The 57,671-nt window shown below is 46.7% G+C and carries 44 protein-coding genes and 1 pseudogene (1 of these 45 running past the window's edge); 21 read left to right on the top strand and 24 right to left on the bottom strand.

Features of this window, described 5'->3' with window-relative positions:
• The 4 genes in view from metH to RIH33_RS18030 are tightly spaced (at most 60 nt apart) and all read left to right on the top strand, a layout consistent with a single transcriptional unit that may run on beyond the window.
• Positions 1-1,735, top strand: partial view of a methionine synthase gene (metH, locus tag RIH33_RS18045; RefSeq protein WP_406652657.1) — the 3' portion only. The gene continues 977 nt to the left of window position 1, outside the view; only the last 1,735 of its 2,712 coding nucleotides appear in the window; the start codon falls outside the window, past its left edge; it ends in the stop codon at positions 1,733-1,735.
• 60 nt (positions 1,736-1,795) lie between these two features.
• On the top strand, positions 1,796-2,752 hold the full coding sequence (metF, locus tag RIH33_RS18040) for a methylenetetrahydrofolate reductase [NAD(P)H] (protein ID WP_406652655.1): 957 nt from the start codon (positions 1,796-1,798) through the stop codon (positions 2,750-2,752).
• 27 nt (positions 2,753-2,779) lie between these two features.
• A complete protein-coding gene (locus tag RIH33_RS18035) occupies positions 2,780-3,625 on the top strand; it encodes a hydroxymethylglutaryl-CoA lyase (protein ID WP_406652654.1) in 846 nt (281 codons plus the stop codon).
• Between the two features lie 34 nt (positions 3,626-3,659).
• Positions 3,660-5,456, top strand: a complete 1,797-nt coding sequence (locus tag RIH33_RS18030; RefSeq protein ID WP_406652652.1) for an SLC13 family permease — start codon at positions 3,660-3,662, stop codon at positions 5,454-5,456.
• Here the strand turns inward: RIH33_RS18030 and dprA are convergent.
• The 4 genes from dprA to RIH33_RS18010 all read right to left on the bottom strand — a co-directional run bounded on the left by dprA (position 5,453) and on the right by RIH33_RS18010 (position 9,220).
• The gene (gene dprA / locus RIH33_RS18025; protein ID WP_406652651.1) at positions 5,453-6,550 is read right to left on the bottom strand and encodes a DNA-processing protein DprA; all 1,098 of its coding nucleotides are present in this window, start codon (positions 6,548-6,550) and stop codon (positions 5,453-5,455) included. The genes RIH33_RS18030 and dprA overlap by 4 nt on opposite strands.
• Positions 6,551-6,553: 3 nt before the next feature.
• Positions 6,554-6,892: a MerR family transcriptional regulator gene (locus RIH33_RS18020; protein WP_406652649.1), complete on the bottom strand. Its 339-nt coding sequence runs from the start codon at positions 6,890-6,892 to the stop codon at positions 6,554-6,556.
• An 11-nt stretch (positions 6,893-6,903) separates the two neighbouring features.
• Positions 6,904-8,112 carry a CapA family protein gene (locus tag RIH33_RS18015; protein WP_406652647.1) on the bottom strand — a complete coding sequence of 403 codons (1,209 nt, stop codon included), beginning with the start codon at positions 8,110-8,112 and terminating at the stop codon, positions 6,904-6,906.
• Between the two features lie 124 nt (positions 8,113-8,236).
• Complete coding sequence (locus RIH33_RS18010) at positions 8,237-9,220, bottom strand: peptidoglycan DD-metalloendopeptidase family protein (RefSeq protein ID WP_406652645.1); 984 nt, start codon at positions 9,218-9,220, stop codon at positions 8,237-8,239.
• 128 nt (positions 9,221-9,348) lie between these two features.
• Here RIH33_RS18010 and alaS point away from each other — a divergent pair, with 128 nt between their 5' ends.
• Genes alaS through RIH33_RS17995 form a run of 3 tightly spaced genes read left to right on the top strand, consistent with a single transcriptional unit; the run spans position 9,349 to position 14,571 of the window.
• A complete protein-coding gene (gene alaS / locus RIH33_RS18005; RefSeq protein ID WP_406652644.1) occupies positions 9,349-11,979 on the top strand; it encodes an alanine--tRNA ligase in 2,631 nt (876 codons plus the stop codon).
• Positions 11,980-11,985: 6 nt separating this feature from the next.
• On the top strand, positions 11,986-13,452 hold the full coding sequence (gene gatB / locus RIH33_RS18000) for an Asp-tRNA(Asn)/Glu-tRNA(Gln) amidotransferase subunit GatB (RefSeq protein ID WP_406652643.1): 1,467 nt from the start codon (positions 11,986-11,988) through the stop codon (positions 13,450-13,452).
• Between the two features lie 6 nt (positions 13,453-13,458).
• The gene (locus tag RIH33_RS17995; RefSeq protein ID WP_406652642.1) at positions 13,459-14,571 is read left to right on the top strand and encodes a TlpA family protein disulfide reductase; all 1,113 of its coding nucleotides are present in this window, start codon (positions 13,459-13,461) and stop codon (positions 14,569-14,571) included.
• Positions 14,572-14,581: 10 nt separating this feature from the next.
• Here the strand turns inward: RIH33_RS17995 and RIH33_RS17990 are convergent, their stop codons facing one another.
• Genes RIH33_RS17990 through RIH33_RS17980 form a run of 3 tightly spaced genes read right to left on the bottom strand, consistent with a single transcriptional unit; the run spans position 14,582 to position 16,226 of the window.
• The gene (locus tag RIH33_RS17990) at positions 14,582-15,082 is read right to left on the bottom strand and encodes a hypothetical protein (RefSeq protein WP_406652641.1); all 501 of its coding nucleotides are present in this window, start codon (positions 15,080-15,082) and stop codon (positions 14,582-14,584) included.
• Positions 15,082-15,600 carry an acyl-CoA thioesterase gene (locus tag RIH33_RS17985; RefSeq protein ID WP_406652640.1) on the bottom strand — a complete coding sequence of 173 codons (519 nt, stop codon included), beginning with the start codon at positions 15,598-15,600 and terminating at the stop codon, positions 15,082-15,084. The genes RIH33_RS17990 and RIH33_RS17985 overlap by 1 nt, the downstream gene beginning before the upstream one ends.
• A 2-nt stretch (positions 15,601-15,602) precedes the next feature.
• A complete protein-coding gene (locus tag RIH33_RS17980) occupies positions 15,603-16,226 on the bottom strand; it encodes a protein-L-isoaspartate(D-aspartate) O-methyltransferase (protein ID WP_406652638.1) in 624 nt (207 codons plus the stop codon).
• A gap of 86 nt (positions 16,227-16,312) precedes the next feature.
• Here RIH33_RS17980 and RIH33_RS17975 point away from each other — a divergent pair, with 86 nt between their 5' ends.
• Together RIH33_RS17975 and RIH33_RS17970 are read left to right on the top strand one after the other, a co-directional pair.
• On the top strand, positions 16,313-16,909 hold the full coding sequence (locus RIH33_RS17975; RefSeq protein ID WP_406652910.1) for a riboflavin synthase: 597 nt from the start codon (positions 16,313-16,315) through the stop codon (positions 16,907-16,909).
• An 11-nt stretch (positions 16,910-16,920) separates the two neighbouring features.
• On the top strand, positions 16,921-17,607 hold the full coding sequence (locus RIH33_RS17970; RefSeq protein WP_406658465.1) for a LytR/AlgR family response regulator transcription factor: 687 nt from the start codon (positions 16,921-16,923) through the stop codon (positions 17,605-17,607).
• On the opposite strand, the gene RIH33_RS17965 is transcribed toward RIH33_RS17970, so the two are convergent.
• From RIH33_RS17965 to RIH33_RS17955, 3 genes are read right to left on the bottom strand one after another with little or no spacing between them, the layout of a single operon-like run.
• Positions 17,594-18,154, bottom strand: coding sequence for a phosphatase PAP2 family protein (locus tag RIH33_RS17965; RefSeq protein ID WP_406652635.1), 561 nt, complete (start codon positions 18,152-18,154; stop codon positions 17,594-17,596). The two genes, RIH33_RS17970 and RIH33_RS17965, sit on opposite strands and share 14 nt — an antisense overlap.
• A complete protein-coding gene (gene hemF / locus RIH33_RS17960) occupies positions 18,147-19,070 on the bottom strand; it encodes an oxygen-dependent coproporphyrinogen oxidase (RefSeq protein WP_406652633.1) in 924 nt (307 codons plus the stop codon). The genes RIH33_RS17965 and hemF overlap by 8 nt, the downstream gene beginning before the upstream one ends.
• A gap of 2 nt (positions 19,071-19,072) precedes the next feature.
• Positions 19,073-21,532, bottom strand: a complete 2,460-nt coding sequence (locus RIH33_RS17955; RefSeq protein ID WP_406652632.1) for a BamA/TamA family outer membrane protein — start codon at positions 21,530-21,532, stop codon at positions 19,073-19,075.
• A 14-nt stretch (positions 21,533-21,546) separates the two neighbouring features.
• Here RIH33_RS17955 and RIH33_RS17950 point away from each other — a divergent pair, with 14 nt between their 5' ends.
• Complete coding sequence (locus RIH33_RS17950; protein ID WP_406652630.1) at positions 21,547-22,293, top strand: TrmH family RNA methyltransferase; 747 nt, start codon at positions 21,547-21,549, stop codon at positions 22,291-22,293.
• Here RIH33_RS17950 and pgi read toward each other — a convergent pair.
• The 3 genes from pgi to RIH33_RS17935 form a co-directional block, all read right to left on the bottom strand.
• Positions 22,280-23,935 (bottom strand): glucose-6-phosphate isomerase, encoded by a 1,656-nt coding sequence (gene pgi, locus RIH33_RS17945; protein WP_406652629.1) that lies wholly within the window; start codon positions 23,933-23,935, stop codon positions 22,280-22,282. The two genes, RIH33_RS17950 and pgi, sit on opposite strands and share 14 nt — an antisense overlap.
• Before the next feature lie 116 nt (positions 23,936-24,051).
• Complete coding sequence (locus tag RIH33_RS17940; protein WP_406652628.1) at positions 24,052-25,062, bottom strand: calcium/sodium antiporter; 1,011 nt, start codon at positions 25,060-25,062, stop codon at positions 24,052-24,054.
• A 108-nt stretch (positions 25,063-25,170) separates the two neighbouring features.
• On the bottom strand, positions 25,171-26,895 hold the full coding sequence (locus tag RIH33_RS17935) for a phospho-sugar mutase (protein WP_406652627.1): 1,725 nt from the start codon (positions 26,893-26,895) through the stop codon (positions 25,171-25,173).
• 143 nt (positions 26,896-27,038) lie between these two features.
• On the opposite strand from RIH33_RS17935, the gene RIH33_RS17930 reads away from it, so the two are divergent.
• The gene (locus RIH33_RS17930; RefSeq protein WP_406652625.1) at positions 27,039-27,467 is read left to right on the top strand and encodes a hypothetical protein; all 429 of its coding nucleotides are present in this window, start codon (positions 27,039-27,041) and stop codon (positions 27,465-27,467) included.
• Here RIH33_RS17930 and trpS read toward each other — a convergent pair.
• Complete coding sequence (gene trpS / locus RIH33_RS17925) at positions 27,456-28,424, bottom strand: tryptophan--tRNA ligase (protein WP_406652623.1); 969 nt, start codon at positions 28,422-28,424, stop codon at positions 27,456-27,458. The two genes, RIH33_RS17930 and trpS, sit on opposite strands and share 12 nt — an antisense overlap.
• A gap of 80 nt (positions 28,425-28,504) precedes the next feature.
• Between trpS and RIH33_RS17920 the strand changes: the two genes are divergently transcribed.
• Entirely contained in the window at positions 28,505-29,602 is a 1,098-nt protein-coding gene (locus tag RIH33_RS17920) for a DUF1573 domain-containing protein (protein WP_406652622.1), read from the top strand.
• Positions 29,603-29,651: 49 nt separating this feature from the next.
• Here RIH33_RS17920 and RIH33_RS17915 read toward each other — a convergent pair whose 3' ends face one another.
• The gene (locus RIH33_RS17915) at positions 29,652-31,538 is read right to left on the bottom strand and encodes a M1 family metallopeptidase (protein ID WP_406652621.1); all 1,887 of its coding nucleotides are present in this window, start codon (positions 31,536-31,538) and stop codon (positions 29,652-29,654) included.
• Positions 31,539-31,612: 74 nt separating this feature from the next.
• Between RIH33_RS17915 and RIH33_RS17910 the strand changes: the two genes are divergently transcribed.
• Positions 31,613-31,753, top strand: coding sequence for a hypothetical protein (locus tag RIH33_RS17910; protein ID WP_406658464.1), 141 nt, complete (start codon positions 31,613-31,615; stop codon positions 31,751-31,753).
• Here the strand turns inward: RIH33_RS17910 and gyrB are convergent.
• Entirely contained in the window at positions 31,750-33,708 is a 1,959-nt protein-coding gene (gene gyrB / locus RIH33_RS17905) for a DNA topoisomerase (ATP-hydrolyzing) subunit B (protein ID WP_406652619.1), read from the bottom strand. The genes RIH33_RS17910 and gyrB overlap by 4 nt on opposite strands.
• Before the next feature lie 100 nt (positions 33,709-33,808).
• On the opposite strand from gyrB, the gene RIH33_RS17900 reads away from it, so the two are divergent.
• A complete protein-coding gene (locus tag RIH33_RS17900) occupies positions 33,809-35,191 on the top strand; it encodes a leucine-rich repeat domain-containing protein (protein ID WP_406652617.1) in 1,383 nt (460 codons plus the stop codon).
• On the opposite strand, the gene RIH33_RS17895 is transcribed toward RIH33_RS17900, so the two are convergent.
• Genes RIH33_RS17895 through RIH33_RS17885 form a run of 3 tightly spaced genes read right to left on the bottom strand, consistent with a single transcriptional unit; the run spans position 35,192 to position 38,356 of the window.
• Positions 35,192-35,563: a CoA-binding protein gene (locus tag RIH33_RS17895; RefSeq protein ID WP_406652615.1), complete on the bottom strand. Its 372-nt coding sequence runs from the start codon at positions 35,561-35,563 to the stop codon at positions 35,192-35,194. It abuts the gene before it with no gap.
• A 1-nt stretch (position 35,564) separates the two neighbouring features.
• Positions 35,565-37,397, bottom strand: a complete 1,833-nt coding sequence (locus RIH33_RS17890) for a toxin-antitoxin system YwqK family antitoxin (RefSeq protein ID WP_406652613.1) — start codon at positions 37,395-37,397, stop codon at positions 35,565-35,567.
• Between the two features lie 17 nt (positions 37,398-37,414).
• A complete protein-coding gene (locus RIH33_RS17885) occupies positions 37,415-38,356 on the bottom strand; it encodes a tryptophan 2,3-dioxygenase family protein (protein WP_406652612.1) in 942 nt (313 codons plus the stop codon).
• Between the two features lie 61 nt (positions 38,357-38,417).
• Here RIH33_RS17885 and RIH33_RS17880 point away from each other — a divergent pair, with 61 nt between their 5' ends.
• The 3 genes from RIH33_RS17880 (at position 38,418) to RIH33_RS17870 (ending at position 44,208) form a co-directional block, all read left to right on the top strand.
• Positions 38,418-39,641: an acyl-CoA dehydrogenase family protein gene (locus RIH33_RS17880; RefSeq protein ID WP_406652610.1), complete on the top strand. Its 1,224-nt coding sequence runs from the start codon at positions 38,418-38,420 to the stop codon at positions 39,639-39,641.
• Positions 39,642-39,872: 231 nt separating this feature from the next.
• Positions 39,873-42,911: an amidohydrolase family protein gene (locus RIH33_RS17875; RefSeq protein ID WP_406652609.1), complete on the top strand. Its 3,039-nt coding sequence runs from the start codon at positions 39,873-39,875 to the stop codon at positions 42,909-42,911.
• Positions 42,904-44,208 carry an amidohydrolase family protein gene (locus RIH33_RS17870; RefSeq protein ID WP_406652607.1) on the top strand — a complete coding sequence of 435 codons (1,305 nt, stop codon included), beginning with the start codon at positions 42,904-42,906 and terminating at the stop codon, positions 44,206-44,208. Before RIH33_RS17875 ends, RIH33_RS17870 begins: the two co-directional genes overlap by 8 nt.
• 109 nt (positions 44,209-44,317) lie before the next feature.
• On the opposite strand, the gene RIH33_RS17865 is transcribed toward RIH33_RS17870, so the two are convergent.
• From RIH33_RS17865 to RIH33_RS17850, 4 genes are all read right to left on the bottom strand, one after another.
• Positions 44,318-47,653, bottom strand: coding sequence for a carbohydrate-binding protein (locus RIH33_RS17865; protein WP_406652606.1), 3,336 nt, complete (start codon positions 47,651-47,653; stop codon positions 44,318-44,320).
• Positions 47,654-48,172: 519 nt separating this feature from the next.
• Complete coding sequence (locus RIH33_RS17860; protein WP_406652604.1) at positions 48,173-48,697, bottom strand: YceI family protein; 525 nt, start codon at positions 48,695-48,697, stop codon at positions 48,173-48,175.
• Between the two features lie 101 nt (positions 48,698-48,798).
• On the bottom strand, positions 48,799-49,032 hold the full coding sequence (locus tag RIH33_RS17855) for a VF530 family DNA-binding protein (protein WP_406652603.1): 234 nt from the start codon (positions 49,030-49,032) through the stop codon (positions 48,799-48,801).
• A gap of 45 nt (positions 49,033-49,077) precedes the next feature.
• Positions 49,078-49,647 (bottom strand): uracil-DNA glycosylase family protein, encoded by a 570-nt coding sequence (locus tag RIH33_RS17850; protein ID WP_406652601.1) that lies wholly within the window; start codon positions 49,645-49,647, stop codon positions 49,078-49,080.
• Between the two features lie 147 nt (positions 49,648-49,794).
• On the opposite strand from RIH33_RS17850, the gene RIH33_RS17845 reads away from it, so the two are divergent.
• Genes RIH33_RS17845 through RIH33_RS17835 form a run of 3 tightly spaced genes read left to right on the top strand, consistent with a single transcriptional unit; the run spans position 49,795 to position 52,332 of the window.
• A complete protein-coding gene (locus RIH33_RS17845) occupies positions 49,795-50,487 on the top strand; it encodes a LiaF transmembrane domain-containing protein (RefSeq protein WP_406652599.1) in 693 nt (230 codons plus the stop codon).
• A gap of 49 nt (positions 50,488-50,536) precedes the next feature.
• Positions 50,537-51,580 (top strand): sensor histidine kinase, encoded by a 1,044-nt coding sequence (locus tag RIH33_RS17840; protein WP_406652598.1) that lies wholly within the window; start codon positions 50,537-50,539, stop codon positions 51,578-51,580.
• Positions 51,577-52,332, top strand: coding sequence for a LytR/AlgR family response regulator transcription factor (locus tag RIH33_RS17835; protein ID WP_406652596.1), 756 nt, complete (start codon positions 51,577-51,579; stop codon positions 52,330-52,332). The genes RIH33_RS17840 and RIH33_RS17835 overlap by 4 nt, the downstream gene beginning before the upstream one ends.
• Here the strand turns inward: RIH33_RS17835 and RIH33_RS17830 are convergent.
• Positions 52,329-53,081, bottom strand: a complete 753-nt coding sequence (locus RIH33_RS17830; RefSeq protein ID WP_406652594.1) for a hypothetical protein — start codon at positions 53,079-53,081, stop codon at positions 52,329-52,331. The two genes, RIH33_RS17835 and RIH33_RS17830, sit on opposite strands and share 4 nt — an antisense overlap.
• 553 nt (positions 53,082-53,634) lie before the next feature.
• Between RIH33_RS17830 and RIH33_RS17825 the strand changes: the two are divergent.
• A pseudogene (locus RIH33_RS17825) lies at positions 53,635-57,671 on the top strand (hypothetical protein); the annotation flags it as partial.

Below are 57,671 nucleotides of genomic sequence, written 5' to 3'. Positions count from 1 at the left end.
CAATGCCTGGCGCGAACAATCAGTACAGGAGCGACTGAAGCATGCGCTGGTCAAAGGGATTGTGGACTATATAGAAGAAGATACAGAGGAGGCCAGGCAGCAATATGAAAAGCCACTACACGTCATTGAAGGTCCTTTGATGGATGGAATGAACGTGGTGGGAGATCTCTTTGGATCGGGTAAGATGTTTTTGCCTCAGGTGGTGAAAAGTGCCCGGGTAATGAAAAAATCCGTGGCCTATCTGATTCCCTATCTGGAAAAAGAAAAGGAGCGCTCTGGTGATACCAAGACCAGTAAAGGGAAAATTTTGCTGGCTACTGTCAAGGGCGACGTGCATGACATTGGGAAAAACATCGTGGGAGTTGTACTGGGGTGTAACAACTACGACATAGTGGATCTGGGGGTGATGGTGCCCGCTGAGCGTATTCTGGATGAAGCTGAAAAACAAAATGCAGACATCATTGGTCTGAGTGGTCTGATTACCCCTTCGCTGGACGAGATGGTGCATGTTTCTGCCGAGATGGAGCGCAGAGGGATCAGAAAACCTCTGCTGATAGGTGGGGCCACTACCAGCAGAATTCACACGGCAGTGAAGATAGCACCCAAATATTCCGGGCCGGTGATCCACGTGCTGGATGCTTCCAAGAGTGTGGGTGTAGCTTCCGACCTTTTGGGTGATAAACGGGATGCGCTGGTGCAGAAAACCATTGAAGAGTACCAGGAGCTGCGGGTGAGCCATGAGAGTCGTCAGTCTGAAAAAGCACGCGTTTCCTATGAGGCGGCTAAAGCCAACAAGGTAAAGATAGATTGGAAGTCATATGAGGTGCCCGTCCCTGTTAAAACGGGGCTTCACGTCTTTGAGAACATTAGTTTGTCAGACATCCGCGGCTATATAGATTGGACTCCCTTCTTTTCCACCTGGATGCTGAAAGGAAAGTATCCTCAGATTTTTGACAATCAGACCATCGGCAAGGAGGCTAAAAAGCTTTTTGATGAAGCCAATGCCATGATTGACCGGGTAATCACCAATGGAACCCTTCGGGCAAGTGCTGTGGTGGGCTTGTTTGCGGCCAATGCGGTGGGAGATGATGTAGAGGTTTATGACGAGTCCGGCCAACTGAAGGAGACCTTCCACTTTTTGCGACAGCAGGGTCAGAAAGGCTCCAACCTGCCCAATATCAGCCTGGCAGATTTCATAGCCCCAAAGGAAACTGGCCTCCAGGATTACCTGGGCGGTTTTTCAGTATCTGTGTTTGGAGCCAAAGAGATCGCCGAAGAGTATGAGGCAGATCATGATGATTATTCGTCAATCATGATCAAGGCAGTGGCAGATAGGTTCGCCGAAGCCCTGGCTGAAATGATGCATGAAAAAGTACGGAAAGAGCTTTGGGGGTATGCCAAAGATGAACTTTTGCAAAATGAAGAGTTGATCAAAGAAACTTACCAGGGCATCAGACCGGCACCAGGCTATCCTGCCTGCCCGGATCATACAGAAAAGCCCCCGCTATTTAAGCTGCTGAATGCTGAGAAGAGCATAGGGGTAGAGCTCACGGAGAGCATGGCCATGTATCCGGCAGCTTCTGTCAGCGGGTTTTATTTTTCCCATCCTGAGTCAAAATATTTTGGACTGGGGAAGGTGTATAAAGACCAGATGGAGGATTATGCCCGACGGAAAAAGATGGAACTGATAGAGGTAGAGCGTTGGCTTGCACCTAATTTGGGCTATAATTATTAAAAGAGGTTAAGTAATCATAAATATCGTTTGCCGGTTTTAGCGGCTTTTTTAGAAGAACAAATGAAAGTAACCGAACATATCAAAGCTTCCACGGGAAGTACCTTGTTTTCACTTGAGATTATCCCCCCAAAGAAGGGAGACAGCATAGATTCTCTATTTGCACACATAGATCCATTGATGGAATTTAAGCCACCTTTCATAGACGTGACTTATCATCGGGAGGAGTTTGTGTACAAAAACCGGGAGAATGGCCTTTTGGAGAAGAAAACCATCAGAAAGCGGCCTGGTACGGTGGGAATATGTGCTGCCATAAAAAACAGATACAATGTAGATCCGGTGCCGCACATTATCTGTGGGGGTTTCACAAAGGAGGAAACAGAAAATGCCCTCATTGACCTTAATTTCCTTGGGATTGACAATGTGCTCGTACTCAGGGGGGACTCCATTGCGGAGGAAAAGACCTTTCGTCCAGAGCCGGATGGCAATGCATATGCCATTGACCTGGTGGATCAGGTGATGGGAATGAATGAGGCGAAGTACCTCGATGAAGAACTCCAAAATGCAGTGCCTACCAGTTTTTGCATTGGTGTGGCGGGCTACCCGGAAAAGCACTTTGAGGCTCCCAATCTGAAGTCTGACCTCAAATACCTGAAGCAGAAGGTGGATAGAGGTGCTGAGTACATCGTGACTCAGATGTTTTTTGAAAATAGCAAGTATTTTGAGTTTGCAGATAAATGCCGGGAAGCCGGGATCAATGTGCCGATCATTCCGGGGTTGAAGCCCATCACCACCAAAAGTCATATGACTGCTTTACCGAGCATATTTCACATTGATATACCAGACGACCTTTACAACGAGATCGAGAAATGTAAGGACAACAAAGCGGTGAAAGAAGTGGGGATAGAATGGGGGATTCAGCAATCCCGGGAACTGATGGAGAAAGGGGTGCCTGTACTCCATTATTATTCCATGGGTAAGTCGGACTCGGTCTATAGGATTGCCAAAGCGCTATTCTAAGGTATCTTTACCAACAAAAAATACCCCATGAAAATTATTGAATGTCCCAGAGATGCCATGCAAGGTCTTGCTGACTTTGTGCCTACAGCGCTGAAAATCAAGTACATCAACCAACTCCTTCAGGTGGGGTTTGATACCATTGACTTTGGGAGTTTTGTATCGCCGAAAGCCATTCCGCAAATGCGGGATACCGCTGAGGTGCTCGGGGGACTTCAGCTGAGTCAGACGTCTTCCAAACTGCTGGCCATAGTGGCCAATGTAAGGGGAGCGGAGCAGGCTGCGGATTTTGAAGAGATTCAATACCTGGGGTATCCGCTTTCGCTCTCTGAGACTTTTCAGCAGCGAAACACCAACAGGTCCATCGACGATGCTTTTGATAACCTGGCGGAGATACAGGAGATCTGCCAGGTGGACGGAAAGACACTGGTAGTGTACTTGTCGATGGGTTTTGGAAATCCCTATGGAGATCCTTATGAGATGGATTTTGTCGGGCAGTTTGTGGATCAACTGGATGAGATGGAGGTGGGTATTATCTCCCTGGCAGACACTGTTGGGGTTTCCACACCTGAGGGGATTTCCACTTTATACCAAACGTTGATTCCGAAATTCCCGCATATCGAGTTTGGAGCGCATTTACATTCCAACCCGGCAACGGCGAGAGAGAAGATTGTGGCCGCTTATGAGTCTGGTTGCAGGCGAATAGATGGTGCCTTAAGGGGGTTCGGTGGTTGCCCTATGGCCAAAGATGATCTGGTGGGAAACATGGCAACAGAAAACATTCTGGATGTGCTCGGTGAGTTGAATCAGGAGGTAACCGTTGAAAATGAAGCACTGGTTCAGGCTCTATTAATCTCCAATGAGGTATTTCATTAGTTAATGCACAATTTTAAGATCAGATTTTAGCAACATGGGCATAGACGCAATTATTGTACTGATAGTAATCGTGGTGGCGATCGTGCTTTTCGCTACGGAGTGGCTCTCGATAGACCTTGTGGCCATTCTGATCATGATGGCCCTCACCATGTCGGGAGTGATCAGTGCGGAGGAGGGCCTTGCAGGTTTTAGCAACCCCGCCACCATTACTGTGGCCTTCATGTTTGTACTGAGCTATGCCTTGCTAAAAACCGGCTCTCTTCAGCGGATTGGACCTTACCTGGGGCCTATTTTTAAGCGAAACTTCAACCTGGGGATCCTCATCATGATGGTGTTCATCGGGATCGTATCTGCATTTGTTAATAATACGCCTATTGTTGCCATGTTCATCCCTGTGATGGTGAGTATTGGTAAAATATCAGGAATCAGTCCTTCCAAGTTGTTGATCCCGCTTTCGTACGCCTCTATCTTCGGTGGGATGTGTACCCTCATCGGTACCTCCACCAATGTACTCGTGAGTGGTATTGCCGAAAAGAGTGGCCTGGAGCCTTTTCCAATGTTTTTGAGCGCGCCTATTGGCATTACTTTTTTGCTGGTGGGCTCTGTTTACATTTACTTTTTTGGAAAGCGCCTGCTTCCCGACAGGATTTCTGAATCCGATCCGTCTGAGCGGTTTGCGGTAAGGGATTACATGACTGAGATTGAGATTTTACAGGATTCTGAATTTGTGGGACAGCGAATCATGGACTCAATACTGGCCAAGGACCTGGAAATAGACGTGATCGAAGTGCGAAGAAACGGTAACCTTTTCACCTTGCCAGCTGGTGATTTTGAGATCAAATCGGGTGATATCTTAAAGATTCGCTGCGATGTGGAAAAAATAAAGGCGCTTAAGGATCGGCTGAAGGTGAGTTTCAACACTTCAGCGCTTCGGATCAATGAAAATGAGATTCAGAAAGGGGACACGTCCATATTGGAACTAATCATTACTTCAGGATCTGAGTTTGTAGGCAAAAACCTGCGGCAGATGGATTTTCGCCGTAGATACCGGGCGATTCCCCTGGCGATTCTTCACAGCGAGAAGGTGGTACACGAAAACCTCCACAGTGTGATCCTGAATGCCGGTGACATCATCCTCACTGAGATCAAAATGCACCGTGTACAAAGCCTCAAACGTGAAGAAATGAGTCAAACAAGCCCTTTTATAGTGCTTTCCGAGGAGGGTATTATTGATTTTAACCGCAAGAAGTTTATTACCGTACTTTCGGTGATTGCAGGGGTTGTGGCCATCGCTTCGTTTAATATTTTGCCCATTGCCATTTCCACCATTCTAGGTGCCATGGTGCTGGTCTTGAGCAAGACCATTAACATGCGTGAGTTGTATGCTTCGATTGAGTGGAAAATTATTTTCCTTTTGGCAGGTGCACTGAGTTTGGGCGTGGCCATGCATAACAGTGGTTTGGCAGATATGATTGCCAGTGTTTTTGTGGATCAGTTGGGCGGATGGGGACCAATAGCCATCGTTTCATGCATGTATTTTATTACCTCCATGCTCACGGAAATCATGAGTAACAATGCTGCTGCTGCTTTGATTGCTCCAATAGCTATCACCACAGCGGATAAGTTGGAACTGAGTCCATACCCGTTCCTGATTGCGGTGATGATCGCTGCATCGGCCAGTTTTATGACCCCCATCGGGTACCACACCAATACCATGGTTTACACGGCAGGTCAGTACAAATTCAGGGATTTTTTCCGAATCGGACTATGGCTCAATATCCTGTTTTGGATTCTTGCCACTTTCCTTATCCCGCTGTTTTACGGATTTTAAGAGAGCTTGTACTTTTTGCCTGGGAGAGACTTAATGAGACCCTGAAACTCCAGGTTCAGCAGGTTACCAGCCAGTTGGTTGATGGGAGTTTGTGTGCGCCAGGCTATTTCATCCACAGCCAGACCGGCAGGGTGATCACTCAGTGTCTTTAATAATTTCTGATCACTTTCCGGTAGTTTGGAAAAGTCATGCTTTGCTGGCTTTTGATCGTTAGCCTTTTCCGCATCCCAGTTGAGGTGATATTTCAGGTCATCCACTCCGGTGTAGATGAGTGCTTTCTGATTGCGGATAAGGTAATTACAGCCCTCAGAAAACTTGTTTTCCAGATCACCGGGCACCGCAAAAACGGTTCGGTCATAGGAGTCGGCAATGTTTGCGGTAATGAGTGCTCCACCTTTCCTGGCGGCTTCAATCACAACTACGGCATCACTCATGCCGGCAATGATTCTGTTTCTAGCCGGAAAGAAATGAGCTTCAGCTTGCACGCCCGGAGGGTTTTCTGAGATAAGTCCACCAGTTTCAATCATTTCCTCAGCGGGCTTTTTGTGAGAAGCAGGATAGATCCTGTCAAGGCCCCCCGCCAGAACTCCGATGGTTGGGATATTGGCCTTGAGCGCCGCTCGGTGGGCAGTAATGTCAATGCCGTAAGCCAGACCACTCACAATGACCAATCCTAGGTCTTTGGCATCTTCAATGATGCGCTCCGTGATCGTGCGGCCGTAATCCGTTGCATTGCGGGTACCCACGATTGCCAACACCTTACTCCAGGAGTTAATGGTACCTTTCGAGTAGATAATGTTTGGAGAATCAATGACCTGTTTGAGTTTCTCAGGGTAGGAGGAATCAGTAAAGTGATGAATGTCAATCCCTTTTTTTGTGGCTAAATTGATCACCCGCTCAGCTTCATGCAATGGTTGAGCGCTTTTGAGTAGATCGATGGTTTTGGGGCCTATCCCCGGGATTTTCTTTAAGTGACTGATTTTGGCAGTGAATACCGCCGAAGCAGAACCACAGTAAGCGATCAGGTTTTTAGCATTGACATCACCAATGCCAGGAATGAATTCCAGTGCTACCTGATACAGCTTTTCGTTCATACATTAGTCCAGCTGTTGCTTAAGGGTAACTAAAAATGACCGAACCTTTTTGAGCGATTCGATCAGTTCTACCTTGTTGGTAGCGGCATCTACATCGTTTTTGATAAAATCACGAGCGCCTTGCAGGGTAAAGCCCTTCTCCTTTACGAGATAATAAATGAGCTTCACATTTTTGATGTCTTCTTTAGTGAATTGGCGATTGCCTTTTCGGTTTTTCTTGGGTTTGATAATATCAAATTCACCTTCCCAAAAGCGGATGAGTGAAGTAGCCACTCCCAGTTCATCGGCTACTTCACCAATCGTGAAGTACTTTTTTTCTATTTCTTTTTCCTTATATGGCACGGTGAAAATTTTCAGTTTTGAATATAGATAATTCTGCCTTCATCGTCAATCAATATTTCATTTTCGGGAAAATCTTCCCGAGATAATTTTTGAATATTCTTCATGACCTGCTTTCGCTCGTCTTTTAGGGGGCCCCGGGTATAGGATTGGTAGAAAGAATGGATTCGCCCACCCATAAACTCCCCGTTGGGCTTGGTCTGCACCTCCAGCAGAGGGGCTTCTCCGTTGGCACCCTTCAGGTTAAAACGACCATAAGTCAAAAAATTACCTAACGAGTAGGCAATTAATCTTTTTTTGTAAACTTCCATGGCTCGGACCACATGTGGTCCGTGGCCCAATATCAAATCCGCACCCGCATCGATCATCGCGTGACTAAAATCATAAATGTTTCCTCTATCCTCCCCATAGTAGAATTCTCTTTCCCTGGTCACGTGCATGTTTTTCGCGCCTTCTGCACCACCATGAACAGAGACAATGACCAGGTCGCTAAGCGTATCCAGCATACTCACGATAGACCTGGCATGTTCGAGATTATAGAAAGTAAGAGTTCCTTTATTCGGTGCAAAGGCAACAAACCCTACTTTCAGGTCTCCTATTTTGGCCACTGTATATGGGTACTCGGTGGAGCCGGCTGAGGTCAGACCCAGAGTATCCAGGGTTTGTTTAGTGCTTTTCCTTCCAACAGGCCCAAAGTCGTTGGCATGATTGTTAGCCACACTGAGTAAGTCAAACCCACAATCGACCAGGTTGCTTGCCAACCGGGTGGGCATCTTAAAAAGGTAGCACGCGTCTGGATTGTTGCATTCCTTTGGCTCACCTTCGCCATCCAGTAGGGTCCCTTCCAGGTTGCCAAAAGTAATATCGGCGGAAGTCAGAAGCTCCCGGGTGTCATCCCAAAGGTATTCGCCATTGTTTAGGGGTAAGTAGCTCTTGTTGGGGAATTGGGTGCCCATCATGATGTCGCCTACAGCCATAATGGTGACGGTATCTGGCAACAGGCGCTCAATGGAGATTTCTACTTCCCGAAAGAGTGTGTCCAGCGTATCTCCTGCCTGAGTGATCAGAAAGGTTTCTTTTTCCAAAGGCAGGGAATCCAATGCGTACCTCACAGTATCCTGGTCGGGTGGAGGTGGGGCAGTGGTTTGCTGACTGACTTTACAGTTGGTAAGTAAAAACAGTAAGATGGAGAACGTAAGGATTGATCCGCTGAGCTGCCTCATTCGATTGGGATTAGCCTACAAAAGTAAGAGGATAATCTTGCCTTATGAAAGTAGTTTTCCACAAGTTTTAGACATAAAAAAAGCGATGATGACTCATCGCTTTCATGATTGAATGCTTTTATGTCTAGTAAGAACCCATGGCCTGGTTTTCTATAGAGGCCAATCGGAGTACTTCTTCATATTCTTCAGAATCCAGGTCTTTGTAGAAGTAATGCACCGGGTTCACGGGTTTACCGTCAATCTTCACTTCGTAATGCAAATGTGGTGCTGTAGACTTACCTGTGTTTCCCGAATAGGCGATGAGTTCACCGCGCTTCACCTTCTGACCTGTTTTAACTACAAACTCATTGAGGTGAGCGTATTTAGTGGTGTATCCAAATCCATGATCGATTTCAATCTGCTTACCGTATCCGCTAAAGCTGGTCTTGGTGAATTTGACCACTCCGTCTCCTGTGGCATACACAGGATTCCCTTTAGGTAGTGAGAAGTCTACACCGTGGTGCGGACGACGTGTTTTTAAGATCGGATCCATTCGGTAGCCAAACCCACTTGACAGGCGCTTGAGGTCTTCATTAGACACTGGCTGTATGGCAGGCATAGACGCCAGCATCAGCTCTTTGTCCAGTGCCAGATTCATCACCTCATCATAAGATTTGGTCTGGATGTACATCTGTTTTTTCAGCTGATCAATGCGCTGGTAGTTTTCAAGTACGAGCTCCTCCCGCTCAAGCCCCTGCTCCAGAATGTTTCTGTAGCGATTGGCTCCACCAAATCCGGCTTTTCTGATTTCGTCTGCAATGGGCTCCGCACCCATGATGACCCGGTAGATGTTGTCATCTCTTTCCTGCAGGGAAGCCAGCATCTGATTGGCATCAGTTACTTCCTTGCTCAGGAGCTCATAGTACATTCTGAGCTCTTCGTTTTCTTTTCTCAATAGCGCTTCTTCCGGGGACTCAAAATACTTGGTGTAGATAACTACTATACCCCCTGCCAAAAGCATCGCTAGCATTAAAAAACCAAGCGAATTCCACAGGATATCCCATGATGAAACTCTTATCCGCTCGTATCTACATGACTCTGTGTCATAATAATACTTAATCCTGGCCATAGATCAATGTTAGGTTATTTTCATTTAGTTTTGCTCGGCTGGTAGAGCAAATCTAATCGGCAAATTACGGTTTTTATACCAATAAAACCAAACGCAAAACTGTAAGCATTTAATATTCAAGTAGTTACATGGATTCAAAAGATATCCGCGCTCAATTTCTCGAGTTTTTTAAGTCAAAGTCCCACAAAATAGTTCCCTCTGCTCCTATAGTTGTTCAAAACGACCCAACGTTGATGTTTACCAACGCCGGGATGAATCAGTTTAAGGACTATTTCCTGGGCAATAAGACCCCCGATTCCAACAGGGTGGCAGATACTCAGAAGTGTTTGCGCGTGTCGGGCAAGCACAATGACCTGGAGGAAGTGGGGTTGGATACCTATCATCACACCATGTTTGAAATGCTGGGCAACTGGTCTTTCGGGGACTACTTCAAGAAAGAGGCCATCGAGTGGGCATGGGAGTTTCTCACCGAAGTATGTGGTTTGCCGGAGGATCGGATGTATGCCACCGTATTTGAAGGAGACGAAAAAGAGAACCTGGAGGCAGATGAGGAGGCACGGAGTTATTGGAAAAAACTGATACCGGAATCCCGAATTCTTAATGGAAATAAAAAAGATAATTTCTGGGAGATGGGAGATACGGGCCCATGCGGTCCTTGCTCAGAAATCCACATAGACCTGCGCACTGAGGACGAAGTAAAAAAGGTGTCGGGAAGAGATCTGGTCAATAACGATCACCCATTGGTGGTGGAAATCTGGAACCTCGTTTTCATGCAGTTTAACCGGCTGGCTGATGGTTCGTTGAAAAACCTCCCACAACAGCATGTAGACACCGGAATGGGCTTTGAACGACTGGCCATGGCTGTTCAGGGCAAACAATCCAACTATGATACGGATGTTTTTCAGCCGATCATTCAGTCTATCGCCAAACGGGCAGGTGTGACATATGGCGTGGATACAAAAACAGACATTGCCATCCGGGTGATTTCTGATCACATCCGGGCGATTTCCTTTACCATCGCCGATGGACAACTGCCAGGCAATGCCAAGGCAGGGTATGTCATCCGCAGAATCCTCAGAAGAGCGGTACGTTACGGATATACTTTTTTGGATTTCAAAGAACCTTTCCTCACAGACCTGGTGGGTCAGCTTGCTGATCAGTTTAAAGAAACATTCCCTGAGCTGGATGCACAGCGTGCATTCGTGGCTAAAGTAATCAGGGAGGAGGAGGTATCCTTCCTCAGAACACTCGACAAAGGCCTCAGGCGTTTTGAAATCATTAAAGCAGAGACCAAAGGCCGGGTAATTGATGGGAAAACGGCTTTCGAGCTGTATGATACTTACGGTTTTCCATTAGACCTTACCTCACTCATTGCGAGAGAAAATGGACTTTCGGTTGATGAAAAAGCTTTTCAGGCAGAAATGCTCATTCAAAAAGAAAGGTCTAAAAGTGCAGCAGAGCAGTCTACCGGAGATTGGATAAGTGTGATGGAGGCAGAAGCCTCGGTATTTCTCGGTTATGAGCATCTGGAAGCTGAAGCCAGAATCACCCGATACCGCGAAGTGAAGCAAAAGAAGGGTTCCTTCTACCAGATCGTGCTGGATCAGACGCCTTTTTATGCAGAGAGTGGTGGCCAGGTAGGTGACTCTGGCGTTTTAGCGAATGCCTCTGAAAGCATTGCAGTATTTGATACCAAAAAGGAAAATGACCTGATTGTTCACTATACAAAGACGCTACCCAAAGATCTCAAGGCTACTTTCACGGCAAAGGTGAATGTTCAGAAACGATTGCTCACAGAAAACAATCACTCGGCCACACATTTGCTCCATGCGGCACTCAGAACGGTGCTGGGTGAGCACGTACAACAGAAAGGATCTCTGGTCAATGAAGAGGTTTTAAGGTTTGATTTTTCGCATTTTGCCAAAGTTACCGATGAAGAAATCGCGAAGGTGGAAGCCATTGTGAATAAAAAAATAAGGGAGAATATTGCCCTGGACGAAAGGCGTAATGTACCAATCGAAGAGGCTAAATCATTGGGGGCCATGGCGCTCTTTGGTGAGAAATATGGCGAGTTTGTGCGGGTGATTACTTTTGATCGCAATTATTCTGTGGAGCTGTGCGGAGGTACGCATGTACCAGCTACTGGCCATATTGGTCTTTTGAAGATCGTGAGTGAGAGCTCGGTGGCTGCCGGAGTACGACGGATTGAGGCCATTACGGCAGACAAGGCGGAGGCTTTTGTGGACCAGGAACTGGAGATTCTTAAGGGAATAAAGGAGCTTCTCAAAAACCCGGCTGATCCTAAGAAAGCGATTGTATCCCTCATTGAGGAAAAGAATCAGCTTCAGAAGCAAATCGATGAGCTGAATCAACAACAGGGAAGTGCCCTGAAAAAAGATTTAATTAATCAAATAGAAGAAATTAATGGCATTAAAGTAATCACCCAGGAAGTAAAATTACCTGATGCCAATGTACTCAAGCAACTGTCATTTGAACTCAAAAATGAAGTTCCTAATCTGGTAGCGGTTTTGGCTGCCAACCTGAACGAAAAGCCGATGCTTAGTGTCATATTGGATGACGCGTTGGTTCAAAAACTTGGACTGAACGCTTCTGAAATGGTGAGAGCTATGGCGAAGGAAATTCAGGGGGGTGGTGGAGGTCAGCCATTTTATGCTACCGCAGGTGGCAAAGAGCTGGCTGGACTTTCTAAGGCGCTCGAGATTGGGAAGAAAATTATTTATGAGAAACTGAAAAGTTGAGATCAAATGATTTCCGAAGAGGTCAAAGCCAAATACAAGCTTGTAGTAGGGCTGGAGGTGCATGCGCAGCTGAATACTGAAACGAAGATTTTTTCTTCAGATAGTAATTCCTTTGGGGATGCGCCCAATACCAACGTGAGCACCATCTCATTGGGGCACCCTGGTGTGATGCCAAAGCTGAACCTGAAAGCTGTAGAATATGCCATCAAGATGGGGCTGGCCTGCAAGAGTAGGATTAGCGAGTACCAGTTTTTTGACCGTAAGAATTATTTCTATCCAGACCTGCCAAAAGGCTATCAAATCACTCAGGATAAAACCCCCATCTGTATTGGTGGGTATGTTCCCGTGGTGTATGATGGTAATCAGCACTCGGAGGTGATCCTGAACAGAATACACCTGGAGGAAGATGCTGGGAAGTCCATTCACCTGGAAGGGGAGTCTGATACCCTCATTGACCTGAACCGGGCCGGAGTACCACTCATAGAAATAGTCACAGAGCCTGTGATCAAAACGCCCGAAGAAGCGGGTGCGTTTCTCACTGAAGTGAGGAAGCTCGTGCGCTATCTGGGCATTTGTGATGGGAATATGGAGGAGGGTTCTGTTCGCTGTGATGCGAATGTCTCTGTGATGCGAACCACGGATACCGAATTGGGAAAGAAGGTAGAAGTGAAAAACATGAACTCCATAAAGAATGTGGTGCGGGCCATCTATCATGAGATGGATCGGCAAATCGGCCTTTTGGAAGCGGGGGAGGAGATCATTTCAGAGACGAGAACTTTTGACGCTACCACGGGGGATTCTTCGGGCATGCGTACGAAGGAAGAGTTGAATGACTATAGATATTTCCCTGAGCCGGACCTGAGTCCACTGAGAGTGACGAACGACTGGTTGGATACCATCAGAGCTACAATGCCTCTGTTGCCTGCCGATTTCAAGAATAAGTTTGAGAAGGAGTATGGCCTGAGTGAGTCAGACGCCCTGGTGCTCACAGATCAAAAGGAAATGGCTTATTTCTTTGATGAGCTGTGTCAGCAAACCGGCAATTTCAAAGGTGCAGCCAATTGGATAATGGGACCGTTCAAATCCTATCTGAACGAAACCGGAAATTCCATTGAGCGTTCGGTTATTCAGGTAAGTCATTTATCCGGGATCATTCAGTTGATAGATGAAGGTGTAGTGAGCTTTTCTGCCGCCAATCAGCAACTTTTTCCTTACCTGGTGGCTAATCCTGAAGCTACTCCTTTGGAAGCTGCCCAAACACTCAATATCTTTCAGGAGTCGGACACAGACTCTATTCAGCCGGTCATAGATCAGGTGCTGATTGACAGTCCACAGAAGGTGGCGGAATATCGCAATGGTAAGAAAGGCCTCATCGGAATGTTTATGGGAGAAGTCATGAAGAAGACCAATGGAAAGGTAGATCCTAAGTTGGCCAACCGACTGTTAAGAGAGTCGTTAGAAACAATCAAATAGAAGATTATGAATCAGAGTAAATACTTGTTGTTGGGATTGATTTTGTTAGTTCTTGGATGTGATAAATCAGGAAATGACGGTATCAGCGTATCAGGAAAGGTGGAAAACCCGATTAAGGGGGAGCTGGTTGTGCTCAATCAATTTGAGTTTACCGGACTCAAGCCTGTAGATACGATAGAGGTCGATCCTTCAGGAGCGTTTGAGTTTTATGTAAAGCCTGCTGAGGCCACTTTTTACCGACTCAATTTTTACAATCGCCAACAAATGAATCTGGTGCTGGATGGCACCGAGGAGGACGTGGTGATCATGCTGGAGGGAAATAATCCTGGCGGGGAGGTATCCGTTACCGGCTCCAAACACACGAAGTATGTGCAGCAGCTGGAAGGAATGATGCGTGACCAGCAAGCCGATGTGAAGGAACTCAATCAGCAGGCCATTGAGGCCAGGATGGCGGATGACCAGCAGACACTGGCCAGGCTCACAGAGGAGTATTTTGCATTGATGAAACTTCGTCAGAAGGAACTGAAATCATTTATATGGAAGATCACTCCGTCACTGGCGGCTTATTATGGTCTGGAGTCGTTGCCCGTAGAGGAGCATTTTTCTTTTTACGACAGTGTAGCTCAGAAGTTCAGCGCAGAGTTGCCTGGCAATATGTTTACAGAAGAGTTGACCAAAAAGGTTTCTGCGCTTAGAAAACTGGCGATTGGGGCGGAGGCTCCTGAAATCTCACTGCCCAACCCCGATGGAGAGGTGGTTACGTTGAGTTCTTTGCGTGGAAAATATGTGTTGGTTGATTTTTGGGCGGCGTGGTGCAAGCCCTGCCGTGCAGAAAACCCCAATGTCGTAAGGCTTTATCAGCAGTATTCCGATGAGAATTTTGAAATCCTTGGGGTATCACTGGATAGAAACAAAGCGGCCTGGGTAGGGGCCATCGAGCAGGATGGTTTGCCCTGGGTACATGTGTCAGACCTGAAGTATTTCAATTCTGTGGCTGCGGCCGAATATCAGATCACTTCTATTCCAGCTACCTATTTGATCGGGCCTGATGGCAAAATCATCGCCAAAGGTTTGAGAGGAGCCTCACTGGAAGCCAAGCTGAGAGAGATATTTGGCTAGAATTCTCAGGTTACTTTAAAAACATTTCCTGAAGGGCCGTCCACAAGCGGCCCTTTTCGTTTTTATCCGTGTGCAGATCTGCAGGGGCGGCTGATACCAGGATTTGCCGATCAGACACTTTGGTGGGTTGGTAAAATTCCACTGCTGTTCCCAGTTTCAATTCCAGTTCTTTTTGGTATCCAAAACACAGGAGCTTTTGGTAGTGTGGTTCATAGGCGTTGATGCCTTCCATCAGTTGAGCCTTTTTGAAATCCTCATTGATGGCTGCCAATATCTTCACCAGAAGCTCTTTGTCCTGCGCAGTAAGGGGAGGTGACCATATGGCCAACTCATGAACAGTGGGCGGGGCAATAGTGGCAGGCGGTTCTTCCACCACAGACTCTTCCTGTGTTTCCACTTCTTCTTCTTCCACTACGGGTGCAGTTGGTGTCTCTTTTACAGACTCAGGAATAATCTCGTCCAGCAGGTAGAGGTCTTCGGTAATGAAAAAGGGCAGGTACTGATCTTCCATTATATTTTGAAGATTGATTTTAATTCGGTGGCATCTTCAGGTTTCATGCGCTTGCCCAGAACCAGTCTCAATTGTCTTCTTCTGAGTGCGCCTTCATATAATTCCTGCTCGTCTGCCGTTTCTGGCTCTACCTCAGGCACGTCTATGGGTTTACCCATTTGGTCCACCGCCACAAAAGTGAAAAAAGCTTTGTTGGTCTCTGTTTTTTTGCCGGAAGGCACATCCTCTGCTGTAACCTCTATGTATACTTCCATGGAGGAGCTGAAGGCCCGGGTGACGAATGCATTGAGGGTAACCACATTGCCCAGTTGTATCGCTTTTGAAAATGAAATATTATCTACGGAGGCTGTCACCACGATGCGATTGCTGTGACGCTGGGCGGCTATGGCTGAGACGATATCCATCCAGTGCATGAGTCGTCCTCCCATCAGGTTATTGAGCGTATTGGTGTCATTGGGAAGGACCATTTCAGTCATGGTCACAAAGGATTCCCGGCAGTGTTTCTTCTTTTTACTCATACTTATTTTTTCCAGCCATGTTTGCCCAGCAAAGGTACGAAGCTGAAATTCTTAAATGATTTTTTGGAAATTTTGTTTTCGGTGACCTTAGTGAATTTGAACATTTCCTGGGTTTTACCATCCCCAACCGGGATGATCAGCCTCCCACCGATTTTGAGTTGCTGGATGAGGTCCTGCGGTACAGAGGGGGCACCTGCGGTCACGATGATACCATCAAAAGGAGCATGTGCTGGAAGACCACGTGAGCCATCCCCCTGGTAGAAATTGGGCTGGTAACCCAGCCGGGGTAAAAACTTCCGGGTTTGGTTGTAGAGGACCTTGTTGTACTCTATGGTATGTACCTCTGCGCCCAGTTCCAGCAGAATACTGGCCTGGTAGCCCGAACCAGTACCAATTTCCAGGATTTTATCCCCGGCCTTGATCTCCAAAAGCTCTGTCTGGAAAGCTACGGTATATGGTTGTGAAATGGTCTGTCCCTGACCGATCGGAAAAGCCTTGTCTTCGTAGGCATGGGTCACAAAGATTTCGTCAAAGAAAAAGTGTCTGGGCAGCTTCATCATGGCATTCAACACCCGCTCATCCGTGATTCCTTTGGAGACCACCTCTTTTATCAGAAGTTTCCGCATTCCTTTATGCCTGTAACTATCTTCCAATTGGCTATTATTGTAAACTCAGTGTGAAAAAATTTATCGGACATCGCATAGAAAATCCCATGTTTACAGGAATCATCGAGTCGCTTGGCAATCTTAAGGAAACTAAAAGAGATGGTACGAATCTTCATCTGAAAATTTCTTCAGATATCAGTCATGAATTGAAAATAGATCAAAGTGTAAATCACAACGGCATATGCTTAACTGTGACCGAAGTGCAAGAGGGCGCGCATTGGGTGACGGCTATTGACGAAACTTTGAAAAGAACCAATCTTGGGACGCTGAGCCCTGGCGATGAGATTAACCTGGAAAGATGCCTGCAAATGAACGGCCGCTTTGATGGACACATTGTGCAGGGGCATGTAGATACGACTGCCGTGGTGGATCAGGTGGAGGACAGGGATGGGTCGTGGATCTACAGATTTGAGTTGGGACCGTCTGACGAAGTGATGGTCGAGAAGGGGAGTGTTTGCATCAATGGTGTGAGTCTCACTTGTTTCGATATATCCGAAAATTTTTTTAGTGTTGGGATAATTCCCTATACTTTTGATCATACCAATTTCCGAAATTTGAAAAAAGGAAGCATCGTTAACATTGAATTTGATATTATTGGGAAGTATATAAAGAAGATTACAAACAAAACCGGCCTAAATAAATGACCTTAAACTGTATGATTGTAGACGATGACGAAATGTCTCGTCTGCTGGTAAGTAGATTTATTGAACAAACTGATTTCCTAAACCTTACACATGTCCTCGATAACACCATTGAAGCCTCTAATATACTGGTAGGAGAAAAAAACAATGATGTGGACCTCGTTTTTCTGGATGTGGAAATGCCAGAAATGACGGGACTCGAGTTGTCAAAGTCACTTAAAAACACCTATCCGATTATTTTCATCACTTCCAAAAAGGAGTACGCCATAGAGGCGTTTGAGGATAATGTGCTGGATTACCTGGTCAAACCAATAGAATATACCCGTTTTTTGAAATCGGTGATTAAGGCCAGGGAAGAGCGCGAAAAGGAGTTGAAGTTTGCCGAAATGGAGGATCACATTTTTGTGAAGTCCGACTCCAAACTGGTGCGTATCCCTTTTGAAAATCTATTCTTTGTCGAGGCCCTGGCGGATTATGTGATCTTTAACACGCTCAAAGGCAAATTCATTGTGCATCACACCATGAAGGGAATTGAGAAGCGGTTGCCCATGAGCATGTTTAGCCGGGTGCATAGGTCTTACATTATCAACAGGAGCAAGATCAGTAACATTGAAGACTTTAACATCTCCATTAGTGATAAGGTGATCCCGATAGGTGCTTCTTACAAAGATGAGTTTCTCTCCAGGGTCAATATGCTCTAAGCTTGAACCTGAGGTGTTTCATCAGGGCATACAGGATGTAAGCCCAGAAAATGCCTACGAGCGTTCCTACCAGAATATCAGCCGGGTAATGCACGCCCAGATATACCCGGCTATAACTCACTACTGCAGCCCATAGCAGGAGTACTTTGCTGAATCGGGATCGTTCGTGAAAGTAGAAAAAAGCCGCCAGCCCAAAGGAGTTGGCCGCATGTCCCGAAGCAAAACCAAACTTTCCGCGGCACTCACCGATGACAACCATCAGGTTTTCCAGGGCCGGGTCCTTACAGGGTCTCAGTCGTTCGAAATAGGGTTTCATGAATCCAGCGGTCGTTTGGTCGGTGCAAATGATCACGATGATAAGGGTAATCAGTGGCCATGTAAGCTGCTTGCCTTCCTGCTGATACAGTCTGAAAATCAAATACAGGTAAAGAGGAATCCACAGGTACTTGTCTGACATCCAGATCATGAATGTATCCAGATGAGGCGAGCCCAGACCATTAAAGATCAAGAAGATTTTCTCATCCAGTGCTAGTAACCAATCAAGCATGGTCCAGCCAGTTGATGTCTTTTTTAAGCCAATTGAGGGTCTCAGCTTCCGGAGAGCCTTCACTGGGTTGATGATCATAGTGCCACTGGGCCATGGGGGGCATGCTCATCAGAATAGACTCTGTACGTCCATCGGTATCCAGTCCAAACTTGGTGCCTTTATCCCATACCAGATTGAACTCTACATAGCGCCCACGTCTGACCATTTGCCAGTTTTTGTGTGCTTCTTCGTAAGTTTTTGTTCGGTATTTATTGGCATAGTGCTCATAGATGGGCAGAAAGGCATTTCCTACATTTTGCTGAAAAGCCCAGAGTGAATCAAATGATTTTCCCTCAGTTTTCGGATGAAGCCGGTCATAGAAGATACCACCTACCCCGCGTGTCTCCTTTCGGTGCGGAATATAGAAGTAATCATCAGCCCACTGCTTGAATCTGGGGTAAAAAGAAGGATCGGTTTGGTCACATACCGCCTTCAGTTGATGGTGAAAGTATCCACCATCTGCAGGAGTGACGTAGTGTGGGGTAAGGTCTATGCCTCCACCAAACCAATAAGTGCTTTTTTCATTTTGGTCTAACGGGGTGGTTTCAAAGTATCGCACATTCATGTGAATGATGGGCACCCATGGATTGACCGGGTGAAGTACAATGGACACGCCGGTGGCATAGAAATCAGAAGGAGGCAAGGCTATTCCTTGTTGAATTTTTTCAGGAAGCGGACCATGTACGGCTGAGAAATTCACACCTCCTTTTTCAATGAGATCACCATTGGTAATTACCCTGGTACGGCCACCGCCACCTTCTGTACGGTCCCATAGGTCTTCTTTGAAGGAAGCCTTTCCATCCAGTATCGTGAGCCCTTCACAGATTTGATCCTGAAGGTTTTTAAACCAATTTTCAATTTCTTTCCGTTGTTCCATGTCTAGAAGGGGTAACCTATTCCTATGTTAACCGCAGCCCGGTTTTGAAAGTCCCACAAATCATTCAATCGATAATCACCTAAAACGAAACGTTGACCCATCGGATAGGCCGGATCTACCATTTTATATGCCACGTCCGTCCTGAGGACTAAAAAGGAGAAGTCGAAACGAAGACCAAACCCGGCACCTACGGCTATCTCTTTTGGAAAGGTATTGAATCTAAAGATTCCATCATCATTGGTTCCGGTTCCATAGCCATCGGTCTCTTTTTCTACCGTCTCACTGTTCCAAAGCCAGATGTTTCCTGCATCAATAAAAAGGGCATAATCAATGAATCCGACCAAATCCCGTCTGAACTCTACGCTTGCTTCCAGGATGATGTCTCCCGGCTGCTCCCGACTGTTATTCACCAGTATATCTGCACCATTGTCGGATGTGCTATACACGGCATACGCACCAGGTCCAAGACGTCTGGGCTGCCAGGCCCTGATGCTGTTGCTACCACCCGCAAAGAAATACTTCTCATAGGGCAATGCTTTATTGCCTCCGTAGGCATACGCCATGCCCAGATTGAGGCGGTAAGCCAGGGACGACTTGGAACTGAGGCGGTTGGTGCGCCTAACATCCACCCCAACTTTTACATAGTGGTAATACTCAAGCGAGTCAAATGAATTGCTGAGCGGTTCTTTGCCCAGGATACTCTGGAGGTTTCCTCCTGTTTCGATATAGCCCTGCCAAAGTCCCGAGTTGGTTCTGCCACCGAGTCCATAATTATTTTGATTGAACTGCGTGCTGAACGAAGTAAAGCTGACAAATGAAGATTGAAATGAACTCACCAGTGACTGATTGCCACTTTCTTCAAGGGCCTTCAACGTGTCAGCGAAGCTCGGTGAGTTTTGTGAATTAATATAACTGAGATCAAAGGGTTTCAGGGTAAACTGAGTGCTTTCCTTTACCTGCCAGATGTAAGACATGCTTCCATTGAAGGTTGTACGCTTGTACTCGTCTTTTCTATCTTCAAAATTAACCCCGGTGGCAATTTTGGTTCTGGGGTTATAACGTCCTATGGCGGCTCTCTGAGACTCACGCATAGGGAAAAGGAACTGCGGAAAGGTAACTGAAAGTTGACCCCCATACTGGAACCTGGAGTAGTTGGTATTGTCTTCGCTTACACTCTTGATACCCTGGATACTGGCATTGCCATCGAGTTGGATGATTTCAAGGCCGCCAAAAACATTTCTGCTTTTTGCATTGAAATTAAAAAACGGACCGGGAGGTCCCTGTGCATGCTCCAGCACGCTTAATCCCATGTCAGTGGAAGTCTGGTATTTTTTCAGCGGACTCGTGAAAATGTTGGCAATAAACTGGCCACCGCTGCTGTCGTAGTTGATGTTTACAAATTTGAATATATCGAGGTAGGAGAGCTGTTTTTGGGTTTCCAGGGTATTCTGCTTACTGTAAAGGCTGTCCTTTTCCAGGAAAATCCGCCAGCTCAGGAGCCGCTCCGGGTACTTGTCATTGATGAAGCTATAGGTGATTTGATTGTATTCTTTGGTTTGTTTTTCTTGTGAATTGCTAAAAGCTGTTTCGTTAGAGAAGATCACCGAATCCATTCTGAAGGTTCTGTGCTGAACCTTACCCGGCGGATTAGCTATGTTTTCTCTTATCAGTAATTTTCGGTCGTCCAGTTGCGTGGAGTCCACTTCAAAAAGGATGTACTGCTTCTTGAAGTCATAGTATCCATTATTGGACATCAGGTCATATACCCGATCCCTTTCTTTGCCGAAGAGTTCCTGATCGTACTGTTTACCAACCATTTTCTGTTGATTGATGTTGGCTTCAAATAGCTTCTTGACTTGCTTGTCCTGGATCTTGTAAACAATGGAATCGATGGTGTAAGGTTTGCTTTCCAGGATATGGTATGTAACAAAAGTTCGTTGATTCCGGTGAGTCACCTTTGTGGAAATCTCAGCTTTGAAATATCCTTTAGAGAAGAGATAATTTCTTAGATTGAGCCTGGAGCTCACCAGCTGTGTGCTGTCAAAGACCGTCAATTGTTCACCCCAGCGCATGAGTTGATTGCCCTCACGCAGGGTTTTTTCTATCTTTTCTGTCTTTTGTATTTTCTTGGAAGTGAGCTTGGTCTTTCTCGAATTAGACTTTGCATCAGCTATTTTCTTGTCGTATTTGAGGATGATCCGCTCTTTTTTACTCAGAAGTTTTGCGGAATCCAGATTGCTTTCGCCCCATTTGTAGACGTGTACGAGATGCGCGATCGGTAGGCCCAGGAGTCTTGAATTCGGTGTTTGGGTCAACTGGGTTCGGAGCGACTCCTCATTAACAGGCCCTTCGGATTTAATGTTCTGTTTGTACAGGATCGTCTCATCCTTTTTTAGGTACTTTGTGCCTATACAGGAGGAAAGAAAAATAGAAATAAATAGTAGGAGAATTTTAATTTTCAAACCCAGCTCGCCCAATGGTATCTATTAAACAATCAAAATTCATCAAATCACTGAAGATAAAAAAGTACCGCACAAAGGAAAAGTGTTTTATCATAGAGGGCAGAAAAAATGTTCTGGAGGCCATTCAGTCAAATTATAGGGTAAAGTACCTTTTGGCCACCAATGATTTCCTTAATAACAACAGTTTGCCATCCACTATTGTTAGGGAGGCAATTATTAAAGTGGATGCTAACACCCTTACGGAGTTGGGTACCTTTCAGACCAATAATGATTGTCTGGCAGTGGTGGAAATGCCCGAGCAGGAATTGGCCGAAGTGCCTTTTAATGATCATTTGGTGGTGTTGGATGGGGTGAGTGATCCTGGTAATATGGGCACGATTATTCGCACGATGGATTGGTTTGGTTTGAAATACCTCATTTGCTCTCAGGATTCAGCGGATGTTTATAACCCGAAAGTAGTGAATGCCACGATGGGGTCTTTTGCCCGGGTCAGGGTAATTTACACCGATATCTCCAGATTTATCGCCGATGCTCCGGTTCCTTCATTTGGAGCGGATCTGGAGGGTATTGCTCCATCACAATGGGCAACGACCCAGCCGATAATGCTCGTGATGGGCAGTGAATCTCATGGATTGAGTTCGGAGGTGAAAGCTGTGATCTCAGATAAGGTGAGTATACCAAAAGTAGGGATGGCAGAGTCGCTCAATGTGGCCATAGCCACGGGGATACTCTGCCATCACCTTAGATTTAACCTTTCCTAAGCTTCTTATAAGCATTGATGAGTCCGGAGGTGGATGCATCATGGTCATGAATGGGCTCTTCTCCGGAGAGTTTAGGGAGAATGGCTTTAGCCAATTGTTTGCCTAGCTCCACACCCCACTGATCGAAGCTGAAAATGTTCCAAATGATGCCCTGAACGAATATTTTATGCTCATACATTGCGATGAGCGATCCCAGGGTCCTTGGGGTAAGCTTCTTATAAAGAATACTATTGGTAGGCCTGTTTCCCTCAAATACCTTAAAAGGGGAGAGCAGGTCTATGGTCACCTGATCAGTTCCACCAGCCTTGAATTCTGATTCCACCGTATCCTTGGATTTACCCATGAGGAGTGCTTCAGTCTGCGCAAAAAAGTTGGCCAGCAATTTCTCATGGTGGTCATCAAGTGGGTTTTGGCTTTGGGCTGCAGCCAGAAAATCACACGGGATCAACTTAGTACCCTGATGAATCAGCTGGTAAAACGCATGCTGACCATTGGTACCCGGCTCACCCCAAATAATAGGGCCGGTTTGATAAGTAACTTTTTGGCCATTTCTTCCCACATATTTCCCATTGCTCTCCATGTCACCCTGCTGCAGGTACGGCGCAAAGGCATGCATGTATTGATCATAAGGTAGAATGGCCTGAGTCTCAGCTCCGAAGAAATTGTTATACCATATTCCCAAAAGCGCCAGAATGGTAGGTAGGTTATCCTGAGTAGGTGTGTGAAGGAAGTGCTGATCCATGGCTTCAGCACCTTCCAGAAGCTCCCAGAACCGATCAAATCCAATGGCACAGGCGATCGGCATCCCGATGGCTGACCACAAGGAATACCGGCCGCCTACCCAGTCCCAGAACTCAAACATGTTCGCCTCGTCTATCCCAAACTGGGTAACCGATTCCTTATTGGTGGAGATGGCAATGAAGTGGTCTTTTACATATTTTTCATCCCTGGCCGCATCCAAAAACCATTTCTTGGCAGAGAGGGCATTGGTCATGGTCTCTTGCGTGGTGAAGGTCTTTGAGGCGATGATGAATAGTGTGGTCTCGGGGTCTACCGCTTTCAGCACGTTCACGATGTGAGAGCTATCAACGTTGGACACAAAGTGAGACTTTATCCCTGGTTTCTGGTAAGGTTTCAGGCATTCGGTGACCATGAATGGCCCCAGGTCTGACCCACCAATCCCGATATTGACGATGTGTTCAATTTTTTTACCGGTATAGCCTCTGAGATCACCCTGATGAAGTCGTTCTGTGAAGGATTTCATGCGATCCAACACGCTCATTACCGCAGGAGTGATGTTCTCACCGTTAAGATAAAAGGGCTTTTTACTGCAATTTCTCAGAGCAACATGGAGTACGGCCCTGTTTTCAGTAAGATTGATAGGCTCACCGCCAAACATTTGTTTTTTGGCTTCCTGAAGACCCATTTCTTCAGCGAGATTACAAAGTAAGGTGAAGGTTTCACTGGTAATTCGATTTTTCGAAAAATCGAGCAGGATATCCTCAAAGGTTTTGGAGAAAGCTTCAAAGCGATTGGGATCTTTTTCAAAGAGTGTCCGCATATGGGTCTCTTTTATCCCATTAAAGTGGTTGGTAAGGGCTTTCCAGGAGTTGGTTTCTTCAGGATTTATGGTTGATAGCATTTGTTAGTTTTTCTTGTAAACTTCACAAGAAAGGAGAGCATTTACAATAAATCCAACCGCATATTGCCAGAGAAAGTGTGATTTAATTAAATCACCCTAAAGAAGACCTCTTCTTATCAGAAGAAAATGCCGAATCCCATTCCTTCTCTTTCGAAAAGCACATACATGTACACGATAAAACCAAGCAGATACAGCACACCTTCTGAACGATCCAGCTTGTACTTGGCAAACGTGAACATGAAGATGAAAAGCATCAAGGTACCCACCATACAGAAGTAAAGATCCATATTGAGAGACGGAGGGTATCCCAGAGGTGAATGAATAAGTCCGGTAGCGCCAATCACAAGTAGTAGATTGAAAATATTGGAACCTACAATGTTACCAACTGCCAGGTCAGATTTCTTTTGAAATGCTGCAACCGCTGAAGTGGCTAACTCAGGTAAAGAGGTACCAGCTGCCAATATGGTCAATCCAATGAGCTTTTCACTCACATTGAAAGTTTCCGCAATTTCAACAGCATTGTCCACGATCATCTTTCCTCCGAAGATCAACCCTGCAATCCCCAAAGAGATCATCATGGTGGTCTTTACACTACCAAAAATGACGATGTCTTCCACCAGTTCCCCTTCTTCCGGGTTTCTGGTTAGGTTCATGAAGATATACACCAGAAACAGGATAAACATGACCAGTAAAATACTGGCGTCCAGTACGTTTAGGGTGTTTTTTTCAGCGCCAAAAAAGAGTACGTCATTAACAAGAATGAAAAATATGAATGTCGCTAAAAGGGAATAGGGAATTTCCTTCCAAAGGGCATTTCTCTGCACTGTGAGAGGGTATATGATACTGGATATCCCTAAAATCAAAAACACGTTGAAGATATTCGATCCAATGATGTTACCAAAAACGATATCATTGGTGCCTTCGTCCGAGGTGACGGTTCCGGAAATAATATTGACTACTAACTCAGGAGCTGAGGTGCCCATGGCAACCACAGTAAGGCCAATGGCGATATCTGAAACATTGAATCTCTTAGCCAGGGACGAAGCTCCGTTCACCAAAAAATCTGCTCCTTTGATAAGGAGAACAAATCCCACTGCTACTAATAGAATATTGATAAATACAGTCAAGGCGGTTTTTAGGTTAGTTTAAGACGAATATAAATATTTATAGAATCCGTTTCAAAATTCCTTGCAAGATAACTAGATCAAAAGATTAAAGCAACACCCTCTAAAAAGTTACAAATCAAGGTCTTTTACTACAATTTGGGTCTTTTTATCCAAAAGACCAATAGTTTCGTAATACTTATCAGGAGCCGAAATTCGCTCATTTACAGAGAAATAAAATTTGATCTTTGGTTCGGTTCCCGACGGCCTCACAGATATTTTACTGCCATCTGCTGTAATGAACTGCAAGACATTGGAGGATGGGAAGTTGATTTTCTCTTCCTTTCCTGTTGTCAGGTCCTTTGATGTTCCTGCCTTGTAGTCGATCATGGTCATCACTTTAGATTGAGCGAGCATTGATGGAGGATTTTGTCTGAATTTGACCATCATCTCATTGATTTCCTCTGCTCCCGTTTTTCCTTTCTTGGTGATGGATTTCAACGACTCCTGGTATAGCCCAAATTCATGATGGATTTTCTTAAGGAGTTCATACAGGGAGGTGCCCTCGGATTTAGCCCAGGCAGCCATTTCGGCGATCATCGCACAGGAGGCGATGGCATCTTTGTCTCTCACAGCATCCCCGATCAGATAGCCATAACTTTCTTCTCCACCCCCAATAAATTCCTCTTTTCCTTCCAGCTGCCTGATCACCTCAGCGATGTACTTGAAGCCTGTAAGGGTGTTGTAGAGCTTTACATTGTACTTTTCCGCGATTTTTTCGATCAGGTCTGTGGTCACAATGGTCTTCACCACATACTGTTTGCCATTGAGTTTACCATTTTCTTTCCACTTTCTCAGAAGGTAGTAGAGCAACAATGATCCGGTTTGATTTCCATTGAGCAGTTGAAACTGATTCTTGTCATTTTTCACCGCTATACCTACCCTGTCGGCATCAGGATCTGTGGCCATGACCAGGTCTGCGTCTATTTCTTCTGCTTTTTTAAGTGCCAGGCTCAGGGCCTCTGCTTCTTCCGGATTAGGATAGATCACTGTCGGGAAGTTGCCATCAGCCATGGCTTGTTCTGTTACCTCTGTTACATTTTCAAAACCCAGTCTTTTCAAAATAGGGGGGACCATGGTGGTGCCCGTACCATGGATCGCGCTGAAAACGATTTTCAAATCCTTCTCTTTGGCAATGGCTTCAGGTGAAAGCGAGAGCGACTGAATCATGTCCAGATAAGGCTCATCTACTTCACTGCCTATGGACTGTATGAGTGCACTGTTTGCCTCAAAATTCACCTCATCAATGGATGAGATCTTCCCCACTTCGGTGATCACATTCTCGTCGTGCGGAGGTACCATTTGGGCACCGTCATCCCAGTAGGCTTTGTATCCGTTGTACTCTTTGGGATTGTGGGAGGCGGTGAGCACCACTCCACTCTTGCAACCCAAATGTCTGATGGCAAAGGAGAGCTCCGGAGTAGGTCGGAGAGCTTCAAAAAGATAAACCCTGATTCCATTGGCGGAAAAAACGGCCGCTGTGGTCTCCGCAAAAAAGCGGCTGTTGTTTCGACTGTCATGGGCAATGGCCACGCTAATGTCTTCTCCGGCAAAAGTTTGATTGAGGTAATTGGCAAGCCCCTGAGTGGCCATTCCTACCGTGTATTTGTTCATTCTGTTGGACCCGGTGCCCATCAGCCCCCTCAGTCCTCCGGTGCCAAATTCCAGGTCTTTATAAAAACACTCAGTCAATTCAGTCTGGTCAGTATCAGCCAACATCTTCTCAATGATGACTTTGGTGTCCTGATCTACCTTTTGGCTTGTAAGCCACTTTTGAGCCTTTGCTGTTACTTCCATGCTTAAATTATCAATTTGATAATAGTGGTATTTAAAAAGTTTTTAGAAATATAATAATTACAATAAACTATTGTATTAATTAAAAATGTGTTAAAATTTGCACTTTAATCAATCTCAATATTTTCTGTAAAATAATAGAGGGTATGAATATAAAAAATCTTAATCAAGCATTTGTTGAAATTGCCGAAAAGAAGAATCAACTTTTTCGATTTGCAAAGGAAGGGAGCAGTTATCATGACCTCCAGGAGGAGGTAAAGAGACTGGAGGAAGATTTTCAAATGACCTTTGGTGCCTACATTGAGGAGGCACTGTTCAATGTACATGATGAGTACTGTCCTGACAATGAGGTGTTGAAGCCACTGTCTTATCTGGCATCACACTATGAGCCAAAGCAAGGAACTGAAGTGTACGACGTGGACCCTGAGGAGGGCATAGAAGTGGAGGCTGACGACTTTCCGGGTATCAAAGCGAAATTGGTGCTGGTGCCGGGCCCCACGCGATTAGTGCTTCAGGGGCTGAATGCAGATTTTAAAGAAACTGTCTGGGTAGCCCGGCAGCCTTTAGAAGCCTAATTTTACTTTCACACGACTCAGGACGGCTTGTGCGATTTCTCCTGCACGCTGCTCTCCTGATTGTAAACGTTCTTCCAGCTCAGGGAGGTTGTTGATGTAGTAGTCATAACGCTCCCTGGGTTCTTTGAATTTATCCACGATCAATTCAAAAAGTGCCTGTTTGGCATGCCCATAGCCATAATTTCCACCTTCATAGTTGGCGCGCATCTCTGTGATTTGTGACTCACTGGCAATGGTTTTGTAAATCGCAAAGACATTGCACACATCCGGGTTTTTAGGTTCCTCCATTGGAGTGCTGTCGGTGATGATAGACATCACGTTTTTCCTAAGTTTCTTGTCCGGCAAAAAGATATCGATGATGTTGCCGTATGATTTACTCATTTTTTGGCCGTCGGTGCCCGGGATGGTCATGAGGTTGTCGTCTATTCTCGCTTCAGGAAGCACGAAGGTATCGCCATAGCTGTGATTGAATGAGGAAGCCATGTCACGGGTCATCTCCAGGTGTTGCTTTTGATCTTTACCCACAGGTACCAGGTTGGCATCATACAGAAGGATATCGGCAGCCATCAGTACCGGGTAGGTGAATAGTCCGGCATTCACATCAGCCAGTCGGTCTGATTTGTCTTTGAAGGAGTGGGCGTTGGCCAGCATCGGAAAGGGCGTGAAGCAGTTGAGATACCAGGCTAACTCACATACTGCAGGCACCCTTGACTGCCTGTAAAACAGATTTTTCTCTGTATCAAAGCCACAGGCGATCCAGGCTGCAGCTACGGCATTCACATTTTCGCGCCTGGTGTCGGCATCCTTTATGGTGGTCAGTGAGTGCAGATCCGCAATAAAGAAAAAGGACTCGTTCTTATCGTCCTTTGATAACTCAATAGCTGGTAATATTGCACCCAAAAGGTTCCCCAAATGAGGTTTCCCTGAACTCTGAATTCCCGTTAATATTCTGGCCATTTCGGATTTTTTGTGCAAACCTAAATAATTTGAATCTTTGTGTGGTTTTAAAACAAGGAAATAGCAAAACAGGTAATCAGATGATGAAAAGAAATTTAAGAGTAGGGGTGATGGTGGTCTTGTGTGCGTATTTCACCATCACTTCTCTGGCAGGACAGAACATCCGTTTTTTGAAAGAAAAGCACGATTTTGGTGAAGTTCATGAAGAGGCTGGGCCTGTGAAGCATGAGTTTCTCTTTGTGAATACCGGTTCTGAATCGTTGGCAATAGAGAATGTGGAGGCCTCATGTGGGTGTACTACGCCGGCCTGGACGGATACGGCGCTCATGCCGGGAGATACAGGCTTTGTGGTGGCTGAGTATAACCCTTTGAACCGACCGGGTAAGTTTGAGAAATCACTGAATGTGAGTTACGTAATCGGACAGGCGGGTTCTGCCACGGCCACTCTATACATAGAGGGGATGGTTTCGCCCAGAGCCAAGACCATGGAGGATGAATTGCCGCTTTTGATGGGTCAGATCAGGATGAAATATAAAGCACTCAACATGGGGCGGGTGACTACTGAGAAGGTGGTAACAGAATCTTTCAAAGTGTATAATGAAGGGGACAGTGCTGTGCGCTGGCTCGAAGAGAAAAGTTCGATTCCCGGGCATGTGGAGCTGAGGTTTGAGCCTGTAGTACTCGAACCAAAGACACTGGGGGAGATTACACTTACCTTCGATCCTGTGAAAAAGGCTGATCTTGGGTTTGTGTCAGACAATATCCGGTTGTACACAGATGAGGCGGAGGACGAAATCAAGGAACTACATGTGATCGCGACCATTTCCGAATATTTTCCGCCAAGGACGGAGGAAGAGATGAAAAAGGCTCCTAAACTTACCTTTGATAAGACCCAACATGACTTTGGTAATGTGAATGAAGGCACGACGGTGGTCACCGACTTTAACATAACCAACAATGGGAAGGAAGACCTTGAAATCAGGAGTGTGAAGCCCAATTGTGGCTGTACTGTCGCTAAATTGAAAAAGAAGAGCATTTCCCCGGGAGAAACAATGACTTTTGAGGTGAGCTTTGATACCTCCGGTCGTCAGGGCCGGCAATATAAAACCGTCACAGTGTTTTCCAATGACCCCTCAGCACCTTCTCAGATGATCAGCATCAAAGCAGATGTGAATTAGAAAAGTCTGTTGGCAAGGGAATTCATTCCTTGCCAACAGACTTTGATGTTTACTCGCTGAATCTTTTTGACGTATTCTCCTGAGGGCTACTCAGGATGATAAGATTGTTGGATTTATCCACATCTGCCATTCTCCCAGAAGGGTCAATTTCTATTTTCTCAATGTCAGCATAAGGAATGTCCAGGCTGAATGAATAGGTTGGGTGTGTCCATGCCCAGTCCTGGCCTACCAGCCTTTCGTTGGTGGTTTCGTTAGGCTTTTCACCGCGCATGATCCCCAGGGGGATGTAGTACTCCAGCGCTGTCCCATCTTTCCGGGTAATGGTGAGGTCAATAGGCATGGGCATTTTATTCAACCTTTCCAGGTCTACATTTACGCCTTTTCTGGTTTCTGTCACAGATGTGATGGCATAGTCGATGGTTTCTGTGGTACTTACCCAGTAATCATAATACCACCTCAGGGAAAGTCCACTCTGCTTTTCCATTACTCGAATGAAATCGTTCATATCAGGGTGTTTGAAGGCCCATTCGTTGTAGTATCTGAGCAGACCGGCATCTCTGTTGGCCTCTCCAATGATGTATCCCAGTTGCTCAAGAGAGATGGCGCCCTTCTTGTAGGCGCCAATGGAATAGCCATTGTTTCTGGTGTAGTGATCTGAATGCGTAGACAAGGGCTCTTCATCGCCGGTTTCCACCCATCTAAAATAGGTCTTATACAAACTGGCTAATGGTTGCTTCCTGCTTCTGTTCAGGACAAAGTCTTCAGTATATTCATCCGCAAAGGAGGCGAATCCTTCATCCATCCAGGGGAAGTAGCTTTCGTTGGTGGCCAGCATTCCCTGATACCAGCTGTGCGCTACTTCATGGATCATTACACTAATGAGTGAGTTGAGTGAGCGAACCCCAGAGGTCTTTTTGTTGGCAATGAGTGTAGCCATGGGGTACTCCATGCCTCCATCTCCACCTTGTATTACAGCGTATTCACTCCAGCCATATTTTCCAAATCGCTTCTGGATGTACTCGAAGGCCCGGATGGTATAGGAGGGAAGTTCTTCCCAATGCTTTGTAGGCTCCCCAGGGATATAAAAGAATCTAAGCAGGGGACCATCAGGGACCTGGGCTGTGGTCTGGATGTAATCCTTATCTGCCGCCCATACGAAATCGTGTACGTTTTCTGCTTTGAACCGCCAGGTGATTTTCTGTCCTTTTCTATTCACTTCCACACCTTCATCTTCGTATCCATAACCTATTTCATTGGGGTTTTGGAGGATGCCGGTGGCGGCGATCACATAGTCCTTGTCCATGGTGATATTCACTTCATAATCTCCCCATGGTGCGTAAAACTCCCGCGCTATATAGGGATGCGTGTGCCATCCCATTTTGTCGTATTCAGCCATTTTGGGAAACCACTGTGACATGGAGTAATCCACCCCTTCGAAGCTGTCTCTACCAGATCTTCTGATCTGCAGGGGAACCTGTCCTTCAAACTTCATGTTGAAAACCTCAGAGGCACCTGGCAGGATAGGTTTGCTCAGCTTCACTTCGAGTACAGTTTCAGACACGTGGTGAGTGAGTTCCATTCCGGATTGATTGAGTGAGATGACTTTGAGGTATCCGATTTCATCTTGGCTCAGTTCCGCAATACGTGAACCCACCCTGGCATCCGGGTCTGGGAGCGTTCTGCTCCTCACGTCCATCATGCTGTTGGGCTGAAAGGCATTGAAGTACAGGTGATAGTAAACGTTGAAAAGGGTGTCTGGAGAGTTATTGTAATATTTTAAGGTTTGCTCACCGGTGTACTGATGGGATCTGGAGTTGAAATCGATAGAAATTTCGTAGTTAACTCGCTGTTGCCAATAGCCCTGAGCGTTGGAAATATTGCAAAAAAGGAAAATAAAAGATAGGAACGTTGTGATCTTTACAAAATTATATTTCATGTGGAAAACTTTTCTACGAATAATGTAATCGTCTCGAGTTTTTTATATTATTTTAATAAGCAACTAAAAAAATAATGGATAAGGTTTTCGAATTGGTAATGCTAATTGTTCTGGCCCTGGGCTCAGCGATCCTCTTCTCTTTTGTGATGATCTGGAAGTTTATACAAGCCATCTTCCAGGTAGTCGTGGAGAGTTTCAGATCGCAGAGGTTTTAGACATCTACTTTAGCATATTTTGCGTTTTTCTCGATGAAGTCTCTTCTAGGGGCTACCTCATCTCCCATGAGCATTGAGAATAAGTGATCTGCCTCAGCTGCAGAATCAATCGTTACAAGCTTAAGGCTTCGCGATTCAGGATCCATTGTCGTTGTCCACAGTTGCTCAGGATTCATTTCTCCCAGACCTTTGTATCGCTGTACGTTTACCGTATCTTCTTTGCCTTCCGGGGCCAGCTCTCTGATAATAGACAGTCGGTCATCTTCTGTCCAGGCATATCGCTCTTGCTTGCCTTTTTTGATGAGGTAGAGCGGTGGTAATGCAATGTAGAGGTATCCGTTTTCTATCAAGGAACGCATGTACCTGAAAAAGAAGGTAAGGATCAGGGTTCTGATATGGCTACCGTCAATATCCGCATCGGTCATGATGATGATTTTGTGGTAACGCAACTTTTCCATGTTGAGTGCCCGGGCATCATCTTCCATGCCGAATCTCACACCGAGGGCGGTGATGATGTTTTTGATTTCGTCGTTATCGTAGATCTTGTGCTCCTGCGCTTTTTCTACGTTGAGGATTTTACCCCTTAGCGGGAGGATGGCCTGAAACTTTCGGTTTCTTCCCTGCTTGGCAGAGCCCCCCGCAGAGTCACCTTCCACCAGGTAGATCTCACACACAGCAGGGTCTTTGTCGGAGCAGTCAGCCAGCTTACCGGGCAGGCCGGTGCCAGAGAGTACGTTCTTCCGTTGCACCATCTCACGGGCCTTTCTGGCGGCCTGTCGTGCCTGTGCTGCCAATATTACCTTAGAGATGATCTGCTTTGCTTCTTTGGGATGCTCCTCCAGATACTCCTGCAGTGCTTCACTCAAACTGGTGTCCACGGCGCCCATGGCGTCAGAGTTACCAAGCTTGGTTTTAGTTTGCCCTTCAAACTGCGGCTCAGCCACTTTGATGGAAATAACAGCCGTAAGGCCTTCACGGAAATCATCTCCCGTGATTTCTACTTTGGCTTTTTCCAAAAGACCTGATTTGTCGGCGTAGGACTTGAGGGTCCTGGTAAGTGCCCGACGAAAGCCAGCCACGTGTGTACCACCTTCTATGGTATTGATATTATTGACATAGCTGACTACATTTTCTGTGTAGGAAGTGTTGTAGTTCAGCGCTACTTCTACCGGGATCTCCCCTTTGTCATTGTTGAGGTGAATAGGCTCAGGGATAAGTCGCTCTCTTGTACTGTCCAGGTACAAAACGAATTCCTTTAGTCCGCCCGTGGAGAAGAATTCGTCGGTAAGGTCTGCTCCGTTTTCGTCCTGCTCTCTGTGGTCTACCAGGTTAAGCTTGATTCCTGAGTTTAGGAATGACAGCTCCCGCAAACGGGAAGCCACTGTATCGTATTTATATTCACTGTGGGTGAAAATACTGTTGTCCGGCATGAAGGTGATGATGGTGCCGTTGATGTCTGTTTTACCCACTTCTTTTACAGGATACATGGGGATGCCTTTTTCGTACTCCTGCTGATAAATGATGCCGTTTCTGTGAACTGTAGCTTTCAGGTGAGTGGAGAGGGCATTCACACAGGAAACCCCCACACCGTGCAGACCCCCTGACACTTTGTAGGTGTCTTTGTCAAACTTACCACCGGCGTGCAGCACGGTCATTACTACCTCCAGGGCAGATCTTTGTTCTTTTTCGTGTATATCTGTAGGAATACCTCTTCCGTTATCGGATACGGTTATGGAATTGTCCTTATTGATTTCTACGTGGATGTCATCACAATACCCCGCAAGGGCTTCGTCAATAGAGTTGTCAACTACTTCCCAAACCAAATGATGCAAGCCTCTGATGCCCACATCTCCAATGTACATAGCTGGCCTTTTCCTTACCGCTTCTAATCCCTCAAGTACCTGAATATTATTAGCTGAATAATCTCCTTTGGCCAATGACTTTCTTTGTTCCATGCTTCAATTTTTCAAACCCCAAAAATATATAAAATATGCTTCTCCGACCTCTTGGATTTGGACTTTTGCTGCATTAGTTTTATCAACTAAATTTTTAGTTATGAGATTGATTTTCATTTATCTCTTGACATGGCTGATAACATGTCCTTTGGTGGCTCAGGAGGGGAGCAAAGATCCGGAATCTGATAGCGCTGAGCGCGAGCAGCTGGAGCGATGGCGGCAGGTTCAGCTCCGCCGAAAGGTCTATGAGCAAATGTATGCCATGAATCCAAAGGCGGCTGTAGATTCGGCTAATAAGGCAACCATGCAGACCCATCAGACTGAAGGACAAAAAAGGCTGATGACTTATCGGGCAAATACCCGCATTGATACGCTGGTGGAGATTGATCTGAGTTATGCAGGTCTGGACGAAATCCCGGATTTTGTTTTTGAGGCCACCAAGCTGAAGGTTCTTATTCTTGATCACAATGAGATCAGGAAGCTGCCGAAACAGTTGGCGAGGCTTCAAGATCTTGAGCGGGTATACTGGCGGGCCAATCACCTCGACCGATTTTTATGGGTGCGGATACAGAGGATTCCAAATCTCAAAAAACTCGATTTGAGCAATAACCTGCTCGAGCGTCTACCGAGTGGTGTGAGAAAGTTGAAGGGACTGGATGAGTTGGTATTGGATCAGAACTTTTTTGAAGAAGTGCCCATCCGCCGATTGAGTAAGGCGAACTTCCTGAATCAGGTATCTTTTAATCAATCTCACGCCTTGAAGTTGACTGCCGCTAAGTACGAGAAGTTGGGCTTTTTAGAAGTTTTTAAAGCCAACAATTCCCGAATGTCAGCCATCGATCCTGACTTTTACAACCTTTTGGGGTTGAAGGAATTGCAGCTACAGGAAAATGAGCTGGTCAGTCTGCCCCCCGGGATTTCGCAGATGGAAAAGCTGGAGAAACTCTCTTTGTATAAAAACAGGCTTGAATCATTGCCGGAGGATCTTTATAAGCTGGATCTGAAAGTGATAGACCTGTATTACAATGAGCTGGAGAGGATTCCTGAAGAATTAGGAGAATTGAAGAATCTGGAGGTGCTTTTTCTGGCAAATAATAGAATATACTCCTTGCCTCAAAGTATAGGTAAGCTCTCTAACCTGACGGAAATGTATGTGCATCACAATCGATTAAGTGTGCTGCCTGAGTCCGTCAGTCAGTTGGAAAAACTCACAGTGGCCCGCGTGAATGATAATTACCTGGTGGATTTTCCAACTCAGTTTTTGAAAATGGAAAACCTCTATGACCTGGATATATCCAACAACCAAATCACCACCATCCCGGATGAAGTAGAATCACTGCCTAAGCTCAGGCTATTTACTTTTCAGGAGAATCCAATCGATGTTGAGACTCAATCCAATGCGCATGTGGCACCAATGATTGTGCGGATGATGGATGCCGGAGTGACCTGTGTGCCCAGAATATATGCTCAGGAAGCGGAGTGATCAGAAAGTGCTCGCGCTCAGCAGCACCAGGGTGCAGGCGTTCAGTGTTTCTATTCCTTGCTCAGTGGCTTTCGTGGACAGTTCAGGGTTTTCCGTGCCTGGGTTAAAGATGATTCTTCTGGGCTGCAGGCTCAGTATATATTCCTCCCATTCACGCTGATTTGTAGGATTGAGGTAGAGGGTGACGGTATCCACTTCATCCACCGAAGGTTTTTCTCTGAGGTCCAGGATTTGATTTCCAAATATTTCACCCTGCTTGATGCCTACCGGCACGATGGGGTGGTGGTGACTGGTGAGCCGCTCTGCCGCCAAGAAGGCGTACCTGGAGGGGTTGGGCGTGGCGCCTATAATTACTGTTTTCTTTTTGTCCATTTTAAAAACTGGTGCTTCTCCGTTTTGGGCCGGCATAGCCGATGTTCAGGGTGATGATGATAGGTAAATAGAATTTATCCTGATTTAGTTCATCAAAGAGAAAACGAAAAGGTGCTTCTGCATGATTGGAGAAAATCCTGGTGCCCAGGGCTACACCAAGATTCAGGTCGAAGGTAAGTCCGGAATCTGATGCCCGCTCCATCCACCTATCACCAATGAAGAACCCATAGGCAAATCTCATTTGCTCTGAGGTGAAGCGTTTTTTCGTGGGGGGCCCGGAGAGACTGTCTAGTGTGCTTACATAGTGTTGCAGGTAGCCGGCAGAAAGCTGGTGGCCAAAGTAGAACATGCCCAGGTCAGTATCTTCGTGGTAGAATTTTTGCTTCAACTGGATATCCAGCCCTAGTGTACTCACTTTGTTATATTGCTCAGAAAAGTCCCTGAAAAAAGGTTTCTTGTGCGCGACAATCTGCGCTTCATATCCGAGCCTTTCCTGTATATAGTATTCCATGGAGATGGGCAATTGACCAACCAGCGTCCATAGTGGGTTGGTACCTAGGATGAAGCCTGTGTACTCGTTGATGCGCGGGTTGAAGTACCGAATTTTCTTGTTTTTATACCGATACTCCGGTTTGTCGCTGGCTTTTTTTACCTCTTCACTTTCTTTGATGTCTGAAGTGCGGAAAATAGGACTTTGTTCTTCGTACACGGGTCTGTAGATACCAGCTACAGAGCCATCCGGGTTGTAAAGTATCCATTCCCCCACTCTACGGTCGTCCTTGATGGTTCCGGTCATCTTCAGAGAACCATCGGGGTAATAGCCGGTATAAGCGCCCTCGCCTTGCTCGAAGACCGCAGCGCCATCTTCCAGTCCTTCTTCATTGAAGTAAACCCATCGGCCTTCACGTTTGCCTTCCTGCATGGCTCCCCGAGCCTTTTGCTTGCCGCTGGCATAATACTCAATGTATTCTCCTGATCCCTGGTCGTAGTGTCCTTCTCCTTTGATCTCTCCGGTTTGATAGTAGAGTTTCCAGAAACCGTCCTTTTGGTCACTATTCATTTCACCTTCACTGCTCAGGCTGCCGTCGGGAAAATAATACTTCCAGGGACCGTACTTTTCGCCCTGCAGGAATTCGCCTTCAGCGGCTAATTGACCGTTTTTGTGAAAATATTTCCAGTGACCATTCCTGAGTCCATTAACAAACTCACCGCGCGCTTCCACTTCACCTGACTCATAGAAGTAGGTCCATAAGCCCTCGCTCTTGTCAAATTCATTCCGACCCTCGGTTTTTAGTTTACCACTGGGGTAGAATTCCTTGTAAATTCCCTTCCCGCCGGAAAAAAAAGCCTGAGCCTTCAGAGAGCCATCTTCATAGAAGTAATTCCAAATGCCTTCTTTATCATTCTTGTAGTAGATGCCGCTGCTTTTTTCTTCTCCGTTTTCAAAATAGTAGGTCCACTGTCCATGTTTGATGTTGTCCTGATAGGAGCCTACGGCCTTTAGTTCGCCATTTTCATAGTGATATTCCCACAAACCGACTTGGTTGTTTTTCTGAAAATGGCCTTTGGCCTTTTCCCGGCCATTTTCAAAATAATAAATCCAGGTGCTGTCAGACTCACCATGGTTGTAATGCCCAAATATCGCCAGCGATCCGTTTTCGTAAATAGAGTGATAAAACCCATGTAAGGTGCTGTCCCTTTTCAGCAAGGAAATGACCTCTTTTAGTTTGGTTTTTTGGTCATCGTAGTACGTTTTTTTCTCGAAGGTCTTCTGACCCAGAGCGCAAAAGGGGCTGATTATTATGAACAGTATGATCCATGGAAGGTATCTCATCAAGATAGACCTATAAGTTACAGCTTTTCGCGCGTACCCCAGTGAGCCAGCTCCTCTGCAGACCAGAGCTCAGGGTAGAAGATCACCTGTTGTCGTCTCGGAGGCAGGTATTTTTGCCAGTTGGTGCCGCCTGTCGCTTTGATCACCTCAGGGTCTTTTTGCAGATAGCGCACTGCAGACTTATAGTGCATCAATGGCCACTGCACATTGGCTCTGTGATCCAGGTTTTTCAGTGCTTCGACTATTTCCTGGTCTCCCTCAAAAAAGTCGTGATATAGCTTTCGGAGGTTGGTTTTACGGACCTCCCGTGCCCTGGCCACGAAAGTGTCAGAGTACTTTTTTTCAAACTGTTTCAACGTGAGGGTCTTTTTGCCTGTAGCCAATTCTGTAGCCCCTTTTTTCCAGTAGAGGTGCTCGTAAATCTCGTTCACATCACTCTCATCACCATATGTGTCTCGGGTGTCTGAGCAGGTGAGTAGGTGGAAGTCCGTGGAACCGATTTCTACCAGTCGGTATTGACCGGACTGAAAACCCGAAGAGGGAAGGAGCGACATTCTGAAGTTTAAAAATTGCTCAGGGTCCATCCCGTCAATCATCACATCAAAGGAATCGATGAGGTGATCAAAATAACGATTCATTCGCTTCACTCTTTTTAGGAAGGTATCCCGCTCGGGTGTTTCGGTGGACATGATCAGCTGATCCTGCTCATTAAGGATCAGTTTGAAGTAGAGCTCAGTAATCTGATGGTATAGAATAAAAATTTTCTCATCAGGAAAACTTGTCCTTGGAGTTTGCAGGCTGAGGAGTGTATCCAGCCTGATGTAATCCCAGTAGGTGAGATAGTCTGAGTGCAGTAGCCCATCAAGATAAGCAGATAAATCCTGCCCCATTGCATCGTATTTAGCTTCTAGTTTTTCCAGTTGACTTAAAATCTCTTCACTAAAGTTTCTGTTTCCCATTCTTTCGTTCTGCTTTGTTGTAAATTTGAGCCAATAAAACTGATAAAACAAAAACAACCCTATGTCAACTGACACATTAACCCCAAATGGTCAGGCTACAAAACGCAATTTTAAAGACGAATTTGAATCGCCTGATTTTTACCAAATTGACGACTTACTGACCGAAGAGCATAAGTTGATCAGATCTTCCATCAGAGATTTTGTGAAGAAAGAAATCACCCCTTACATTGAAGATTGGACAGAAAAAAATCATTTCCCTGCTGAAATGGTCCGGAAGTTTGGAGAGATAGGTGCCTTCGGCCCTACGGTACCTGAAACCTATGGCGGAGGTGGGCTGGATTACATTTCTTATGGCCTGATTATGCAGGAGATTGAACGAGGAGACTCCGGCATGCGCTCTACTGCCTCGGTGCAGGGGTCACTCGTGATGCACCCCATCTATGCATACGGATCTGAAGAACAAAAAAAGAAATATTTACCCAAGCTGGCTTCTGGCGAGATGCTGGGCTGCTTTGGCTTGACTGAGCCAAATCATGGTTCTAATCCAAGCGGTATGGAGACCCACTTTAAGGACATGGGTGATCATTACCTGCTCAACGGAGCCAAAATGTGGATTTCGAATGCTCCTCAGGCGGATATCGCTGTTGTTTGGGCCAAGAATGAAGCTGGCCGGATCAAAGGGCTCATCGTAGAGCGCGGTATGGAGGGCTTTTCCACTCCGGAGACCCACGGCAAGTGGTCGTTGCGCGCATCCTGCACCGGCGAACTGGTGTTTAGCGATGTAAAGGTTCCTAAAGAGAATGTACTGCCTGGAAAGGATGGTTTGGGTGCGCCTATGGGGTGCCTGGATAAAGCCCGATATGGCATCGCCTGGGGTGCCATTGGTGCGGCCATGGACTGTTATGAGTCGGCCAGAAGATACGCGGCAGAGCGGATCCAGTTTGGCAAGCCAATCGGATCATTCCAACTTATACAAAAGAAGCTTGCGGAGATGCTCACGGAAATCACCAAGGCCCAGTTGCTCAACTGGAAGCTTGGCAAAATGATGGATGAGGGCAAGGCCACCACGGCTCAAATTTCTTTAGCGAAGAGGAATAATGTGGCTGTGGCACTGGAGATTGCAAGGGAAGCTCGTCAGATCCATGGTGGGATGGGCATCACCGGAGAGTATCCGATGATGCGCCACATGATGAACCTGGAGTCCGTAGTGACTTATGAAGGGACTCATGATATTCACTTACTGATTCTGGGAGCTGAGATCACCGGCATCCCTGCTTTTGGATGAGCTTTTGCGAGTAGAAGACTTCTGATAAAGGCTGCTGTTTAAGCGGCCTTTATTTTGTTGTATAGAACTTTTCTTAGTACGATGTTCAGAATATTATGACTGAGTTTGGTGCTGTCGCTTATGAATTGTCTTCTTTGCAATACAAATTAACCGCTTATATAAAACATTCTTAGGAGCATTGATATTCTCCTTAATATGCCATTCCATTTACCTAATTCAATTACATAAGCTATGAAGAAACTGATTCTGCTTTGGATGGTGCTGGCTTTTCATGGTATCTACGCGCAGGAAACCTTTCCTGTAAACGGGGTTCCAGACGAGCGGTCAGAGCACTATGCATTTACCAATGCCACTATTTTTGTGGATTACCAAACCCGGCTCGATAAGGCTACGCTCATCATCAAAGATGGTAAAGTAATGGCGGTCGGTACCGCTATTTCTATTCCTAATGGAGCAATCATCCAGGATATGGATGGCAAATATATTTACCCTGCTCTGGTAGACCCATATTCCAACTATGGATTACCTGAGGTCTCCAGTTCCAGAAGTCGTGGAAAGCCTCAGTACGAGAGTAGTAAGAAGGGCCCGTATGGTTGGAATGATGCCATCCGCGCTACTTACAATGCTTCTGAGGAGTTTGCACTTAATGCGAAGGATGCAGAAGGCCTGCGGAAATCAGGGTTTGGGGCAGTGAATACCTTTAGTCCGGATGGGATTATGCGAGGCACCTCGCTGTTTACCAACCTGTCTGACATGCCCGTACAGGATGCGGTTCTTTCGGATAAAGTGGCTGCCCATTATTCATTTAGCAAGGGAACTTCCAAGCAGGAATACCCGGGTTCTATTATGGGGATCGTGGCCTTACTGAGACAGACCTACTATGATGCCGCCTGGTATCGAGCTCAGGGCAGTACTGAGCAGGTCAACCTTTCACTCAAGGCTTTTAATGATGTGCAGAACCTGCCACAGGTATTTGAGGCCAACGGTGGCAAGCTGAGGGTGTTACTGGCGGATAAAGTCGGGGATGAATTTGGTGTGCAGTACATTATCAAGGGTAGCGGTGACGAGTATCAGAGGATTAATGAAATCAAAAAAACGGGAGCTTCATTGATCATACCGGTGACCTTTCCTGAAGCCTATGATGTAGAGGATCCATTGGCTGCATTGGACGTTTCTCTGGAGGATATGAAACACTGGGAGCTGGCTCCTGCCAATGCGGGTATGCTGGCGAAGGCAGGTGTGGAGTTTTCATTTACCCCTTCAGGATTGAAGAACACTGACGACTATTGGAAAAACATCCGGAAGGCTGTGACCTTCGGGTTATCTGAAACCCAGGCACTAAAAGCACTGACCTATACGCCAGCCAGGTATTATAACATGCAGGATAAGGTAGGGGCGCTGAAACAAGGCATGATGGCCAACTTCTTCGTGGCTTCCGAAAGCATTTTTGAAGAGAAGGCCAAGATTCATCAAACCTGGGTGCAGGGAATGAAATATAAAATTTCGGACCTCAGCACGCCAGACTATGCCGGAAAGTATGACTTAAAAGTAGGAGATACTTCATTTGTGCTTGAAATCTCAGGGGAAGCCGGTAGTCATTCTGCGAAGATCGTGGTGAATGATTCTACAGATCTGAAAGTAAAATTGAAAATAGAGGAAAGCCGAATCACACTTCTATTCAAAGCAGAAGAGGCGGAGGCTCATACGAGACTTTCAGGCTGGATCGATCAAAAGACCTTTGGCGGCACTGGCCAGCTGGCGGATGGCGGCTGGACAAAATGGTCAGCCACGAGAACAGCGGATCTCGATAAAAAAGAAAAGGAAGATGAAGATGAAGAGAAGAAAGAGGAAGATAAGGCTCCCGATTTGGGCGAAATGATTTACCCGTTTGTAGCCTATGGCTGGACTGAGAAGCCTCAGCAAGAAACCATTTTATTTCAAAATGCTACGGTATGGACCCTGGAAGGTGATGGTAAACTGGAAGGTGCCGATGTACTGGTGAAAAATGGCAAAATAGCCGGTGTAGGCAAGAACCTCTCCAGTGAGGGTGCCAAAGTAGTGGATGCCACTGGTAAGCATATTACGCCCGGGATCATTGATGAGCATTCTCACATAGCACTTTCTTCTGTGAATGAGGGTAGCCATGCCATTACCGCAGAGGTACGGATGTATGACGCTGTAAACTCTGAAGATGTGAACATGTACCGACAACTGGCCGGAGGTGTTACAGCCGCTCAGCTGTTGCATGGCTCTGCTAATCCGGTGGGTGGACAATCTGCGCTGATCAAGTTCCGTTGGGGAGCGAGCCCAGAGGACTTGAAGATTAAAGGAGCTGATGGTTATATCAAATTCGCTTTGGGCGAAAACGTGAAGCAGTCTAATTGGGGAGAGGATTACAGCATCAGATTCCCACAAACCCGGATGGGTGTAGAGCAGGTGTTTGTGGATGGGTTCACCAGAGCCAAAGCCTATGGGGAAGCTAAAGCCCGTTATGAAGGTTTGAGTAAAAAGGTGAAAGCTGCCACTCCCGCCCCCCGTAAGGACTTACAGCTCGAAACCCTGTTGGAAATCATCAATAGTGAGCGTTTCATCACGTGTCATTCTTATGTGCAGTCGGAGATCAATATGCTGCTGAAGGTAGCCGAGTCATTCGATTTTCGGGTTAACACTTTCACGCACATTCTTGAAGGCTATAAAGTGGCGGATAAGATGGCGGAGCATGGTGCCGGTGGGTCTACATTCTCAGACTGGTGGGCCTATAAATTTGAGGTGAAGGACGCCATTCCTTATAATGCATCGCTGATGACCATGGCAGGGGTGGTGGCTGCCATCAATTCTGACGATGCAGAGATGGCCCGAAGACTCAATCAGGAAGCTGCTAAATCCGTAAAGTACGGCGGGATGGATGAAATTTCAGCGCTGAAGCTGGTGACTCTCAACCCAGCTAAATTGCTGCACCTGGATGACCGGATGGGTAGCATCAAAGTGGGGAAAGATGCTGACGTGGTGCTCTGGAATGATCATCCACTGAGCATCTATGCGAAACCAGAAATGACCCTCGTTGATGGGATTGTCTATTTCAGTTTGGAGAAGGACACAGAGATGAGAAAACAGATCTCCGCCGAGCGGGCCAGGTTAATTCAGAAGATGCAGGATGCAAAAAATGGGGGAGAAAAGACTCAAAAGCATAAAAAGAAAGACAAGCACTATTTTGAGTGTGAAGACATCATAGAAGAAGGTTTCACTCTAAACCATCAGAACAATGACTAAGCAAATCACTACCTATATCATAGGAATCATCTTGGGTTGGAGTGCTTCTGCACAGGTGCCTGCACCTGCCCCTGCTCAGAGCGAACCTATCGCGATCATGAATGCCACGGCTCATCTGGGCAATGGAGAGATCATAGAAAATTCGATCATTACTTTCAAAGAAGGTAAGATAGCGCTGGTTGCAGATGCCACCAGGGTGCGTGTCGACCTGAAGGGCTATCGACTGATCGATGCGTCAGGTAAACATGCGTATCCTGGCATAATTCTCCCGCTCACCAATCTGGGATTGGTGGAGTATAATGCAGTGAAAGCCTCCAGAGACTTCTCTGAGACCGGCAACCTAAAACCTCATGTGAGAACAGCGATCGCTTACAATACAGATTCTGAACTCATCCCTACTATGAAATTTAATGGAATCCAGCTGGCACAGGTGGCTCCCAGAGGTGGTCGGATAGAGGGCACCAGCAGCATTATGCAGTTGGATGCCTGGAATTGGGAGGATGCCCTCTATCAGGAAGACGATGCGGTGCATTTGAATTGGCCTGCACTTTCCTTTGGCGCCAGATGGTGGATGGGTGAGACTGAACGCAGGGAAAACAAGGAGTATGATGCACAGGTGGCTGAGGTGATCAAATTAATTCAGGACACGAAGGCCTACATGGAGCAGGCTCCCATGGAGAAAAATCTCATTTTAGAGGCCATGGTTCCGGTATTTAAAGGAGAAAAGCAGCTCTTTGTGTATGCAAACCGACCCAAGCAGATCATCGAAGCTGTACAAACGATCAAACCGTATGTGCCGAAAATGGTGCTGGCCGGTGCAGAGGATGTATGGTATGTACGGGATTTGATCAAGGAAAACAACATCCCGGTGTTGTTGGAAAACGTCCATCGCATTCCAGGCCGGGCAGAGGAGGATACGGATTGGTGTTATAAACTTCCTGCTTTGCTGCATAACGAAGGTATTTTGGTAGGGCTTACGCACTCCTCTGGAATGATTGCCAACTCCCGAAACCTTCCGTTTTTTGCTGGGACCGTAGCCTCTTACGGGGTGGACAAGGAAGCAGCGCTGAAAATGATCACTTCCAATACCGCTAAAATCCTGGGGATCGATGATAAAACCGGGACTTTGGAGCAAGGTAAGGATGCGAACATAGTTATTTCCAATGGAGACCTGCTCGACATGCGTACCAGCGATGTGGTTTATTCCTTCATTCAGGGCAGAGAGGTGGCGCTTGACGCCATGCAACAGCGGTTGTATGAGAAGTTCAAAGAGAAGTACGAGAATCAGGGGAAATAATGTATAGCCTGACAACAGAACAGCCCGCCCCGATACAATCGGGGCGGGCTGCTTTGTTTTGTGAGATTAGAAGTGAGCGGATCTCTCCACTCACTTCAGATTGGTTAGGCTACTGTTTAATGATTCTGCTTACTTTGGATCCAGCTGATCCTGAGATTCGGATAAAATAATTCCCTGCATTCAGGTCATTCAGGTCGATTTGAAATTCACGGTCACCGGAGACTTTGATATCTCTTCTCACCCGACCGGAGATGTCCAGGATTTGAATGCGATCATATCCGTCTGTTGCTGTCCTTATCGTAATGATGTCCTTTGCAGGATTTGGGAAAACGGTAAGCTCTGAATTTATGGCTTGCGCTGTGGGCGCCGAGGCCACTCTGGATCCTGAGCCGCTACAATTTCCAACCACAAAACTGTGTCTGTTGGCTGATGAATTTCGCTCTCCACCTTCAGGTACACTATAGGTATAGTAGAAATAGATGGTTTGACCATTCGCTGCATTGATCGTGTGCGGACTGTTTGGTGAAACACCATAGCCGGGGTATGTACCATTAGGATCAGTGCCATAGTACAGAATGGTGGTCGGAGTGCCTGTACCAGCGGGTCCCGGGATGAAAGTCAGGGATGGGTTGGAGGCATCCTCTGAGATATCTACCGTATAGTCCCCATTTGGGCCTGCCTGTGAGCATCCCGACGGGGTTGATACTTCCTCGACAGCCTCCACGTAGTTGAGGTTGAGTCCAGCGGCATCAAACACTACTCTAAGGGTGTGATTTCCCGGGCTTATGGCTATGCCTGGCACCGTGACGGTGGTATAGCTTTGCCAGCTCCCTGTATTGGGCACTACCATGGTACCGGTGACATCCACTCCGTCAATCTCTATGTGCAGGCGACCAGCACCGCTGGGAGAGGCTACACGCGCACTCAATTCATAGCTGGCTACGGTAGAGGTAATGTCATATTCCAACCATTCGCCGGCAGCTATCCAGCCTACGTTGAATCCTCCGCCAGCATCTCCGGTGGCTTCTATGTCCACATCATCTGTGCGATATCCACCTCCGGTATTGCCGGCTGAGGTATCGTGATAGCCCACACCTTCACCGCCTTCTTTGTAGTCTTCGGCCTGTACAATTCCTGGTAGGGAAGTGTAGGTTACCGGGCTCCCGGTGGTCAATGAGACATTACTCAGAGTAGCCGTGCAAAGTGTGCCATCATTATGTGAAGTGGTGGCCAGGCCTGCGTATACGGAGGTCCCCATGCTGATATTGACCGTGCCTATGGTGGTCCAGGTGCTGCCATTGGCTGAGATCGAGCTGGTAAAGGTGTCACCGGCGCGTTCCAATCGGACCCAATATGGAGCATTGGCAGTAGGCCCGCCTGTGTGGCTACTTGACCCTCCTGTGGCTGTTCGTCGCTGAAAAGCGCTGGTGCCCGTGGGGGTAATGGCTGTGAGTGCATGCTTCGAATTACCGTTCAGAGATTCACGGATCATAACTCCTGCTTTGGCCCAGCTGTCAGTATTTGTAAGTGAATTGACCTGGGCGGTAATGATCCCGTCACCACTCAAGGTCTGATAGACATATTGAAATTCATCAGTAGTGCCCCAAATGTCGTTGCCCGATCCATTCACAGTGAAGGTGCCAGATGAGAATGATGCCGACCCTGTGGCGGCTACTGCTCCAATGTCTTGTGATTGCCATGGTGAAGGCAGACCGCCGGAAGGATTTGTCACGGTTATGTTGGATGTTGCCGTGTACCCTCCGTCTGCGGTGGTCACTGTGATGGTGGCACTTCCCGCCGCCTGAGCCGTTACCAGGCCGCTTGAGTTGACGGTGGCCACTGCTGCATTGTTAGTAGACCAACTTACGCTCGGGTTAGTGGCTCCGCTGGGAGTGACGGTGGCGGTGAGTTGCTGAGTTTCACCCGGAGCAAGGCTGGCAGAGCCCGGTGATACTGATACCCCGGTGACGGAGACAGTAGATCCATTGCCATCTGTCCAGTAGATATCATCTATGGCCATCTGAAAGGTGGAAGCAGGAAGACTTCCGTCGAGGCTCGCAATCGCGAACAGGTAGCCAAGGTTTTGGAATGCCACCAGCCCTGTAAAGTCCTGCAATGGAATTTCCACCTGGCCCCATTCGCCATTTCGGGTCAACCCATATTGATTCACCCCTGCCGGGAAATTGATGTACTGCTCATTGGTATAGTTGTCGGTGATTCCTATTCTGAAAGAAACATTCGCAGGGATCTTAATGCGAAATTTCATCGAGCCATTTTCCACAAAACCTGACATGTCTTTTCCGTAGAGGGAAGTTACTCCACCGCCGAACCAACTGTTGGGAGTCGTGGTTTCCCAGGCGATCACGTTGGCGCCCTCATAGGGTGGGGTGGTGCCCTCCTGAACTGTGCCTCCCCATGCATAGATTTCCGCATCACTTCCGAACACCAATTCGTTGTTGGTAGGGGTGTCATCTGTGTAGACCCCAAAAGTACCGGCTTCAGGAGAAAGGGCACCATAATCAAGGGCTACTTCACCATGGCCGTTCCATTGCGATACACGCACATAGTCAATATACATCTTGGCGGGCATCGGGGCAGTTACCGCACCACTGTTTGGTGCATCCGTGAAGTTGCCACCCACTGCCAGGTTGAGCAGCATGTAAAATGGACGGGTAAACGCAGCAGTTGCCCCGTCAGGATCCAATGGGAGGGGGTTGGTATAGAGGTCATATTCCGTACCATTGTCTTCAACTGCAAAGCGCATCTGAGTGGGCTCCCAGTAAAGCCGATAGATCACGAATCGGTTGCTAAGGGCATTGGCGGGTACGTAGGGCTGGTTATAGTCCACATCGTAGGCAATACTCCCGTATCCACCGTCTTCCGTTTGGAAGATGGCATTGGCTCCTACAAAGTTGTTAGATGAAACACCCGGATAGCCCTGACGAGTACGTTCTTCGGCTTTGTGGCCCATTTCCATCATGTCTATTTCTCCCTTTGCGGGCCAGGCTTGATTGGCGGTACCCAGTAGCCAGGCAGCTGGCCAGAGTCCTGTTTCCAGGTTAGGAACCCGCATGCGCACCTCGATCAGTCCGTAGTGGATGGAGAGTTTGCCTTCCGTGTCCACCTTTCCGGAGGTGAAGGACTGCGAACCCATGCTTTCGTTTCTGGCTTCCAGTACCAGCGCGTTATTGCCAGATTCACCGGGTATGGCTTCTATAGAGACATTGTTGCCGTGATAATACTCCAGTTCGGCGTTGCCCCAGCCGCAAAGGCCGGGACATCCGTCACCCTCGATTGGATTCCAGATGTCGGTATTGAAGGTATTGAAATTGTCCTCCCAGAGGACATTGCCCACCTGAGCTTGCGCCAGGAAGAGTCCTGATAAGAGAAGGAACAGAACCAGAAGTGGTCTGATCAGTTGGTTGGATATTGTGATTGGTATCATAGGTAAAGGTTATTTGTATGGTTTGTTTAGAATTGAATGATGGCGGTCAATTCGGGTTGAAGATCACTCAGGGAGGAAACCTTTGTATGAAGTGTGTTGGGTGAGTTCTCGTGTCCATAGGCTGCGATAGATTTTATGATTATATCAAAATTTGAATGCGTTTAATGTAAAAATGATCGTTTAAAGGTGTGTATATGTGATGGTAATTGAAAAATTGACAACTCATCAATAATACATCACCCGGAAAATATTCTACATCAATGGTTTAGAGATTATTCGTAAGAATGTGGCCTGAGGGAAATCTGGTGGATTTTGACTACATCAATACTACATCAACTATTTAGGCTCGGATCGGGGGGTATTTCTCTACAAACCAATCACCGTGGAGGACAAGGAGACCTGGTTTTTGACGATATGGAGTTTTGAGAGGAGGGTGTAATGTGATGATAAAAGATTGGTAAGGCACAAAAAAACCACTCCGAAATGCTTCGGAGTGGTTCGGGATGATTGTCTTGAAAGTTATGATTTAGTCACCTGTATGTTCAGGTGTAGCTTTACATCATCACCCACTACTACACCGCCAGCTTCTGTGACCATACTCCAGGTAAGTCCGAAATCCTTGCGGTTAATTTTGCCGTTGATCTCAAATCCGGCTTTGGTTTGACCATAGCCATCTACCATGGTGCCGCCAAGGTCCACATCCAAAGTCACTTCTTTAGTAGTTTCTTTGATGGTCAGGGGGCCAACGAGTTGGTAGTTATCTCCTACTTTGGAGAGTACGCCCTCAAAGGCCAGTTTCGGATGCTGCTCGGCATTGAAAAAGTCTGCACTTTTTAGGTGAGCGTCTCTATCTGCTACATTGGTATCTACACTATTGGCATCTAGTGTAAAAGACGCTTTCGCTCCGTCAAAATCTTCTGAGTCACTCGTAAGTGAGCCTTCGAAACGTTTGAATGTACCGGTCACGGTAGAGATCACCAGGTGTTTTACTTTGAATTGCACTTCGCTATGCGTAGGGTCGATGTTCCAGTTTTGTGTTGCCATGTTTTCTGAGTGTTTAAAAATATATGTAAGTACATAAACTGTATATACATATAATAGTTTCAAAAAGGGCAAAGAAAATTTTATCTGGTATTTTGAGTGTGCTATTTTTTTCTAATAGAGCGGAGGTAGAGTTCCTCTACTTTGGTCCTGGCCCAGGGTGTCTTCCGCAGAAAGGTCAGGCTGGATTTGATCGATGGATTATCGGTGAAGCATTTGATTCTAATGCGGCTACCCAGTTCTTCCCAGCCATACTTGTCTTGCAGGTGCTCCAGAATGGTTACCAGCTTTATGCCGTGCAGAGGATTGTTGGGTTGGTTTTCTTTGGGCTGCTCCATGGTGTAAAAGTACTGTTTAAATCCCTCACGCCTGTGCATCAAGTGTCAAATGATTTCTGCGACAGATTTTCTGAGTGCAGGAACCACGTCTTGTTCAAACCAGGGATTTCTGGCTTTCCAGATGTTATTCCTGGGCGAGGGGTGAGGCAGTACGAAATGTGCAGGCAGGTACTGTTGATAGTTTTTTACTGTGTCTGTGAGAGTGGGCCGGAGCTGGTCACCCAGGTAGTAGGCCTGTGCGTACTGGCCGATGAGGAGGGTGAGTTTTACTTCTTTCATTTGACCCAGGAGGGGCCCGTGCCATTGAGGAGCGCATTCTGTTCTTGGAGGCAGATCGCCTGACTTCCCTTTTCCGGGGTAGCAAAAGCCCATAGGGATCAAAGCGACTACATCGGGATTGTAAAAGGTGTGTTTGTCCATTTGCAACCATGATCGGAGGTTGTCGCCACTCTTATCATCCCACGGAATTCCGGTGCGATGCACCACACTTCCGGGAGACTGCCCGATAATGACTATTTGACTGTGTATACTGGCAGAGAGAACAGGATTAGGGCCGTGAGGGAGATGGTCCTTGCAAATGGTGCATCCACGAATTTCGTTTAAAAGTGATTTCATTGGATTCCGGGATTGGTGCCTGAAGGTAATGAAATCAATCACAATATTCAATCCGCAGCTTACCGGTGAATAACCACTGTTGACCGATTGGCTATTGTGAGCGAGACTTGGGTGAGACACATTTGAAGAAAAATAGCTGTCTACATCATGAGAAATCAGGAAAATAACAATCAAAGGGCCTGGCTGGGCGTCGCATTTGTCATCTTCGGAGCGTATTTGCTCTTTCGTAATTTGGATCTGATCCCGGATTTTATACCCCACTACCTGTTCGGGTGGGAGATGATCTTTCTGGTCATAGGAGGATCCATGATTGTTACCGGGAGAAGAGAAGGATTGATCTTTTTCCTCATCGGTGGCTTTTTCCTGCTGCCGGAGTTTTTCTATTGGCCGCAATTCAATTTTCGTACCTGGTGGCCCGCTATACTGATTGCAGTGGGAGTGAGCATTATTTTGCGCAGACGTGATCATGTAAAAAGGGCACCCGGAGACCTGACCGATGATTATATAGAAGATACTTCCATCTTTGGTGGGTCTGAAAAGTCTTTCAGCTCTCAAAACTTTAAAGGCGGAAAAATAACGTCTGTTTTCGGGGGTTCCGAAATCAACTTTTCAGGAGCTAAGATGCACGGAGATGAGATTGTTTTAGATATTTTCTGTTTGTTTGGGGGAAATGGCCTCATCGTTCCCAATGACTGGACAGTAATCAACGAGAGTTTTGTCATATTTGGCGGGTATGCCGACAAGCGACCAAAGGTTCACTATGAGCCGGGTACTCCTAAGAAGGTATTGCGAATCAAAGGCTCTGTGATATTTGGCGGAGCAGAGGTGAAGGGAGTCTGAGTCAGGAATGTGAGCACATAAAACAACTCAATAAATTGACGATCTGAAAATGAGCCATCCGGTATTAAGAGGTTCTGGTAATAAAGTGTATTTGCTTGTTTGGGTGCTGATGGTATGCCTGCACAGTGCGGTGCTCTACTTCTACTACGGATGGTCATTGGAAATATCAGCTGCCGATAGCCTCGTTTACAATTTGCTGTTCGCCTCTATCGCTCCGGGCTTTTGGTACATTGTGACCTTTGCCAGCCTGAGTAAGGATGACCTGGCGCTGGTGGGTACCCACCTGGCTGGCGCCACCATGGCCATCTTGCTGTGGGCTGCATTATCGGGTTTTGGTCTCCGGTTTCTTTTTCCGGACCATCCCGAGTACCTGGCTTTTCTAAAGCGGGCATATATCTGGCGACTGATCATTGGCGTGATGGACTATAGCATTACGGTATTGGTGTTTTACCTGATCAAATATTATCAGGATTTGCAGGAGCGCACTCACAGGGAATTGGAGCTGCAGAATCTGCTGAAAGACTCTGAGCTGAGAATGCTTAAATCTCAGATCAACCCGCATTTTATTTTTAACAGCCTGAATTCCATCAGTGCACTGACACTTTCCAAACCGGATGCAGCAAGGGAGATGGTGATCAAACTCAGCGATTTTCTGAGGTACTCTCTGGGGCAGGACAGCGCGCACATGAATACGCTGGCTCAGGAGCTGGAAAATGCCACGCTCTACATGGACATAGAGAAAATTCGCTTTGGTAACAGACTGAGGTTTGAAAAAGAAGTGGCTGATGCCTGTTTGGGGGTGGAGGTACCCAACCTGATTCTACAGCCAATTTTCGAAAACGCCGTGAAGTATGGGGTGCATGAAAGCATCAATGCAGTGACCATAAGGCTAAAATGTAAGGCTGAGCCGGGCATGCTGGAGATCTTCATTGGTAATAACTTTGACGAGGAGTCTATGCCATCAAAGGGAGCTGGCATAGGGCTGGAGAATGTCCGCAAGCGGCTTGGGCTTGTGTATGGCAGAAAGGACCTGCTCACGGTAGAGCAAAGAGAGGGTGAGTTTATGGTAAAAATCAGTATCCCAACCGAATGATGAATAAAATACGCGCATTGATCATTGATGATGAGGAGCTGGCCCGGGAGGTGATCAGGTCTTTTCTGGAAAAGGACGACACCATCACGATTATCGGGGAGTGTGCCAACGGCTTTGATGGGTTTAAGGAGATCAATGAGCAAAAACCTGATTTGGTGTTTCTGGATGTGATGATGCCGAAGCTCACAGGGTTTGAGATGCTTGAACTTCTGGAAGAGCCTCCCGTGGTGATTTTCAGCACGGCCCATGATGAGTTTGCCATACGGGCGTTTGAGCAAAACGCTGTTGATTACCTGCTCAAGCCGTATTCTCAGGAGCGGTTTGTAGATGCCCTCGCCAGGGCCAAGGCAAAGTTGGCATTGGAGGGGCAGGCCGGGAAAGCCCTCACCGGAGTGGTGGAGCAGAGCAGGGAGCATTCGGGTACGCTCTCTCGGGTGGCCGTCCGCACAGGCAGTAAAATTCAGATTGTACCCGTGGGCAAGATCAGGTATTTGGAGGCCATGGACGACTATGTGAAGTTGCACACTGAACAAGGGGTGTTTTTGAAACAGGATACCATGAAACACTACGATGAGCACCTGCCTGCAGAGGACTTCATTCGCATTCATCGCTCGTATATCGTACGCCTCAAAGAAATAGTGAGGCTGGAGCTCCTGGGCAAAGACAGCCATGTGGTCTTTTTGCAGGACGGTACCCAGCTCTCCGTGAGCAGGTCGGGGTATGCCTTACTGAAAGAAGCCCTGGGTTTTTAGAAAAAAGGAAGCCAGGTAAGGAGGTGATAGACCCACGTGGCCACATTTCTCCATGCCGGGCTGTCAAATATGCTCACCTCGAAGGTTTGCTCCAGGATGACAAATGCCCCGACATATTTGAGAACAGGATGAATCTTACCCGATTGTATTTTTTCCCAAATCCATGACATGACGATCAGACTGTCTGCCAGCACAAGGGCGAACCAAACTTCAGGGTTGGGGACACCCGGAAAGAAATGCCTGAACCTAAACCATGCAGGCCACAGCACCACGATAGTGGCCAGAAGCATAAGCCGCTTATGGTTTTCGGGGCGATGACGGTAGTAAAGGGCGGTGATTACAAGGGCAAAAAACAAAAGTCCCGAAGTGATCACACCTAAAAGGGTAGAATGAGCTGTGAGTCCCAATCCCTGAGCCAGCTCTTTGTGGGTAGCAAAAAGAGCCACAGGTACCAGTGTAATGGTAACTCCAAGTGCCGAGATAAAGCCCACGATCCCTAGTCTTCGGTGCGCTTTGTAGTTGTTCTTTCGGATCAGACTGGTCTGAATCACAAAAAGAATCACCCAGGTGAAGGCAAAGAAGCCATGCATGTGCACCGCTATTGGGGCTTTGAATTCGCCTGTGGCCATGGGCAGAAAGAACGTCTTCGAAAAGCCAATCAGAGCGGCCATAAGGCCAATGATAGAAATGGTGTAAAAAAGTGAGGATCTTCCTTTTTTTCGGGGTTGGGGAGCAAGCTGAGTTCTCATGGGTAGGCGGGGTGATTTAAGGTATCTGCAGAAGCCAATTTAGTCAATATCATCACGTAAGATCAAAATCTTTTTTACAGATTTCTTATGTGGTTTGGTAAAGAAAATAGGAAGTAGGTGATGGCACGCCGACTCCCCTATCTGAGGCTTTTTGACGAATCTGATTTTCTTCCGAATAGTAAAATTCATAATGAAAGCCTGAATAATCCTATTATCCTTCATGGAAGCTGCGGTTATGTTGGCATTCTCATAATGATATCGGTTGCGTTATTAAACAAACGATTAAAACAATTAATAACGGTATTATTTATGGTAGTGTAAATATATTTACGCAATCGGTTGCGTTTCTTAAAAAACCATGATAGGTTTAATCATCCAATTCAGATTGGCTCGCCATTTTCGCTTCTGATTGTGTTCAGTTCTCAGGCCGATTTGAGTACACAGGGGCGATAATTTGGATCTCATCAACCAATGAGAGAGTGTTTTTTCTGAGAGGTGCCTGCGTATGGTTGTGCGGAGGTCATTTTTCTTAACCAAACTAAACCGAAAAACCATGAAACGAAAAATTACGATTTTATGTCTCTTTTTGAGCATTTTCACCTTCGGGTTGTTTGCTCAAGCCCCACTGGTCTATGACCAGGAAAACACCGGGGCGCACTATCCGCAGCCCCATATTCCTGATTATGAGGAACTCCCGATAGTGCAGCTTCTGCCTGATCCGTTCAAATTTTTTCACGACGGTAGCAGGGATACCACATTTACCAGCTGGGAGAGAAGACGTAACGAAATCAAGGCGTCTATTGAGAAATACGAGATCGGACCTAAACCTACCAATTCTGATCTCACCATTGCAGCAGGGTATGCGGGTGGTGTCCTTACTGTGAATATAGTAAGATCCAGCACGGGTGCTTCATTGACCCTGGAATCCAGAATTAATCTCCCGTCAGGCACACCTCCTGAGGGTGGCTGGCCAGCACTTATCGGGATGTCCCTGGCGCCAAGCGGCGGACCAGTCTCTGATAATATTGCCAAAATTGACTTCATGCACGATCAGGTGACGACCTACGCATTGGGGCAGGATGTTTCACATGTAAGTGATCCTTACTTTATCATGTACCCTGAATACTATACCGGCGACAGTGCTTCACCACTGGGAGTGGAGCAGGTAGGACAGTATAGCGCATGGGCCTGGGGTGTCAGCCGTTTGATTGATGGGATGGAGATTGCTGCACAACAGTTGGTAAATCCATTACCGATTAATACCAGGCGTTTGGGAGTAAACGGATGCTCCTATGCAGGTAAGATGGCATTGTTTTCAGGTGCTTTTGACGAACGAATTGCGGCCACTTTTGCCCAGGAATCAGGGGGTGGTGGCGCTCCTGCCTGGCGTGTTTCTCATAAAATTGAACCCGCAGGGTCGGTTGAAAAGGCAGATAACACCAATGGTATATGGTTCAAACAAGGTATGAAATCCGACTTTGGTGGTGATAACGTGTACAAATTTCCTCACGATCATCACGAATTGATGGCTATGGTGGCTCCTCGTGCTTTGTTTGTATCGGGTAATACGGATTTCACATGGCTTTCTAACCGTGCTGTTTATGTGACCTCCAAGGCCACGCAGGAAATCTATGAAACACTGGGAGTTGGCGACAGGTTTGGCTACTGGATTGATGGTAATCACGGTCACTGTGCTGTGGGAGCTGGTCAGCAGCCAGTAATCGACGCATTTTATAACAAATTTTTGGTTGGTCAGGACATTGACTGGGATATACATGTCTCTCCCTCATCTACTGATTTCACCGGCCTTGACCCGGAGCCATGGTATGGATGGTGGGGAACAGGTAATTCGGATTTTCCTCCTGAACCTGATGGGAAAAAAGTGTGGTTGGAAGCAGAATGTGGCACGGTTGGTTCTGATTGGGATGTAGTGGCTGACTCTGAAGCGTCCAATGGTACTTATGTGACGGTAAGGAGTGGCATTCAAAGCACCGATAATGCACCTACTAATCCCGAAGCGAATATTGTACTGCCTTTTGAAATAGATAGTGCTGCCTCATACAATTTTATAGCCAGAATAAACGCCCCTTCTGCAGATGATGACAGCTTTTGGGTAAAGATAGATGATGGAGCTTATGTAATGGCCAATGGCCTCACTACTTCCGGATGGGCATGGGTTACATTAGCCAACGCTACATTGGAGGTAGGAACACACTCCCTGACCATCGCATATAGGGAGGATGGAGCGTTGCTCGATAAATTACTGGTCACTACAAACAGCTCCGGTCCCGGAGACCTGGGAGCTAATGCCACCAATTGCCCCCTTCCGAATGAGGCACCCACGGTTACAGCAAATCAAAGTTTTCAGATAGATGATACGATGACAAATGGAGATTTTGTAGGGACACTCACAGGATCTGATTTTGAAAGTGACCTGTTGCAGAACTGGACCATCACAGGTGGCAGCGGGGCAGCAGTCTTTGCGCTGGATGCTGCTACCGGTGACCTATCTATTTTGGATAAGAGTCAGATTGATTTTGAAAACTCACCGATCGAGCTTTTGGTGACGGTTTCGGACGGAAACAAAACGAGTGCGCCGGAAACAGTCACGATTCATTTGGAACAAACCATGGTTCCCCTGGTCTATAGTGTAGAAAACAGGGGGGCAGGTTGCGCCAGCCCGGTATTGCCCACCCTGGAAGATCTTCCGGTTATTTTACCATTGCCAGATCCTTTTATGCGGTCAGACAATCAAAGCCGATCCACGGATTACAGTGATTGGAGCTGCAGACGAAATGAAATAAAGGCGGAAATCGAAAATTATGAGATTGGGCCCAAACCTGATCGCCCTGACACGATCAATGCGGCGTTTGTACCAGATGCCAATGGAGGGGTGTTGACGGTAAATATCATTCGAAATGGACGAACGTTGACCCTCACTTCCAGAATTACCATCCCTCAGGGCGAAGGACCCTTCCCTGCTGTTATCGGTATGTCGCTTGCCGGGGGTGGTACCGGTAGTATTCCTTCGGATATTTTCACCAGCAGGAATATTGCCACGGTGGAATTTCTTCACAATCAGGTGACCACTTATGCTGCCGGACAAGCGGCCCCAAAGGTGAATGATCCATATTACCAGATGTATCCCGAAAACATTGATGCAGGTCAGTATAGTGCCTGGTCCTGGGGTGTTAGCAGACTGATAGATGGTTTGGAAATTGCAACTCAGCAATCGATCAATCCATTACCCGTTGACCTTTCACATATGGCAGTTACTGGTTGTTCTTACGCCGGGAAGATGTCACTTTTTGCGGGAGCAATGGACGAGCGAATTGCATTGACCATCGCCCAGGAATCTGGTGGGGGTGGTGCTCCTTCCTGGCGTTTCTCACATACTGAACCCGATGGTACCGTAGAGAAAATTGACAATACGGATTATAGTTGGTTCTCAGAAGATATGCGTCAGTTCTCAGGAGACAATGTGTACAAATTGCCACATGATCACCATGAGCTCATGGCCATGGTGGCTCCACGGGCGCTGCTGGTAACTGGAAATACGGATTTTACCTGGCTTTCCAATAGATCATGTTATGTTTCGGCCAAAGCCACCAAAGAAGTGTATAAAACCTTTGGTATTGGAGATCGAATGGGCTTTTATATCGATGGTGGACATGGTCATTGTGCCGTCCCTGAAAGTCAGCGACCTGCTGTTGAAGCATTCGTAGATAAGTTTCTTCTGGGTGATACCACTGCCAATACCGATATTGGAGTGCATCCGTATCCCGAAGTGGATGCAGAGAGCTGGTATGACTGGTGGGGAACTGGAAGCAATAATGAAAAGCCGATCGTGGCTGCTGAGCAGAGTTTCGTGATCAATGACCGTGCACAGAATAACGACATTGTAGGTACACTTGCTGGTGCTGATGCAGATGGGGATACACTACAGAACTGGACCATCGTGGGAGGTTCTGGTGCTGCAGCTTTCGCAGTGGATGCTGCTACCGGAGTGCTGACCATCGCTGATCAAAGTCAGATAGACTACAGCGGATTTTCACATGACCTTCAGGTGACCGTGTCGGATGGTACGGATACGAGTGATCCTGCTACAGTAATTATTGAGCTGCAGCACTCTCCGGTAATTACTCCTGGTCAGACATTCAGTACGGATGATCAGGCCATGGCCAATGATTATGTTGGCACAGTGGTGGCTACGGATCAGGATGCCGGCACGGTGCTCACCAATTGGCAGGTACTCGGTGGTACTGGCGCTTCGAGTTTCGCTATCGATGCGTCCACAGGAGATATTTCCGTATCTGCACCATCAGTAGCTGCGGGTGATTACACGCTCCAGCTGCGTGTGGATGATCAGGATGGCAACTACAGTGATACTGAGACGGTGAGTCTGCACGTAATTCAAACCAACCCTAACCCACCGGTGATCACAGCTGGTCAGGTATTCAAAATAGACTATGTGACCTACATGGGAGAGGTAGTAGGCGTGATTGAAGCCACAGATGCGGAAGGAGACGACCTTCGGGACTGGACAGTAGTGGGAGGCTATGGCAGTTTGTATTTTGATGTGTATGCCGA

Origin of the sequence: Marinoscillum sp. (assembly GCF_040222955.1) — a bacterium.
GTDB lineage: Bacteria > Bacteroidota > Bacteroidia > Cytophagales > Cyclobacteriaceae > Marinoscillum.
This window is presented reverse-complemented; position numbering and strand designations above follow the sequence as displayed.

Excerpts from the sequence above, each read along its gene's own strand:
- metF (WP_406652655.1), top strand. The coding sequence starts at position 1,796 with ATGAAAGTAACCGAACATATCAAAGCTTCCACGGGAAGTACCTTGTTT.
- RIH33_RS18035 (WP_406652654.1), top strand. The coding sequence starts at position 2,780 with ATGAAAATTATTGAATGTCCCAGAGATGCCATGCAAGGTCTTGCTGAC.
- RIH33_RS18030 (WP_406652652.1), top strand. The coding sequence starts at position 3,660 with ATGGGCATAGACGCAATTATTGTACTGATAGTAATCGTGGTGGCGATC.
- dprA (WP_406652651.1), bottom strand. The coding sequence starts at position 6,550 with ATGAACGAAAAGCTGTATCAGGTAGCACTGGAATTCATTCCTGGCATT.
- RIH33_RS18015 (WP_406652647.1), bottom strand. The coding sequence starts at position 8,112 with ATGAGGCAGCTCAGCGGATCAATCCTTACGTTCTCCATCTTACTGTTT.
- RIH33_RS18010 (WP_406652645.1), bottom strand. The coding sequence starts at position 9,220 with ATGGCCAGGATTAAGTATTATTATGACACAGAGTCATGTAGATACGAG.
- alaS (WP_406652644.1), top strand. The coding sequence starts at position 9,349 with ATGGATTCAAAAGATATCCGCGCTCAATTTCTCGAGTTTTTTAAGTCA.
- gatB (WP_406652643.1), top strand. The coding sequence starts at position 11,986 with ATGATTTCCGAAGAGGTCAAAGCCAAATACAAGCTTGTAGTAGGGCTG.
- RIH33_RS17995 (WP_406652642.1), top strand. The coding sequence starts at position 13,459 with ATGAATCAGAGTAAATACTTGTTGTTGGGATTGATTTTGTTAGTTCTT.
- RIH33_RS17990 (WP_406652641.1), bottom strand. The coding sequence starts at position 15,082 with ATGGAAGATCAGTACCTGCCCTTTTTCATTACCGAAGACCTCTACCTG.
- RIH33_RS17985 (WP_406652640.1), bottom strand. The coding sequence starts at position 15,600 with ATGAGTAAAAAGAAGAAACACTGCCGGGAATCCTTTGTGACCATGACT.
- RIH33_RS17980 (WP_406652638.1), bottom strand. The coding sequence starts at position 16,226 with ATGCGGAAACTTCTGATAAAAGAGGTGGTCTCCAAAGGAATCACGGAT.
- RIH33_RS17975 (WP_406652910.1), top strand. The coding sequence starts at position 16,313 with ATGTTTACAGGAATCATCGAGTCGCTTGGCAATCTTAAGGAAACTAAA.
- RIH33_RS17970 (WP_406658465.1), top strand. The coding sequence starts at position 16,921 with ATGATTGTAGACGATGACGAAATGTCTCGTCTGCTGGTAAGTAGATTT.
- RIH33_RS17965 (WP_406652635.1), bottom strand. The coding sequence starts at position 18,154 with ATGCTTGATTGGTTACTAGCACTGGATGAGAAAATCTTCTTGATCTTT.
- hemF (WP_406652633.1), bottom strand. The coding sequence starts at position 19,070 with ATGGAACAACGGAAAGAAATTGAAAATTGGTTTAAAAACCTTCAGGAT.
- RIH33_RS17950 (WP_406652630.1), top strand. The coding sequence starts at position 21,547 with ATGGTATCTATTAAACAATCAAAATTCATCAAATCACTGAAGATAAAA.
- pgi (WP_406652629.1), bottom strand. The coding sequence starts at position 23,935 with ATGCTATCAACCATAAATCCTGAAGAAACCAACTCCTGGAAAGCCCTT.
- RIH33_RS17935 (WP_406652627.1), bottom strand. The coding sequence starts at position 26,895 with ATGGAAGTAACAGCAAAGGCTCAAAAGTGGCTTACAAGCCAAAAGGTA.
- RIH33_RS17930 (WP_406652625.1), top strand. The coding sequence starts at position 27,039 with ATGAATATAAAAAATCTTAATCAAGCATTTGTTGAAATTGCCGAAAAG.
- trpS (WP_406652623.1), bottom strand. The coding sequence starts at position 28,424 with ATGGCCAGAATATTAACGGGAATTCAGAGTTCAGGGAAACCTCATTTG.
- RIH33_RS17920 (WP_406652622.1), top strand. The coding sequence starts at position 28,505 with ATGATGAAAAGAAATTTAAGAGTAGGGGTGATGGTGGTCTTGTGTGCG.
- RIH33_RS17915 (WP_406652621.1), bottom strand. The coding sequence starts at position 31,538 with ATGAAATATAATTTTGTAAAGATCACAACGTTCCTATCTTTTATTTTC.
- RIH33_RS17910 (WP_406658464.1), top strand. The coding sequence starts at position 31,613 with ATGGATAAGGTTTTCGAATTGGTAATGCTAATTGTTCTGGCCCTGGGC.
- gyrB (WP_406652619.1), bottom strand. The coding sequence starts at position 33,708 with ATGGAACAAAGAAAGTCATTGGCCAAAGGAGATTATTCAGCTAATAAT.
- RIH33_RS17900 (WP_406652617.1), top strand. The coding sequence starts at position 33,809 with ATGAGATTGATTTTCATTTATCTCTTGACATGGCTGATAACATGTCCT.
- RIH33_RS17895 (WP_406652615.1), bottom strand. The coding sequence starts at position 35,563 with ATGGACAAAAAGAAAACAGTAATTATAGGCGCCACGCCCAACCCCTCC.
- RIH33_RS17890 (WP_406652613.1), bottom strand. The coding sequence starts at position 37,397 with ATGAGATACCTTCCATGGATCATACTGTTCATAATAATCAGCCCCTTT.
- RIH33_RS17885 (WP_406652612.1), bottom strand. The coding sequence starts at position 38,356 with ATGGGAAACAGAAACTTTAGTGAAGAGATTTTAAGTCAACTGGAAAAA.
- RIH33_RS17880 (WP_406652610.1), top strand. The coding sequence starts at position 38,418 with ATGTCAACTGACACATTAACCCCAAATGGTCAGGCTACAAAACGCAAT.
- RIH33_RS17875 (WP_406652609.1), top strand. The coding sequence starts at position 39,873 with ATGAAGAAACTGATTCTGCTTTGGATGGTGCTGGCTTTTCATGGTATC.
- RIH33_RS17870 (WP_406652607.1), top strand. The coding sequence starts at position 42,904 with ATGACTAAGCAAATCACTACCTATATCATAGGAATCATCTTGGGTTGG.
- RIH33_RS17865 (WP_406652606.1), bottom strand. The coding sequence starts at position 47,653 with ATGATACCAATCACAATATCCAACCAACTGATCAGACCACTTCTGGTT.
- RIH33_RS17860 (WP_406652604.1), bottom strand. The coding sequence starts at position 48,697 with ATGGCAACACAAAACTGGAACATCGACCCTACGCATAGCGAAGTGCAA.
- RIH33_RS17855 (WP_406652603.1), bottom strand. The coding sequence starts at position 49,032 with ATGGAGCAGCCCAAAGAAAACCAACCCAACAATCCTCTGCACGGCATA.
- RIH33_RS17850 (WP_406652601.1), bottom strand. The coding sequence starts at position 49,647 with ATGAAATCACTTTTAAACGAAATTCGTGGATGCACCATTTGCAAGGAC.
- RIH33_RS17845 (WP_406652599.1), top strand. The coding sequence starts at position 49,795 with ATGAGAAATCAGGAAAATAACAATCAAAGGGCCTGGCTGGGCGTCGCA.
- RIH33_RS17840 (WP_406652598.1), top strand. The coding sequence starts at position 50,537 with ATGAGCCATCCGGTATTAAGAGGTTCTGGTAATAAAGTGTATTTGCTT.
- RIH33_RS17835 (WP_406652596.1), top strand. The coding sequence starts at position 51,577 with ATGATGAATAAAATACGCGCATTGATCATTGATGATGAGGAGCTGGCC.
- RIH33_RS17830 (WP_406652594.1), bottom strand. The coding sequence starts at position 53,081 with ATGAGAACTCAGCTTGCTCCCCAACCCCGAAAAAAAGGAAGATCCTCA.